49 protein-coding genes (2 of these 49 running past the window's edge) are annotated in these 56624 nt (G+C 61.9%); 20 read left to right on the top strand and 29 right to left on the bottom strand.

Annotated elements, in window-relative coordinates:
* Window positions 1–243 carry the 5' portion of a hypothetical protein gene (locus QMK55_RS03055; protein ID WP_102356727.1) on the bottom strand. 33 nt of this gene lie to the left of the window's left edge, so the window shows 243 of its 276 coding nt (coding positions 1–243); the start codon lies at window positions 241–243; its stop codon lies beyond the left edge, outside the window.
* A 167-nt stretch (window positions 244–410) separates the two neighbouring features.
* Between QMK55_RS03055 and QMK55_RS03050 the strand changes: the two genes are divergently transcribed.
* Window positions 411–740: a hypothetical protein gene (locus tag QMK55_RS03050; protein WP_102356726.1), complete on the top strand. Its 330-nt coding sequence runs from the start codon at window positions 411–413 to the stop codon at window positions 738–740.
* 57 nt (window positions 741–797) lie between these two features.
* On the opposite strand, the gene QMK55_RS03045 is transcribed toward QMK55_RS03050, so the two are convergent.
* Window positions 798–1211 (bottom strand): VOC family protein, encoded by a 414-nt coding sequence (locus tag QMK55_RS03045; RefSeq protein ID WP_320328651.1) that lies wholly within the window; start codon window positions 1209–1211, stop codon window positions 798–800.
* Between the two features lie 202 nt (window positions 1212–1413).
* On the opposite strand from QMK55_RS03045, the gene QMK55_RS03040 reads away from it, so the two are divergent.
* Window positions 1414–3225, top strand: coding sequence for an ABC transporter ATP-binding protein (locus QMK55_RS03040; protein WP_102356724.1), 1812 nt, complete (start codon window positions 1414–1416; stop codon window positions 3223–3225).
* Here the strand turns inward: QMK55_RS03040 and QMK55_RS03035 are convergent.
* Both QMK55_RS03035 and QMK55_RS03030 read right to left on the bottom strand, forming a co-directional pair.
* The gene (locus QMK55_RS03035) at window positions 3222–4166 is read right to left on the bottom strand and encodes an alpha/beta hydrolase (protein WP_320328650.1); all 945 of its coding nucleotides are present in this window, start codon (window positions 4164–4166) and stop codon (window positions 3222–3224) included. The two genes, QMK55_RS03040 and QMK55_RS03035, sit on opposite strands and share 4 nt — an antisense overlap.
* Window positions 4167–4275: 109 nt before the next feature.
* On the bottom strand, window positions 4276–5274 hold the full coding sequence (locus QMK55_RS03030; protein WP_102356722.1) for an NAD(P)H-quinone oxidoreductase: 999 nt from the start codon (window positions 5272–5274) through the stop codon (window positions 4276–4278).
* Between the two features lie 173 nt (window positions 5275–5447).
* On the opposite strand from QMK55_RS03030, the gene QMK55_RS03025 reads away from it, so the two are divergent.
* Both QMK55_RS03025 and QMK55_RS03020 read left to right on the top strand, forming a co-directional pair.
* On the top strand, window positions 5448–6323 hold the full coding sequence (locus QMK55_RS03025) for a LysR family transcriptional regulator (RefSeq protein WP_102356721.1): 876 nt from the start codon (window positions 5448–5450) through the stop codon (window positions 6321–6323).
* A gap of 247 nt (window positions 6324–6570) precedes the next feature.
* Window positions 6571–7008 (top strand): hypothetical protein, encoded by a 438-nt coding sequence (locus QMK55_RS03020; RefSeq protein ID WP_320328649.1) that lies wholly within the window; start codon window positions 6571–6573, stop codon window positions 7006–7008.
* 49 nt (window positions 7009–7057) lie between these two features.
* Here QMK55_RS03020 and QMK55_RS03015 read toward each other — a convergent pair whose 3' ends face one another.
* Window positions 7058–7780, bottom strand: a complete 723-nt coding sequence (locus QMK55_RS03015; protein WP_102356719.1) for a pirin family protein — start codon at window positions 7778–7780, stop codon at window positions 7058–7060.
* A 212-nt stretch (window positions 7781–7992) separates the two neighbouring features.
* Between QMK55_RS03015 and QMK55_RS03010 the strand changes: the two genes are divergently transcribed.
* Together QMK55_RS03010 and QMK55_RS03005 are read left to right on the top strand one after the other, a co-directional pair.
* Window positions 7993–8943 (top strand): GlxA family transcriptional regulator, encoded by a 951-nt coding sequence (locus tag QMK55_RS03010; RefSeq protein WP_320328648.1) that lies wholly within the window; start codon window positions 7993–7995, stop codon window positions 8941–8943.
* 159 nt (window positions 8944–9102) lie between these two features.
* Entirely contained in the window at window positions 9103–10560 is a 1458-nt protein-coding gene (locus QMK55_RS03005) for an ATP-binding protein (protein WP_320328647.1), read from the top strand.
* On the opposite strand, the gene QMK55_RS03000 is transcribed toward QMK55_RS03005, so the two are convergent.
* Together QMK55_RS03000 and QMK55_RS02995 are read right to left on the bottom strand one after the other, a co-directional pair.
* Entirely contained in the window at window positions 10522–13419 is a 2898-nt protein-coding gene (locus QMK55_RS03000) for an ATP-binding protein (RefSeq protein ID WP_320328646.1), read from the bottom strand. The two genes, QMK55_RS03005 and QMK55_RS03000, sit on opposite strands and share 39 nt — an antisense overlap.
* Window positions 13420–13553: 134 nt before the next feature.
* Entirely contained in the window at window positions 13554–13985 is a 432-nt protein-coding gene (locus QMK55_RS02995) for a helix-turn-helix domain-containing protein (RefSeq protein WP_102356715.1), read from the bottom strand.
* 211 nt (window positions 13986–14196) lie between these two features.
* On the opposite strand from QMK55_RS02995, the gene QMK55_RS02990 reads away from it, so the two are divergent.
* The 5 genes from QMK55_RS02990 (at window position 14197) to ycaC (ending at window position 18794) form a co-directional block, all read left to right on the top strand.
* Window positions 14197–15120 carry a LysR family transcriptional regulator gene (locus QMK55_RS02990; protein WP_320328645.1) on the top strand — a complete coding sequence of 308 codons (924 nt, stop codon included), beginning with the start codon at window positions 14197–14199 and terminating at the stop codon, window positions 15118–15120.
* 77 nt (window positions 15121–15197) lie between these two features.
* Window positions 15198–15614 carry a DoxX family protein gene (locus QMK55_RS02985; protein WP_102356713.1) on the top strand — a complete coding sequence of 139 codons (417 nt, stop codon included), beginning with the start codon at window positions 15198–15200 and terminating at the stop codon, window positions 15612–15614.
* Window positions 15607–16233, top strand: a complete 627-nt coding sequence (locus QMK55_RS02980) for an antibiotic biosynthesis monooxygenase (protein ID WP_102356712.1) — start codon at window positions 15607–15609, stop codon at window positions 16231–16233. Before QMK55_RS02985 ends, QMK55_RS02980 begins: the two co-directional genes overlap by 8 nt.
* Before the next feature lie 30 nt (window positions 16234–16263).
* Window positions 16264–18102, top strand: a complete 1839-nt coding sequence (locus tag QMK55_RS02975) for an amidohydrolase (protein WP_102356711.1) — start codon at window positions 16264–16266, stop codon at window positions 18100–18102.
* A 68-nt stretch (window positions 18103–18170) separates the two neighbouring features.
* A complete protein-coding gene (gene ycaC / locus QMK55_RS02970; RefSeq protein WP_102356710.1) occupies window positions 18171–18794 on the top strand; it encodes an isochorismate family cysteine hydrolase YcaC in 624 nt (207 codons plus the stop codon).
* A 101-nt stretch (window positions 18795–18895) separates the two neighbouring features.
* Here ycaC and QMK55_RS02965 read toward each other — a convergent pair whose 3' ends face one another.
* Both QMK55_RS02965 and QMK55_RS02960 read right to left on the bottom strand, forming a co-directional pair.
* A complete protein-coding gene (locus tag QMK55_RS02965) occupies window positions 18896–20320 on the bottom strand; it encodes a mechanosensitive ion channel family protein (RefSeq protein ID WP_102356709.1) in 1425 nt (474 codons plus the stop codon).
* A gap of 102 nt (window positions 20321–20422) precedes the next feature.
* Window positions 20423–21439, bottom strand: coding sequence for an alpha/beta hydrolase (locus QMK55_RS02960; RefSeq protein ID WP_102356708.1), 1017 nt, complete (start codon window positions 21437–21439; stop codon window positions 20423–20425).
* Between the two features lie 129 nt (window positions 21440–21568).
* Between QMK55_RS02960 and QMK55_RS02955 the strand changes: the two genes are divergently transcribed.
* Both QMK55_RS02955 and QMK55_RS02950 read left to right on the top strand, forming a co-directional pair.
* Window positions 21569–22456 carry a LysR family transcriptional regulator gene (locus tag QMK55_RS02955; protein ID WP_320328644.1) on the top strand — a complete coding sequence of 296 codons (888 nt, stop codon included), beginning with the start codon at window positions 21569–21571 and terminating at the stop codon, window positions 22454–22456.
* Window positions 22457–23052: 596 nt separating this feature from the next.
* The gene (locus QMK55_RS02950) at window positions 23053–23859 is read left to right on the top strand and encodes a class I SAM-dependent methyltransferase (protein WP_320328643.1); all 807 of its coding nucleotides are present in this window, start codon (window positions 23053–23055) and stop codon (window positions 23857–23859) included.
* 117 nt (window positions 23860–23976) lie between these two features.
* On the opposite strand, the gene QMK55_RS02945 is transcribed toward QMK55_RS02950, so the two are convergent.
* The 17 genes from QMK55_RS02945 to QMK55_RS02865 all read right to left on the bottom strand — a co-directional run bounded on the left by QMK55_RS02945 (window position 23977) and on the right by QMK55_RS02865 (window position 42795).
* The gene (locus tag QMK55_RS02945; protein ID WP_320328642.1) at window positions 23977–24669 is read right to left on the bottom strand and encodes an N-acetyltransferase; all 693 of its coding nucleotides are present in this window, start codon (window positions 24667–24669) and stop codon (window positions 23977–23979) included.
* Between the two features lie 54 nt (window positions 24670–24723).
* Entirely contained in the window at window positions 24724–25515 is a 792-nt protein-coding gene (locus QMK55_RS02940) for a ChbG/HpnK family deacetylase (protein ID WP_102358663.1), read from the bottom strand.
* Window positions 25487–26671 (bottom strand): GNAT family N-acetyltransferase, encoded by a 1185-nt coding sequence (locus QMK55_RS02935; protein ID WP_320328641.1) that lies wholly within the window; start codon window positions 26669–26671, stop codon window positions 25487–25489. Before QMK55_RS02935 ends, QMK55_RS02940 begins: the two co-directional genes overlap by 29 nt.
* A gap of 4 nt (window positions 26672–26675) precedes the next feature.
* Window positions 26676–27365: an N-acetyltransferase gene (locus tag QMK55_RS02930; protein ID WP_320328640.1), complete on the bottom strand. Its 690-nt coding sequence runs from the start codon at window positions 27363–27365 to the stop codon at window positions 26676–26678.
* Between the two features lie 194 nt (window positions 27366–27559).
* Window positions 27560–29479 carry a hypothetical protein gene (locus tag QMK55_RS02925; RefSeq protein ID WP_320328639.1) on the bottom strand — a complete coding sequence of 640 codons (1920 nt, stop codon included), beginning with the start codon at window positions 29477–29479 and terminating at the stop codon, window positions 27560–27562.
* Window positions 29476–30780: a lipopolysaccharide biosynthesis protein gene (locus QMK55_RS02920; protein WP_320328638.1), complete on the bottom strand. Its 1305-nt coding sequence runs from the start codon at window positions 30778–30780 to the stop codon at window positions 29476–29478. The genes QMK55_RS02925 and QMK55_RS02920 overlap by 4 nt, the downstream gene beginning before the upstream one ends.
* On the bottom strand, window positions 30777–31778 hold the full coding sequence (locus QMK55_RS02915) for a polysaccharide deacetylase family protein (RefSeq protein WP_102358668.1): 1002 nt from the start codon (window positions 31776–31778) through the stop codon (window positions 30777–30779). The genes QMK55_RS02920 and QMK55_RS02915 overlap by 4 nt, the downstream gene beginning before the upstream one ends.
* A gap of 12 nt (window positions 31779–31790) precedes the next feature.
* On the bottom strand, window positions 31791–32927 hold the full coding sequence (locus tag QMK55_RS02910; protein ID WP_320328637.1) for a glycosyltransferase: 1137 nt from the start codon (window positions 32925–32927) through the stop codon (window positions 31791–31793).
* Window positions 32920–33888, bottom strand: coding sequence for a glycosyltransferase (locus QMK55_RS02905; RefSeq protein ID WP_102358670.1), 969 nt, complete (start codon window positions 33886–33888; stop codon window positions 32920–32922). The genes QMK55_RS02910 and QMK55_RS02905 overlap by 8 nt, the downstream gene beginning before the upstream one ends.
* Window positions 33885–35255: an O-antigen ligase family protein gene (locus tag QMK55_RS02900; protein ID WP_320328636.1), complete on the bottom strand. Its 1371-nt coding sequence runs from the start codon at window positions 35253–35255 to the stop codon at window positions 33885–33887. The genes QMK55_RS02905 and QMK55_RS02900 overlap by 4 nt, the downstream gene beginning before the upstream one ends.
* Window positions 35252–36343, bottom strand: a complete 1092-nt coding sequence (locus QMK55_RS02895; protein ID WP_320328635.1) for a glycosyltransferase family 4 protein — start codon at window positions 36341–36343, stop codon at window positions 35252–35254. The genes QMK55_RS02900 and QMK55_RS02895 overlap by 4 nt, the downstream gene beginning before the upstream one ends.
* On the bottom strand, window positions 36340–37932 hold the full coding sequence (locus QMK55_RS02890) for a GumC family protein (protein WP_102358673.1): 1593 nt from the start codon (window positions 37930–37932) through the stop codon (window positions 36340–36342). The genes QMK55_RS02895 and QMK55_RS02890 overlap by 4 nt, the downstream gene beginning before the upstream one ends.
* A gap of 17 nt (window positions 37933–37949) precedes the next feature.
* Window positions 37950–38975, bottom strand: a complete 1026-nt coding sequence (locus QMK55_RS02885; protein ID WP_102358674.1) for a polysaccharide biosynthesis/export family protein — start codon at window positions 38973–38975, stop codon at window positions 37950–37952.
* Window positions 38976–38996: 21 nt separating this feature from the next.
* On the bottom strand, window positions 38997–39644 hold the full coding sequence (locus QMK55_RS02880) for a CpsD/CapB family tyrosine-protein kinase (RefSeq protein WP_007961335.1): 648 nt from the start codon (window positions 39642–39644) through the stop codon (window positions 38997–38999).
* Window positions 39644–40390, bottom strand: coding sequence for a sugar transferase (locus QMK55_RS02875; protein ID WP_102358676.1), 747 nt, complete (start codon window positions 40388–40390; stop codon window positions 39644–39646). The genes QMK55_RS02880 and QMK55_RS02875 overlap by 1 nt, the downstream gene beginning before the upstream one ends.
* Window positions 40391–40408: 18 nt before the next feature.
* On the bottom strand, window positions 40409–41446 hold the full coding sequence (locus QMK55_RS02870) for an NAD-dependent epimerase (RefSeq protein ID WP_102358677.1): 1038 nt from the start codon (window positions 41444–41446) through the stop codon (window positions 40409–40411).
* Entirely contained in the window at window positions 41443–42795 is a 1353-nt protein-coding gene (locus tag QMK55_RS02865) for a UDP-glucose/GDP-mannose dehydrogenase family protein (RefSeq protein WP_320328634.1), read from the bottom strand. Before QMK55_RS02865 ends, QMK55_RS02870 begins: the two co-directional genes overlap by 4 nt.
* A gap of 389 nt (window positions 42796–43184) precedes the next feature.
* Between QMK55_RS02865 and QMK55_RS02860 the strand changes: the two genes are divergently transcribed.
* The gene (locus tag QMK55_RS02860; RefSeq protein WP_320328633.1) at window positions 43185–44882 is read left to right on the top strand and encodes a sulfatase-like hydrolase/transferase; all 1698 of its coding nucleotides are present in this window, start codon (window positions 43185–43187) and stop codon (window positions 44880–44882) included.
* 169 nt (window positions 44883–45051) lie between these two features.
* Here the strand turns inward: QMK55_RS02860 and QMK55_RS02855 are convergent, their stop codons facing one another.
* Complete coding sequence (locus QMK55_RS02855) at window positions 45052–46074, bottom strand: helix-turn-helix domain-containing protein (protein ID WP_102358680.1); 1023 nt, start codon at window positions 46072–46074, stop codon at window positions 45052–45054.
* Between the two features lie 71 nt (window positions 46075–46145).
* Between QMK55_RS02855 and QMK55_RS02850 the strand changes: the two genes are divergently transcribed.
* Window positions 46146–47078, top strand: coding sequence for a LysR family transcriptional regulator (locus QMK55_RS02850; protein WP_102358681.1), 933 nt, complete (start codon window positions 46146–46148; stop codon window positions 47076–47078).
* 1145 nt (window positions 47079–48223) lie between these two features.
* Here the strand turns inward: QMK55_RS02850 and QMK55_RS02845 are convergent.
* The gene (locus tag QMK55_RS02845; RefSeq protein ID WP_102358605.1) at window positions 48224–49144 is read right to left on the bottom strand and encodes a LysR family transcriptional regulator; all 921 of its coding nucleotides are present in this window, start codon (window positions 49142–49144) and stop codon (window positions 48224–48226) included.
* Window positions 49145–49240: 96 nt separating this feature from the next.
* On the opposite strand from QMK55_RS02845, the gene QMK55_RS02840 reads away from it, so the two are divergent.
* From QMK55_RS02840 to QMK55_RS02820, 5 genes are all read left to right on the top strand, one after another.
* The gene (locus QMK55_RS02840) at window positions 49241–50083 is read left to right on the top strand and encodes an AraC family transcriptional regulator (protein WP_320328632.1); all 843 of its coding nucleotides are present in this window, start codon (window positions 49241–49243) and stop codon (window positions 50081–50083) included.
* 110 nt (window positions 50084–50193) lie between these two features.
* Window positions 50194–52020, top strand: coding sequence for a DUF1302 domain-containing protein (locus QMK55_RS02835; RefSeq protein WP_102358607.1), 1827 nt, complete (start codon window positions 50194–50196; stop codon window positions 52018–52020).
* Between the two features lie 11 nt (window positions 52021–52031).
* The gene (locus tag QMK55_RS02830) at window positions 52032–53369 is read left to right on the top strand and encodes a DUF1329 domain-containing protein (RefSeq protein ID WP_320328631.1); all 1338 of its coding nucleotides are present in this window, start codon (window positions 52032–52034) and stop codon (window positions 53367–53369) included.
* Window positions 53370–53502: 133 nt separating this feature from the next.
* Window positions 53503–54852 carry a DUF1254 domain-containing protein gene (locus QMK55_RS02825; protein WP_102358609.1) on the top strand — a complete coding sequence of 450 codons (1350 nt, stop codon included), beginning with the start codon at window positions 53503–53505 and terminating at the stop codon, window positions 54850–54852.
* On the top strand, window positions 54849–56240 hold the full coding sequence (locus QMK55_RS02820) for a DUF1254 domain-containing protein (RefSeq protein ID WP_320328630.1): 1392 nt from the start codon (window positions 54849–54851) through the stop codon (window positions 56238–56240). The genes QMK55_RS02825 and QMK55_RS02820 overlap by 4 nt, the downstream gene beginning before the upstream one ends.
* A 124-nt stretch (window positions 56241–56364) precedes the next feature.
* Here the strand turns inward: QMK55_RS02820 and QMK55_RS02815 are convergent, their stop codons facing one another.
* Window positions 56365–56624, bottom strand: partial view of an alkyl/aryl-sulfatase gene (locus QMK55_RS02815; RefSeq protein WP_102358611.1) — the final stretch only. 1714 nt of this gene lie beyond the right edge of the window; 260 of the gene's 1974 nt are visible here — the last part of the coding sequence; its start codon lies beyond the right edge, outside the window; the stop codon is at window positions 56365–56367.

Raw genomic sequence — 56624 nt, 5'->3', positions numbered from 1 at the left:
GTCGCTGGAGGTCGCCGTGTCTTTCTCGGTTTCTTTCGATTCTGCGCCGGAGTTCGAACCCGAGGCTTCTTCACCTTTTTTGTTGGCTTTCTCTTCGTTGGATTCAGACGTGTTGCTGGACTGGTTCACGCCCGGAATGGCAGTGGGTGGCGCGGCGGATCCTGCCTTCTCGGTTGCCAGTGAGAAGCCCGAGCCCGTCAACATCAGGCTTGCCAGTGCCAAGGTTGCAATTGTCTTGTTCATTTCCAGACCTTCCGTACGAGGGGTGTAGCGTATTGGAGACACGGGCAGGGCCAGGGTGCCGCCCGTTGGACGAGCGGCAGGCGCTGAAGCAAGGCGGCAAATTGCTGGCCCCCTGGTTTCCCCGGACCGGGCAAACTCGCCTTTTTTCAAAAGGTTAGGTTGGCTATATGCGGACGATTGTCATAACCGTTGCAACGCTTTCCCTGGCTGCATTTGCCTCGGGAGTCCAGGCGAAAGAGTTGAGCAAGAGTCATCGGTTTGCCTGTACGTGGGGTTCAGACATCGCTGCCGGTGCCCAGCAGTCGAAGCTGTCGGGGATATCCCTGTACGGTGCGCGCAAGCAATTGCAGGTGCGCAAGTTCCAGCAACCGTGGATGCGCATGACGGCGATGGGGATCACCGAACAGACTTACAACAGTACCTCGACGCTCAAACCGGCGGCGGTCAAGCAGACCTATTACGAGCAATGCGTGCGGCATGAGCTGGCCCAGCGATAATCAGAAAAGCCCAATCTGAAGAGGTTGGGCTTTTTCATGCCTGACGAAACCTCAGCGTCACTTGTCGCGCTCGCAATTGACCATCCATGACACGCCAAAGCGGTCCACCAGCATGCCGAAGCGAGCGGCCCAGAACGTCGCCTCCAGCGGCATGTCGACGCGGCCGTCCTTGGCCAGCGCATTAAACACTCGCTCGGCTTCGGCAATGCTGTCGACATTGAGGGAGATCGAGCACCCGCTCATGCCCCCGGTCGGCCGGTCAGGTGTGGTGTCGGAGGCCATGATCATCTGGTCTCCGACCTTCAGGCAGGTATGGATGACCAGGTTGTGGTGCTCTTTCGGTACGTGCTCGGCGGCGGGTGTTTCGCCGAAGGTCATCATTGCTTCGAGTTTTCCTTGCAAGGCTTGCTCGTAGAAGGTGAAGGCTTCGCGGCAGTTGCCGTTGAAGATCAGGTAGGGATTGATTCTCATGGTAGCGGTCCTGGCAGTAGGCGCGGAGTGAGGCGATTTTCGCCAGGTTCCGCGAAAGGCGGTTAAAACATAGCAGAGCATTGGACGCCGGAACGGGCAGAGTTTTTCCAGATGTTTTTCTCATGAAAAGGCCCAGTCTCAGCACGGAATAAACCTGCGGAGTACCATGGCACGCTCTACCCGTTGCCGAGCGCACCATTGCATGCCTTTGATTTCCCGATTCAACGCTCTGTTCGATCAGGCCCGGCGCGCCTTGTTGCTGGTCTGGGCGACGTCACGCGGATTATTTCTGGGACTGGTGCTGGCGACCCTGATTGCCGGTGTATTGCCGGCGCTGGCCGCGTGGCTGGGCCAGCGTATTGTCGATGCGGTGGTGACGGCGATGCAGATGCACGCGCAGCAGGGTGATGTGCCACTGTGGCCGGTATTGCGTTATGTATTGATGGAGGCGGGGGTATTGGCGCTGTTGTCCGGCACACAACGAGCGTTGTCGGTCCAGCAGTCGCTGCTGCGGGTGCAGTTGGGACAGAAGGTCAACACGCTGATTCTGGAAAAGGCGCAGACCCTGTCGCTGGTGCAGTTCGAGAACTCCGAGTTCTACGACAAACTGGTCCGCGTGCGCCGCGAAGCCTCGACCCGGCCGCTGGCGTTGGTGATGAAGTCGCTGGGATTGATCCAGAACCTGATCATGCTGATCAGCTTCGGTGTGTTGCTGGTGCATTTTTCGCCGTGGGCACTGGTGTTGCTGGTGGTCGGCGCGTTGCCGGTGTTTTTTGCCGAGGCGCACTTTTCCGGCGATGCTTTCCGCTTGTTCACCCGCCGTGCGCCAGAGAGCCGACAGCAAAGCTACATCGAAACCTTGCTGTCCCACGAGGCCTACATCAAAGAAGTCAAACTGTTCGGCTTCGCGCCGTTGCTGTTGCAGCGTTACCGGGACACGTTCGCCAGACTTTATGCCGAGGACCGGCGCCTGACCTTGCGTCGCGATGGCTGGGGTTTCGGCCTTGGATTGCTCGGCACCGGGGCTTTCTATCTGGCTTATGCCTGGGTGGTGATCGACGCAGTGCATGGCAATATCAGTCTGGGCCAAATGACCATGTACCTGGTGCTGTTCAAGCAGGGACAGGGGGCGGTCAGCAGCAGCCTGAGCGCGATCAGCGGTTTGTACGAGGACGGTTTATACCTGTCGAACCTTTACGAATACCTGGCCGAACCGGTGCTGGCCGACTCCGGTCATCTCACTGTCGGCGCGCAACCGGGCGATGGCCTGCGCTTTGAAAACGTCGGCTTCCGGTATCCGGGGGCCAACCGTGCGGCGCTGGAAGGTATCGACCTGCACCTGGTGCCAGGCAAGAGCATGGCGCTGGTGGGGGAGAACGGCTCAGGCAAGACCACAATGATCAAACTGCTGACTCGCCTGTATCGACCCGATCAAGGGCGTATTCTGCTCGATGGCAGCGACTTGCAGGATTGGGAAGAGACCACGCTGCGCCGGCGTATCGGCGTGATTTTCCAGGACTACATCCGCTACCAGTTCACCGTGGGTGAAAACATCGGCGTCGGCGATACCGCGGCGTTCAATGAAGAGCAACGCTGGAAGGCCGCGGCTGCCGAAGGCATGGCCGCACCGTTCATTGAAGGACTTGACCGCGGCTACGCCACGCAATTGGGCCGCTGGTTTGCCGGTGGTCAGGAATTGTCCGGTGGGCAATGGCAGAAGATTGCCTTGTCCCGGGCCTACATGCGCCGCGATGCCGACATCCTGATCCTCGACGAACCGACCTCGGCGCTGGACCCTGCTGCGGAAGCGGCGGTGTTCGAGCATTTCAGCCAGCACACCGAAGGTCGCATGACCTTGCTGATCTCCCACCGTTTTTCCAGTGTGCGCAACGCCGATCAGATCATCGTTCTGGAGGGCGGGCGGATCCTGGAGCAGGGCGATCACGACAGCCTGATCGCCGCCAACGGACACTACGCCAGCCTGTTCGATCTGCAGGCCCGTGGTTATCGCTAGGAGTCCTGGGCGCTGCGCGCCACTGTCGGGCTGGCCACACGAGGCGCGGGTCTGGACTGCATCAGTGCATCGATCGCCTTGCGGTAATTCTGTCCGCCCAGCGCCATGCTGTTGTTGTGGGTGGCGCCAGGCACCAGCAGCAATCGCTTGGGCTGTTGCGCGGCGTTGAACAGCTGCTCGCTGAAGCGCGGCGGCACGAAGGCGTCGGCCATGCCGTGCACCACCAGCAGCGGCATGTGAATTTCGGCGATCTTGTCGATGGAATCGAACTTCTGCGACAGCAGCCAGCGCACCGGCAGCGAGGTGTTGGCCACTGCAGCCGCCACATCGGCGAGAGAGGTAAATGTCGACTCGATCACCAGGCCCTTGACCGGCAGCGGTGTATGGTCCCGGGCAGCGTCCTGGCCGAGTTCGGCCGCCAGATCAATCGCCACAGCGCCACCCAGGGAGTGGCCGTAGATCAGGCGCTTGCTCGGGTCGGGCTGCAGCAGTTTGAAGCGCTCCCACGCCACGCGGGCATCTTGATACACGCTGCTTTCCGAGGGCAGATCACCCTTGCTCTGGCCGAAACCACGGTAATCGATGGCCAGTACCGAGTAGCCCGCCGCGCGCAATTGCTCGATACGGAACAACTGCCCGGTGAGATTCCAGCGCACACCGTGCAGATAGAGAATCGCCGGGGCATTCGGCCGTTCTGCTGGCCACCACCAGGCATGAATGTTCTGCCCGGCCTTGAAGCTTTTTGGCTGCAAGTCGAGCTCCTGCACGCTACCCGGCAAGCCGTGATACCAGCCGGCCGTGCCTGGCTCGATGCGAAACAGCAGCTTGCGCTCGGTGTGTTCGAGAACGGCACAACTCGTCGGTACGCCAATGATCAGCGCAACCATGCAGGCGAACGCCAGACGACGGCGACGCAGACGGGTCATGAAGGAAAGGAACATTAAACGGTTCACCACAGCGCAGACAAAGAAGGCTTTTTACCAGATGCCTTGGTCTGCGCGTGAGTTTTTCGACCGCCGTGTGCCCGCAACGATTACAAAATGCTGCGGCTCAATCCACCCGCAGGACGATTTTGCCGATGTGATCACCGCTTTCCATGTGCGCGTGCGCCTGGACCGCATCATGCAGCGAATAGACTTGGTCGATGATCGGCAGGCAACGCCCGGCCACCAGCACCGGCCAGACGTGCTCGCGCAGCTGTTCGGCGATTTCGGCCTTTTCCTCTGCGGTTCGCGCGCGCAGCAGCGAACCGGTGATCACCGCGCGCTTGGCCATGATTGCCAGCAGGTCGATGTCGTTGGCCTTGCCACCACCGAGAAAGCCCAGCATCACCAGTCGGCCATCCATCGCCAGTGCGCTGACATTACCGTTGAGATACGAGGCGCCCATGATGTCAAGAATCGCGTTTACACCTTGGCCTGCGGTTTTCTGTGCGATGACGGTGGCGAAATCCTGCTCGCGATAATTGATTGGCTGCCCACCCAGTTCGCTGATCGCCGCGCATTTTTCCGTGCTGCCGGCGGTGGCGAAGGTTTCGATACCGAATTCGCGACAGAGCATCAGCGCGGTCGTCCCGATGCCGCTGGTGCCGCCGTGAATCAGCACCCGCTGGCCACGTTGCGCGCCACCGAGGCCGAACAGGTTGGCCCACACGGTAAAGAAGGTTTCCGGGAGGGCGGCGGCCTGTACCCAGTCCAGCCCCTCGGGGATCGGCAAGGTTTGCCCGGCGGGCACCGTGCAGTACTCGGCGTAACCACCACCGTTGGTCAGCGCACAGACCTTGTCACCCACGGCAAAGCCACTGACACCGGCACCCAACGCGACGACTTCGCCGGCCACTTCCAGACCGGGGATCGGGTTCATGCCGGGCTTCATCGGGTACTTGCCGGCGCGTTGCAGGGCGTCCGGGCGATTGATTCCGGCAGCGCGCACGCGGATCAGCACCTCGCCGGCTGCCGCGACAGGCAGCGGTACGCGCTTGGGCTGCAAGACTTCGGGGCCGCCGGGTTGAGTGATTTCGATGCGGGTCATTTCGCTGGGCAGTGTCATATCCGGTCCTGTTGCGTAGGGGGTCTGTAGGTGGGAGTTCAAGTCTTCGGCAATGATTCCCTTCAAAAGCCTTTCAGGCTTGAGAACAGTGGCGAGGATATCGGCTATTGTTGCTGCTTTGGCGCAGCGATTTGGCGGCACGGTGATGCAAATCTGCATCGGCAGGAGATGAGATGAACTGGGATGACGCACGGGTATTTCTCGCGGTCTGTCGCGAGTCGACGCTGCGCGGGGCGGCGCGAGTGCTTGGCGTGGATCAGGCGACGGTCGGACGGCGGATCACCGCGCTGGAAAAGTCCCTGAGCGCGACGTTGTTCCTGCGCACCTCCGACGGCTATGCGCTGACTGCAGTCGGTGAAGCGGCGCTCAGGTCCGTGGAGAAAATGGAGCATTCGGCGCTCGAGCTCGAGCGGCAGATCCAGGGCCTGGATGATCGCCTGACCGGCACGGTGCGGGTCAGCACCACCGATTCGCTGGCCATCGACTTCCTGATCCCGGCCATCGCCCGCTTGCATGAACAGCATCCGGACGTGCGCGTGCAACTGGACGCCTCCACGCAGATGCTCAGCCTGGCCAAGCGCGAAGCGGACATCGCCGTACGCAATGCCCGGCCGGACAACCCGGACCTGATCGCCCGGCGGATCGCACGCTGGCCGACCGGGCTGTTTGCCGCGCAGACTTATGTCGATGCCCACGGCGTACCTGAGCAGGGCAGTGCTTTCGCGGGGCATGATCTGGTGGTCTATCAACCGTACCTGCAGAGCAACAAAGACCTGACGCTGGTGGGGGAGCCGATCAGTCGCGGGCGCATCGTCGCCAGTCTCGGTTCGAGCCTGCTGATGCGTCGCTCGATTGCGGCGGGTATTGGTGTAGGAGAAATCCCGGTGTACATGGGCGAGCGCGACGGGCTGGTCAGGCTCTGGCCGCAGCGTACCCGGCCGCAGCCCTATGAAGTGTGGCTGGTGACCCATGCGGATCTGCGCCATACCGCGCGGGTGAGGGCGGTGATCGAACAGATCGTCGAGGTGTTTGCCTCGGAAAATGAGTAGCGCGTATTGGCAGTGGTGAACTCACAACGCCTGACGAAAAGGCCTACGCCGATAGCAGAATCCGCTGGCTTGTAAGCCGAAGGACCGAGGGCTATTGTTTTCAAAGGCTGGGGCGAGGCAGCACGCTCGCACTCAAGTGACATACCACGGACGGTATCGGTAGCCCGATAAAGGTGTCGAATTGAAAGCCAGGGAATTCAGTCATTTTCAACGTGACACAACGAGTAAAGGCCAGGGTACGCAAGTCATGGGCGCCATCAGTCGCGAAGAGTTCAATGCCAGGATCGAGACCATCGAGACACGAATGGATGCTCGGCTGGATGCGGTATCAATGAAAATTGACGGGTTTTTATCTGTTCAGCTGGAGCGAGACAAAACTCAAGTCGAACGTGACAAAACTCAAGTCGAACGAGACAAACGCTACGACCTGATTACGCAAGAGATGCGCAAAATTGCCGAAGGTGCGCAAGACGCCGCAAGGCAAGGGGCCACCGTCAAGGCCAACGTCTGGGCAGCAACGGCCGTCCAGTTACTGGGAATCGTCGCTATCGTTGTCGGGGCCTATTACGCCAACCAGGCCAACATGTATGTCGCCATACAAACCACCCTCGCCGCCGTTCAGGCAGGCAAGGACGTTCACGCCCCCCAACCGTCGATGCTGCCAAACCCATTTCCACCACAATAAAAAACGGCCTTCAAATGAAGGCCGTTTTTGCAGGCGTCGAAACCCTGCCTTATGGCATTTGCGGCAACTCCTGCGGTTGCAGATCAAACACCAGCACCTCGGCATCCACGCCATTGTTCAAGGTCAGGGCCTGCTCTTCACGTACCCGCACACCGTCGCCTTCCTGCAACTGCACGCCGTTGAGTTCAACGCTGCCACGCGCCACATGCACGTAGGCGTAGCGGTTGGCCGGCAATTTCAGTGTCGCGCTTTCCTTGCCGTCGAACAGGCCGGCGAAGACCCGGGCGTCCTGACGTACTTTCAATGAGCCATCAGCGCCGTCCGGCGAGATGATCAGTTGCAGGCGACCGCGTTTTTTCTGCGCGCTGAAGTGCTCCTGCTGATAGCGCGGTTTGGCCCCGGCCACTTCCGGCACGATCCAGATTTGCAGAAAGTGCACAGGCCGGGTGGCCGAATGGTTGAACTCGCTGTGGGCCACGCCGCTGCCGGCACTCATCAGTTGCACGTCACCGGGACGGATCACCGAACCGGTGCCGAGGGTGTCCTTGTGTTCCAGTGCGCCTTCGAGCACGTAGGAGAAAATCTCCATGTCGCGGTGCGGGTGCTGGCCGAAGCCCTTGCCGGCCGCCACGCGGTCGTCGTTGATCACCAGCAGGTCGGAAAAACCCTGCTCACGCGGGTCGCGGTAGCTGGCGAAGGAAAAGGTGTGGAAGGACTTCAACCAGCCATGATTGGCGAGGCCGCGGTCGGAAGCTTTGCGAATAGTCAGCATGATCAAATCTCCTGGCGGGACGTTGATTCGTCCGAGTGAGGAGAAGGTTACTGTTAACCGAGTCGTGCAATAAGTAGATGGAAATTGAAACACTGTCCCTCTCAGGTGGACAGTTTTGTGTACCCGATCACGCATTCTTTTCGCCGCTCTCCACGCACTTGGCCATAATGCGAGGTCTGGCTACTTTCCCTTGATTTCAGTGATGTTTACCCATGAAAACCGTGGCAATGGTGCTGTTTCCTGACTTTCTTCTGCTCGACATGGCGGGGCCCATGGAGGTGTTTTCGGTCGCCAATCGTTACTTGAAAGCCGAAGATCACTACCAGTTGCTCACCCTGGGCACCGAGCGCGGAATGCTGCGCGCCTCCAATGGCGTACAGGTGCAGACTGATCGCCATATCGACGATCCGTCCCCGGCCTGTGACCTGCTGCTGGTCCCGGGTGGCCCGGGCGCCTATAACGAAAAGCACCCGCAGCTACTCGCCTGGTTGCAACGGTCGGTGGGGCAGGCTGGCCGCTATGGTTCGATCTGCACGGGTGCCTTTGTGCTGGGCCATGCCGGTCTGCTCGATGGTTATCGTGTGACCACCCACTGGAACTACACCGAACGGCTGATCAAGGCCTTCCCCAAGGCGCAGGTGGAGACTGACCAGATCTACACCGAAGACCGCAATCTGATCACCTCGGGAGGCGTGACCGCCGGCATCGATCTGGCGTTGGCCGTCGTCGCCCGGGATCATGGAAAAAAAGTCGCCCAGGACGTGGCCAAGGTTCTGCTGGTGGTGATGAAGCGTCAGGGCGGGCAAGCGCAGTTCAGCCCGTTGATGGCGGCGGTGGCCCCTCAGGAAACTGCCATCACCCGGGTGCAGAACCATGTGCTGGAACACCTCGACGAAGCGTTTACGGTCGAGCGCATGGCCGGTCTGGCGAACATGAGTACCCGGCACTTTGCGCGGGTGTTCGCCCGGGATGTGAACATGACGCCGATGGAGTTTCTGCAGAACGCGCGTATTGACTGCGCGCGTAAGCTTCTGGAAACCAGCGAGTTGCCGTTGAAGACCGTGGCCTATAAAAGCGGTTTTGGCAGCGTGCGCCACATGCGTTTTCTGTTCGCTGAAAAGCTCGGTCTGACCCCGGCGCAGTACCGCGAACAGTTCAGCTAGAGCGGTTTTGTCCGTCCGGTGCATCCGGATGTCCGTGCTGCGCCCTGCACGGAGGTTGTGCCGTCACCAACGCCTGCCAAGATAAAGGTAACGCTTGGAAGGGAGAGCCGCCGGAGGCTGAGAGCATGAAGCTCGGACCCGCTGGCGCTGGAAAACGGCATGAACAGCCACAACGATTTGCCCGCTGCATCGGTCCTGTATTTTGGGCCATACGCGTTTCATCTGCGCCAACGACTGGTCCTCGACGGTGACCGGCAGTTGCGCATGGGCGGGCGCGCCCTGGATATTCTCCAGGTACTGGTCGAACGCGCCGGTCGGGTGGTGCGCAAGGAGCAACTGATCGCCTGGGTGTGGCCGGACAGTGTGGTCGAGGAGATCAACCTGCGGGTGCACATCGCTGCATTGCGCCGGGCGCTGGGCGACGGTGAGAACGGTCAGCGCTACATCGTCAACGTGCCGCAATGCGGCTATTGCTTCATCGCCCCGGTGCACGCTCGAAATGTTGCGCAAGTGGTGTTCGAAACCCTGCACGCCCCGCAGCATAATTTGCCTGCGCGCCTGACCCCGGTGATCGGCCGCGATTCGCTGGTGGGCAGCCTGGTGCGACAAATGCCGCTGTGTCGGCTGATGACCCTGACCGGCCCGGCCGGGGTCGGCAAATCCACGGTGGCACTGCGTGTGGCGGAGTTACTGCTGCAGCATTACCGCGATGGCGTCTGGTACATCGATCTGTCCGTTATCGATGATGCTCCGTCGTTGCTCGACCATCTGCTGCGCACCCTCGACACCACGTTCGAGTCGTTAGCCTCGCGCCATTCCTTGCTGGTGCTGGATAACGGCGAACGCCGTCGTGAATCGTGCCGGGCGCTGCTCGAGCGACTGCTGCTGGCGGCGCCACGGCTGGCGCTGCTGGTCACCAGTCGCGAACCGTTGCAGGCCGATCTCGAGACCCTGCAAGCGGTGGCGCCGTTGACCTTTCCCAAGGCATCGACGCCGGGCACTGTCGACGAGGCCATGGGCTATTCGGCAGTGCAACTGCTGGTCAGCCGCGCTCGTGCCCGTCAGCACGATTTCAGCCTGCGCGAGCAGGATCTGCCAACCGTGTGCGACATCTGTCGGCGCCTCGACGGCTTGCCGTTGGCCATTGAACTGGCGGCCGCGCAGATCGATGCGCTGGCGCTGGTGGGGCTGCAGACGCAACTGGATAACGGTCTGCGCCTGCTCAGTCATGGTCGACGCACGGCGGTAGCACGGCTTCAGTCCATGAACGCCGCACTGGAATGGAGCTATCAGGATCTCAAGGCCAGCGAGCAACGGGTCTTGCAGCGCCTGTCGGTGTTCAAGATGGCCTTCACCGAGGAGGCTGCGTTGCAGGTCATTGATGGTGCGCATCTGACGGCGATTATCGAGCGCCTGGCCGCCAAGTCATGGCTGACGGTGGAGCGGGGCGCAGATCCGCTGCGCTATCGGATGCTCAATACCGTTCGCTGTTATGTCCGTGAACAGCTGGAAACCAGCGCTGAGCTAAGCGACATCGTGCACCGTCATACCCTGTACCACGGACGAAATCGATCCGGCTCAGGTGTGCAACTCGCCGCGCAACGCGTCGAGCAGTAAGCGCACCTTGCGCAAATCCGGGGTGGCGTAGCCTTCGCTGAAGCGTTGGTAGATCGGGGTCAGCAGATCCAGTGCTTCGCGATGACGGGACTGGCGCTGCCATAGCTGTGCCAGGGACGTGGCGCTGCGCAGTTCCCAGGCCAGGGCGCCCTGGGATCGGGCGATGGCGAGGGCGTCTTGCAGAAGTTTTTCTGCCTGCTCGACGCTGCTGGCGGTGCCTGGGTGATTGCCTTCGCGAGCAGGCGCGCTCCCACAGGCAGGCGGGCTCTTGTGGAAGCGAGCTTGCTCGCGAAGGCGTCCCTGCGGACAACCCGACTCTTCAGCCAATAACCGTTCAGCCTCGGCCCGTAAAACCTCCGCTGTGCTCCAGCCTGCCGCGCCACAGCGTGCGCGTTCCAGCAAGGCCTCATCGATGTAGCGCGCATCAAGCGTGACCATCAGCTCCTTGATCAGCCCGTTATCCGCCGGGGCGACGGGCTGGGCCAGGCGCTCATTGATGACCTGCGCATAGTGCCGTCCCCAGGTGTGGAACAGCAGCACCGAGTGCTTCTGCGCCTGCTCCAGCAACAGCTGCAACAGCGCGCGGGCGGTCTTGGGGTCGCCGTTGTAATGCGCGATCAGGCAACTGGCCAGGGCCAGGGTGTAACAGATCGAGGTGCCGTGGTTGATCTGCACGGCGATGTCCAGTGCCTGCCGCGCAGTGCGCCATGCCTGTTCGGGAAACCCTTGCAGCCATAGCACCCGGGCGAGAATGGTCAGTGAAGCCACGCTCTGGTCGTACTGCACGCCAAAGCCGTGGGTGAACCGGTTGCGATAGCCACTGTGGGCCATGCGCTGGATCACTTGTTCGGCGCTGATCCGCGCTTGCGGCTGGTCACCGGCAAAGTGCAGGGCCAGCACCCGCAAGCGATGAATACTCAACGACAGCAGCGGGTCGTCGTGGCCCCCGAGGCGGTCGAACTGTGCGCTTTGCTGCAAGGCTGCCTGGTAATGGCCGCAGCTGAGATTGACCGCCAGGTGTCCGGATATCGCGCGCAGTTGCCCGGCGACGTCGCGGTGTTGTTGCGCCAGCGCGTTGGCCTGAGTGAAGGCCTCGATGGTCTCCGGCGAACCGCCCCAGGTGTGGTAGCAGGCACTGCCGAGCGCCAGTTGCAGGGCGATTTCCAGCCGTGGGCAGGGTTGCTCGGCACTGGCGAGCAAGGTCAATGCCTGGCGCACATGAGCGCCATATTCCTTGAGCAATGACAGTTCTTGCCACAGCGCGGCCGACGTCGCCGTCAGACGGACTCCAAGAGCGCGTGCCCCGGCACCGTACAAACTCCAGTCGAGGGCGGCGCGCAGGTCTTCCAGACCTCGGGCATAACGCTCGATCCATTGCGTGGTCGGGGTGTGTTCCCACTCGGCTTGCGCCTGTTCCATCAACGTCAGATAGCGCTCGGCGTGGCGTTCGCGCAGGGTTTCACGTTCGCCGCTGTGTCCGAGTTTTTCCAGCGCGTAATGGCGCGTGGTATCGAGCAGTCGATAGAACACTTGTTCATCGCCGACATCCACATTGAGCAGCGATTTGGCCACCAGTTGCGTGACTGCCGCGAGCACCTGCACGGGCTCGATATGCTGCCCGACGATCACCGCCGCGGCCGACGCCAGGCTGAAGCTGCCGCGAAACACCCCGAGGCGACGCAGGCAGGTCTGCTCACAGGGCGTGAGCAGGTTGAAACTCCAGTCCAGCGTGGCATGCAACGTCTGGTGCCGCGCATGGCGCTGGTGGTTGCCTGCCGCCAGTGGATGCAGATGATCCTGCCACTGCTGCAGCAAGCCGCTCAGGCCGAGGCTTTCGACTTGCGCCGCCGCCAGCTCCAGCGCCAATGGAATACCGTCCAGGCGCCGGCAGATTTCAATTGCCAGCGGCAACTCGGCGTCGCTCAACTCAAAGTGTTCGTGGGCGACCATGGCCCGTTCGACGAACAGTTGCAGCGCGGCAAAAGCCATCGCCTGTTGGCGATCGAGACCGCTTGTCGCCGGCGGGCAGTCGAGTGAATCCAGACGCTGCACGAACTCGCCTTCAGCGCGCAGGCTTTCGCGGCTGGTGGCCAGAATGTGCACCTGTGGTGCGCCACGCAGGAGGCTCTCGGCGAGCAGTGCCACGGCATCGATCAGGTGCTCGCAATTGTCGATCACCAGCAGCATCTGCCGCTCGCGCAAATCGTTGATCACCGCCGTCATCGGCTCGCCGTCATGCACCGACAGATTGAGCAGGGTCGCCAGTTGCGAGGCGATCAGCGCCGGGTCGTTGAGCGGCGCCAGATCCAGCAGGCGAATGCCGTCGCGGTAGCGTCCGATCAACTGTTCGGCAACACGCAGGGCGACGGTGGTCTTGCCGATCCCGCCGGGGCCGACCAAGGTGATGCAACGCTGCAGCGGCAGTTGCTGCATCAGGCTATCGACCAGCGGCTGGCGGCCGATCATCCGGGTATGGCGCAACGGCAGATTGTGTCGACCCGGAGCCGCTTCGCGCGGGCGTTGTTCGCTGGCCTGCACCGTCAGCGGGGCGACGAAGCTGTAGCCGCGCTGGGCCACGGTGACAATGTAGCGCTGACCGGCCTGGCCATCGCCCAGCGCCTTGCGCAGGGCGGCCATGTGCACCCGCAGATTGATATCTTCGACCACGCTGTCCGGCCACACGCCGGCGAGCAACTGCTGTTTGCTCACCACTTCGCCGGCATGCGCCAGCAGCATCAGCAGAATATCCATGGCGCGCCGGCCCAGGCGCAGCGGCTGATCGCCTTCCATGACCAGTCGTTGCCCGGTGTATATCCGATAGGGGCCGAAACCGATGGCCTGATTCGGGGAAAGACTCAACAGCACACTCCTGCGGTGATGCGGCGATCCGGGCACAGGGGCGCTGCGTGAAGACGCAGACCGTCTGGTGCAAGGTATCGCAGCATATTCCTCAGGTTTGGCCATCAGTGCAACGGCAGGTTCTTGGGTAACGCTCAAAAGTTCATGGGCCGTGTCTTGGTGTCTTTGCCTTCGCGCATGATCTGGCAGCGCCAGGCGAACGGGTTGATCCCTTCGCTACGGGTGAACATGTGACAGAAGTGCGCCTGATCGCAGAAGCCGCACTCCAGACTGATCTGCGTCAGGCTCAGGCCGGTATGGCGGATCAACAGCTTGGCGCGGGCGATGCGCTGTTCGCGGATCCAGTCCTGCGGTGCCTGACCCGTGCTGGCCTTGAACGCCCGGGAGAAATGGCTGCGTGACAGCGAACAGGCACGTGCCAGCTCGGCCACTTCCAGGCTTTCTCCGAGGCGTTCGAGAATCAGTTGTTTGACCTGCCGCTCCCGTTGCGGGCTGAGGCCACCGAGGGGAGGCTTGCCGGGTTCGCTGGCAGGGGCGAGGGCAACGGATTGCTGTAGATGAGCCATGGCCAAGGTCCGTGTCGTGGGGGGAACACACACCGGGCGTGTTCCCTCGGGGCAAAAAACAACGCTGCGCAGAGGCCTTCATTGTTAAGACGGGCGGCGCAGACTGACGAGTTAATCGTTGTTAATTCGCGGGCCTGACCCACGCGCAAAGCACCGTTGATCACGTAAAGTGCACAGCACTGACGTCTGCTCATCGAAGGAGCTGGAGCCCATGAACCGTAACGATCTACGCCGCGTCGACATGAACCTGCTGGTGATTTTCGAAGCGCTGATGTTCGAAAAGAACCTGACCCGCGTCGCCGAAAAACTGTTCATGGGCCAACCGGCAGTGAGCGCTGCGCTTGGCCGTTTGCGCGACCTGTTCGATGACCCGTTGCTGCTGCGCAACGGCCGCAGCATGGAGCCGACCGCCCGCGCACTGGCGATCCTGCAGGAGCTGCAACCGGCGATGGACGTGATTTGCGGCGCGGTCAGCCGGGCCAAGGAATTCGACCCGGCGAGCAGTTGCGACGTGTTCCGTATCGGCCTGTCGGACGACGCCGAATTTGGTCTGTTTCCGCCGCTGCTGCGCCAGCTTCAGCAGGAGGCGCCGGGGATCGTTGTCGTGGTGCGCCGCGCCAACTTTCTGCTGATGCCGGCGCTGCTGGCGTCCGGGGAAATCTCCGTCGGCGTGAGCTACACCACCGATCTGCCGGCCAACGCCAAGCGCAAGAAGCTGCGTGACATCCCCTGCAAGGTGCTGCGCGGTGACGACCGCCCGGGGCCACTGACCCTCGACGAATACTGCGAACGCCCGCATGCGATGGTGTCGTTTTCCGGTGATTTGAGCGGCAACATCGACCTCGACCTGGCCAAACTCGGCCGCCGTCGCCGCGTGGTACTCGGCGTGCCGCAGTTCAGTGGCTTGCGCGCCTTGCTCGCCGGCACCGAAATGATCGCCACCGTACCGGATTACGCTGCCTGTGCACTGGTTGAAGGCTGCAACCTGCGCGCCGAGGATCCGCCGTTCCCGATCGATGCGGCGCAGCTGTCGATGGCGTGGAGCGGGGTGCACGACAACGACCCTGCCGAACGCTGGCTGCGCTCGCGGATCAGCCAGTTCATGGCGGCGCCACTGGACATCCCGCCCGCCTGAAAGAGAGCACATCCATCCAATTTCCCCCCGCCCGCACCGAGCATGATTCACCCCGATAAGAAATAAAGGGTGAGGTCATGAACGCTTCTCAAAAGGATGAACGGGCGCGGGACGTCGGTTTGCTGTTTCTGCGGGTCAGCGGCGGATTGTTTCTGCTGTGGGTCCACGGCTTGCCCAAGCTGTTGAACTTCAACGCGCAATTGCAGCAGATCGAGGACCCGTTCCACCTCGGCGCGCACCTCACCCTCAGCCTGGCGATTTTTGCCGAAGTCCTCTGCCCGCTACTGATCGTCGGCGGGGTGCTGGCGCGATTGGCCTGCTTGCCTATTCTCTTTGTGCTGCTGGTGGCGCTGCTGGTCGTGCATCCGCAATGGAGTGTGGCCGAGGGGCAGTTCGGCTGGTTGCTGTTGATCCTGTTCGCCACTGTGTTCATCGCCGGGCCGGGACGGCTGGCGTTCAATGTTCGCTTGCCCGGAGTGCTGCGTCATGCCTGAAGCCCTGAGTCCAAAAGCACCGGGGTCCGATGAGACCGTGACCCTGATCGTCAAGCACCGGGTCAAGGCCGGACTTGAACAGCCTTACGAGGCGTGGTTGCGCAACATCGTCCGGATCGCCGGGCAACGCGAAGGCCATCTGGGCGTGGACGTGGTGCGCGGCAAGCTCAAAGGCCTGGACACTTACACCTGCGTGCTGCGCTTTTGCTCCACGGCGGCCATGCAGCTGTGGCTGGAGTCGCCGCAACGTCAGGCGCTGGTCGACGAAGCGGCGCCAATGCTCGCCGATGGCGACCAGACTGAAGTCGCGCCGGTCAACGAGTTCTGGTTCGCGCCGCTGGCCGATGCCGCCAAGCCGCCGCCGCGCTGGAAACAAGCGGTGATCACCCTGCTGGTGATTCTGCCGCACACCTTGCTGGTGCCACTGATCTGGGGGCCGCTGCTCAAGTTGCATCCGCTGCTTTCCAATTACGTGGTCGCCACGTTCCTGATCACCCTGACCATCGTCCTGTCGGTGGTGTACGTGTTCATGCCCCGCGTGACCCGATTGTTTGCGCCGTGGCTGGAAGCCGGTCAGGCCCATGCTCACATCGAACCGGCCAAACAGCCGTCACGCTGAACCCCATTCATTTACTCGGAAGGAACTGCGATGAACGCCGATCTGATTCTGTTCAATGGCCAATTTCACACCGTCGACCGCAGCAAACCGCTGGCCAGTGCGGTGGCGATCAAGGACGGCCGTTTTGTCGTCGTCGGTAACGACACCCAGGCCATGGCCCTGCGTGATTCGGCCACGCAAGTGATCGACCTGCACGGCCGCTGCGTGATCCCCGGCCTCAACGATTCGCACCTGCACCTGATCCGTGGCGGCCTCAATTACAACCTCGAACTGCGCTGGGAAGGCGTGCCGTCGCTGGCCGACGCGTTGCGCATGCTCAAGGAGCAGGCCGACCGCACGCCAACCCCGCAATGGGTGCGCGTGGTCGGTGGCTGGAACGAATTCCAGTTCGCCGAAAAACGCATGCCGACCCTCGAAGAGCTCAACCAGGCCGCGCCGGACACGCCGGTGTTCGTCCTGCACCTGTACGACCGCGCGCTGCTCAACCGCGCCGCACTGCGGGTGGCCGGTTACACCCGCGACACGCCGAACCCGCCGGGTGGCGAGATCGTCCGGGATGCCAACGGCAACCCGACCGGGATGCTGGTGGCGCGGCCGAACGCGATGATTCTGTATTCGACGCTGGCCAAGGGGCCGAAGCTGCCGCTCGAATATCAGGTCAACTCGACCCGTCAGTTCATGCGCGAACTCAATCGCCTCGGCCTGACCAGCGCGATCGATGCCGGCGGTGGTTTCCAGAACTATCCGGACGACTATCAGGTGATCGAGCAACTGGCCAAGGACGACCAGTTGACCGTGCGCATCGCCTACAACCTGTTCACCCAGAAACCGAAAGAAGAGCTCAGCGACTTCCAGAATTGGACCGGCAGCGTCACCCTGCACCAGGGCGACGACTATCTGCGACACAACGGCGCCGGCGAGATGCTGGTGTTCTCCGCCGCCGACTTCGAAGACTTCCTCGAGCCGCGCCCGGACCTGCCGCAAACCATGGAGCAGGAGCTGGAGCCGGTGGTGCGCCACCTGGTCGAGCAGCGCTGGCCGTTCCGTCTGCACGCCACGTACAACGAATCGATCAGCCGCATGCTCGACGTGTTCGAGAAGGTCAATCGCGACATTCCGTTCAACGGTCTGCCGTGGTTCTTCGATCACGCCGAAACCATCACCCCGCAGAACATCGAGCGGGTGAGGGCGCTGGGCGGTGGCATCGCGATTCAGGACCGCATGGCGTTCCAGGGCGAGTACTTCGTCGATCGCTACGGCGCGCAGGCGGCCGAGGCCACGCCGCCGATCAAACGCATGCTCGCCGAAGGTGTACCGGTAGGCGCCGGCACCGACGCTACGCGGGTTTCCAGCTACAACCCGTGGACCTCGCTGTACTGGATGGTCAGCGGTCGCACCGTTGGCGGTCTGGCGTTGTACGAAGAAGGTCTGCCGCGCACCACTGCGCTGGAGCTGTTCACTCACGGCAGTGCGTGGTTCTCCTCCGAGCAGGGCAAGAAGGGCCAGATCAAGGTCGGGCAACTGGCGGATCTGGCGGCGCTGAGCGCGGATTTCTTCCATGTCGAGGAAGAAGCGATCAAGTGGATCGAGTCGGTGCTGACCGTGGTCGGCGGCAAGATCGTCTACGCCGCCGGCGATTTCGAAGACCTTGGCCCACGCTCGATTCCAGTGCTGCCGGACTGGTCGCCGGTGGTCAAGGTTCCGGGCCACTGGCGGCCGAACTCGCCATTGCAGGCGCAGGTGCATCAATGCGTTGGCGCCTGCGCGGTGCACTCGCACAGCCACGAAAAAGCGCGTCTGTCGAACGCACCGGTCAGCGACTTCGCCGGGTTCTGGGGCGCGTTCGGCTGTTCCTGTTTCGCCTTCTGATTCCTACAAAAAAAGCGCCGGCCAACCGGTACGGCGCTTCCCGCAACATCCATCCCAAGGAGTTTCCCATGAGCGTTCCCTACAAACGTCTGAACAAAGATGATGCAGTCGTGCTGCTGGTCGATCACCAGACCGGTCTGATCTCGCTGGTGCAGGACTTCACGCCCAACGAGTTCAAGAACAACGTGCTGGCGCTGGGCGACATCGCCAAGTTCTTCAAATTGCCGACCATCCTCACCACCAGCTTCGACGCCGGTCCCAACGGCCCGATCGTGCCGGAGCTGCGCGAGCAGTTTCCGGACGCGCCGTTCATTCAGCGCCCAGGCCAGATCAACGCCTGGGACAACGCAGACTTCGTCAAGGCGATCAAGGCCACCGGCCGCAAGCAACTGATTATCGCCGGTGTGGTGACTGACGTCTGCGTAGCGTTCCCGACCCTGTCGGCCATCGCCGAAGGCTATGAAGTGTTTGTGGTTACCGACTCGTCCGGCACCTTCAACACCACCGTGCAACAAGCAGCGTGGGCGCGGATGTCGGCCGCCGGTGCGCAACTGTTGAACTGGTTCTCGGTGGCGTGCGAGCTGCAGGGCGACTGGCGCAACGACATGGAAGGCCTGGCGCATCTGCTGTCCGAACGCCTGCCGAACTATCGCAACCTGATCAACAGCTACACCAAGTTCACTGCCAAGTAATTGCTTGAACTGAAAGTGCCCGCTTGATTGCGGGCATTTTCATGTGCAGTAAAAAGAGGCGCAACCCACCATCCCCTGTGGCGTTCAACTGTCTGATGGGGCTAGCGGTTTTGCAGCCACCCAAGAAAACCGCCCTTGCGCATCGGCGCCGGTTTCGCCATCAACGCGAGGCGGCTGTTCTGCTGACGCACGGCCTGCAGTTTGTTCAGCGCCTGACCGACTTCGCTGCGCTGCTCCATGCATTGGCGGGTCAGGGCTTTGTCGAGGCGGTAGATGATGCTCGACGTCAGCGCCGTGAACGTGGCTTGCGACGGCGTGTCGGCGAGGATGCTCTGTTCGCCCATGACCTCGCTCGGCCCCATGCGCCCGGCTTCGGTCTGGCCACTGCCATCGGGCACGGTTGCGCTGACCACGCCAGTGGCGATGACAAACAGACTGTCGGGGACTTCATCCAGCCCCAACACTACCTGACCGGCTGCGTACTGTTGCGCGACCATCGATTCGGCGAGGCGATCGCGTTCCTCATGACTCAACGAGCGGAACACTTTCACTTCATCGAGCAGTGCCCGGGCGCGGGTCGAAGGCTCGATCACGCCATCGGGATGCCGGGAAATACCCGCGGCTTCGAGATGACGGTGGGCGAGGTCGAACAGTTGATTGCGCACCTCGCCTTTCTTGCCCAGCTCACTGATGAAGCCACTGGCGACGTACTCCGACATCTCTTCACCGGCCTCTTTCAACACGGCTTTGGGCGGCGGATTCAACAGCAGACTGCTGCTGCCTTGCAGTGTGCGGTCGAGGGCGTCGAGCACCCGCCGTGGGCGGATATGATTTGGCACCTTGATGCTGATCGAGACACCGTGCAGGTTGGTCGGGCGACTGAGATTGACGATCTTCGCCTTGGCCGCCACCGAGTTCGGCACCACGGCCAGGGTGCCGACACTGGTCAACAGGTGCGTGGCGCGCCAGTCAATGTCGAGCACCTTGCCCTCGACGCCGTCGATCACCACGAAGTCGTCCACCTGATACGGCTTGGTGGTGTTGAGTACAATCCCGGAAAACACGTCGCTCAAGGTGCTTTGCAGCGCCAGACCGACCACGATCGCCACCACCCCGGAGGTCGCCAGCAAGCCTTTGACCGGCAGATCCAGCACATAGCCGGCGGCCGCGACGATCGCCGCCAGAAACACCAGCGCGCCAATCACGTCCTGCAACAGCCGACCGCTGTGGCCGATACGCCGCATCAGCACCAGGCCGATCACTTCGGTCAAAACGCGTGCGGCGTACAGCCACCAGACAATCCCCAGCGCCGTCGCGCCGAGCTGCGCCACGCGGTCATCGGTAAGCACTGGCGCCAGCAACGGGCTGATGCCGGCGTTGATGATCAGTGCACTGAAGCCGAGAAACAGCGCCAGCCGAACAGCGACTTTCGGCGCGCGGTGGGTGAAGGGGGTGAAGTGCCAGAGCAGACCATCGAGTACCAGCAGCACGGCACTCCAGGACAGCAGGTGGTTGAGGAGGGGCATGGCGATCTCCGGAACTGCATGAACATTGGTGTTGAAGAGGCTTTTGTGGTGAGGGGATTCAAAAAAACTCACCACACCGTTGGGTGTGGTGAGAGATCGGCATCAGTTCAGATGCGTCTTCAGTTCAGCCGCCGCCTGCCGCACGGCCGCTTTCACTTGCGCAATCTGACTCAGCGGATTGAGCAAGCCAAAGTCATGAATCATCCCGTTGTAGCGCACCGAGGTCACCGGCACGCCGGCCGCATCCAGGTGCCGGGCGTAGCCTTCACCTTCATCGCGCAACACGTCGAACTCGGCGGTCTGCACCAGCGCAGCGGGCAGGCCCTTGAGCTGTTCGGCGCTGGCGTTGAGCGGCGAGGCATGGATCTGCGCGCGCTCTGCAGCGTTGGTGGTGTAGTTGTCCCAGAACCACTGCATCATGCCTTTGGTGAGGAAATGCCCCTCGGCAAATTGCTGGTACGAGCCGTCGTCGAACTGTGCGTTGGTTACCGGCCACATCAGCAGCTGGAAGCGCAGCGCCGGGGTTTTCTGTTCCTTGGCCATCAGTGCCACAACCGCCGCCATGTTGCCGCCAACGCTGTTGCCGGCCACCGCCAGACGCTTGCCGTCTACGCCAATGTCCTTGCCATGTTCAGCCACCCATTTTGTCGCGGCGTAGGCCTGATTGATCGCCGTCGGGTACTGCGCTTCCGGCGACGGCGTGTAATCGACGTACACCGCGACCGCGCCGGAACCCACCACCAGATCACGAATCAGGCGCTGGTGAGTCGGGTAATCGCCCAACACCCAGCCGCCGCCGTGGAAGAACATGAACACCGGCAACTCACCTTTGACCTTGGCCGGGCGCACCACTTTGAGGTTGATCGTCTGGCCATCGACCTTGATCGACTTGTCGCTGACTTCCACCCCGGACAGGTCGACGTTCACCGAAGCCTGAGCACCGGTCAGCACTGCACGTGCATCTTTCAGGCTCAATTGCTCCAGGGGTTTGCCACCGCCAGCGGCGAGGGCTTCGAGGAATGCCTGGGTGTGCTGTTCGACACCCGGGCTGCCGGCGGCGAAGGCGTTGCCGATGGACAGGGCGAGGAAGGACGCGGTCAGGGTCTTGGTGAGGTTCATGCTCAATTCCTTTTTCGAGAGTTTGTTGTGTTGTGTCGGGCTGTTTTCAAACCGTGAACACAGATTAATGAGCTGTCGAAAAGTGAAAAAGCGGCTATAAAGCGTTTGACTGTCTACCAGAGAGTGACAATGAACCCGTTCGAAGACATGCGTATTTTTTGTCAGGTCATGGACTCCGGCAGCTTTACTGCTGCGGCTGATCAGTTGGGCCTGTCCAAGCAGTTCGTCAGCCGTCGTTTGATGCAGCTTGAAGAGCGTCTCGGCGTGCGGCTGCTGAACCGTTCGACCCGGCGCCTCGACGTCACGCCACTGGGCCAGAGCTATTACGAGTCGGCGCTGCGCCTGCTGGGCGAAGTCGAGCAGGTCGAGCAAGGCATTGCCGGGCAGACCGCAGAACCGCGCGGGACGATTCGCGTCAGTGCGCCGCTGTCGTTTGCCGTGGCGCATCTGGGGTGTCTGCTGCCGCTGTTCCTGCAGCGCTATCGTGAAGTCACCGTGGAGGTGGACTTGAGCGACCGCCCGGTGGACCTGCTCGGCGAAGGCTACGACCTGGCGTTGCGCATCGGCGTGCTGGAAGACTCGACGCTGATCGCCCGACGCATCGCCTCCATCGAACGGGTGTACTGCGCTAGCCCGGCGTACCTCGCCGAACGCGGTACACCGCTCAAACCCGAAGACCTGCATAGCCACGACTGCCTGCCATATGGCCATGGGCGTTCGGTGCAGTGGCGCTTCAACGCGGGGCAGGGCAAGCCGTTGCTGGTGAACGTCACCGGGCGCATGCGCGTCAACAACGGCGAGTTGCTCAGAGACGCCGCCGTGCAGGGCATGGGGGTTACCTATCTGCCGACGTTCATCGTTGGCGTGGCGCTGAAGGACGGGCGACTGGTGCCGGTGCTCGACGACTACAGACCGGAACCGCTGACCCTGTCGGCGGTGTACCCGCAACATCGCCAGGCCTCGCGGCCGGTGCAGGCGCTTGTCGAATTCCTGCGCGAACGCCTGAATCAGATGTGACCACGCCAAAAATGTGGGAGCGAGCCTGCTCGCGAAAGCGGTGGTTCAGTCGATGAAGATGTTGGCTGGATCGACGCCTTCGCGAGCAAGCCCGCTCCCACAAGATTTCAGCCAGAACGCAAGATTTGCCTACTTCACAAAACCTGTGGGAGCGGGCTTGCTCGCGAAAGCGGTGGTCCAGTCGATGAAGATGTTGGCTGGACCGACGCCTTCGCGAGCAAGCCCACTCCCACAAGATTTCAGCCAGAACGCAATATTTGCCTACTCCACAAAACCCGTGGGAGCGAGCCTGCTCGCGAAAGCGGTGGTTCAGTCGATGAAAATGTTGGCTATGCCGACGCCTTCGCGAGCAAGCCCGCTCCCACAAGATTTCAGCCAGAACGCAAGATTTGCATACTTCACAAAACCTGTGGGAGCGAGCCTGCTCGCGAAAGCGGTGGTTCAGGCGATGAAAATGTTGGCTGTGCCGACGCCTTCGCGAGCAAGCCCGCTCCCACAGGGGGGCGTGTGAGGGCTTACAAGTTCGCAACAACCCGGATTGTCGGGCTGATTTAGACTCGGGGCCGCTCAATCACGAGCATCGTCCGGAGTGCGCCATGGAAGTGCCCAACAATAAAACCGCCATCGACAGCAATCGACAGGCGTGGAACGACTCCGCTCGCCATCACCGTGAGTCGGTGGAATGGCAAGCGCTGTTGAACGACGTGTCACAGGCTGATTTCTCCTGCCTCGACGACACCTTGCGCGGCCTGCTGGAACAGGTCGGTGTGGACGGCAAAGCGGTGATTCAACTGGGTTGTAATAACGGCCGCGAAAGCCTGTCGCTGTTTGCTCTCGGCGCGCGAGCGGTGGTCGGGGTCGATCAGTCGAGTGCCTTCCTCGAACAGGCCCGCGAGTTGAATCAGCGCTCGCCGTACAACGCCGAATTTATCGAAGCCGATGTCCATCATCTGCCGGCCTCACTGCACAGCCGCTTCGACGTGGCGCTGATCACCATCGGCGTCCTCAACTGGATGCCCGATATCGGCGAGTTCTTCCGCCATGTCGCCTCGACCCTGAAGCCGGGCGGTAAGCTGGTGATCTACGAAACCCATCCGTTTCTGGAAATGGTCGACCCCGACGGCGAAGACCCGTACCGCCTCGCCACTTCTTACTTCCGCGCCGAGCCGTTCGTGCAGGAAGAACCGATCGTCTACGTCGGCAAGGTCGAGCAGCAGGCGGCCAAGTCCTACTGGTTCGTGCACACCCTCGGCGCGATCTTCAGCGGCGCCATCGGGGCAGGGCTGAACATCGCGCACTTCAAGGAATACCCGCATTCGAACCGGGAAGAGGTGTACGACCAGTACCTGAATCAGCCAGCGCAGATGCCGCTGTGCTTCACTCTGGTCGCCAGCAAGGCCTGATGGACCCATCGCGAGCAGGCTCACTCCTACAGAGGATTTGTGTACGACACCCGTCCACTGTAGGAGTGAGCCCGCTCGCGATGGCGGCCGAATGGCCACCACACCGTTAACGATTGATCAAGCCTGGGCCGCGGCACTCACCACCGATGGCTCCGGTTTGCGCAGTTTATCCAGCCGTGAGCCTTCATAGCGGCTTTCGCGGTAGAAGCGCCAGCGGCCGAACAGGCCGTAGACGTGGGTGATGCGCCCCTGTTCGTGGTAGCCCATGCGGATGTGCAGTTTCATTGCCGGGATGTTGCGGGTTTCGCAGGTGTCCACGACGGTGTGGCAGCCTTGGGCGGCCATGGCTTCCCAGAGGGCGACCTGCACGTCCACCGACAGACTGGTGCCGAAATACGGCCGGGCCATCTCGCCGCCGAACTCGAAGAATTCACCGGGTTTGACCGGGAACCAGCAGCCGTAATAGTGACGGTCGTGGTAGTCGCGAATACTGCCCCAGATGAACGCCACCGCATGACCTTCGGCATCCAGGTACATGTGTCCGGTGTGGCCCTCGGCAGCGAGTTCGGCCATGGTCTCGACGCGATCACCAAAGTGCCTGGCGAAGGCCCCGGTGTTGTGCGGCGTGATATCGACTTTGCGCACTCCCTCGTACGGACGCAGCTTGTGCGGCGGTACCGGGGTCACCAGATCGCGCTGCATCCACATCAGTTCCCAGTGGAAGAACACGTAGCGCTTCCACAGACCGGCGAAGAAATGGCGAAAGCCTTTTTGACGGATACGATCACGCAGTTTTCCGATGACGTTCATGTTGCCCTCCGTGGCCGAGGCCCGGTGTGGTGACGTTGCTGTTGTGGGTATGAATCAATCGAGTGCCGCGGCACCGCGTAAAAAATCCTTGTTCAGATCGGCATAGGACACCCGTGGCACACCGCCAAGGCGCTGCTCCAGCACGCGGCTCAGGGATTCGCCGGGGTTGAGGTAGGCATCACCGAAGTCGCTCCCGAGCTGATTCGGGTGGGCGACGATTTCCAGCACGCCGTCGCTCGGCGCGGGGTCGTTGCGCAGGTCCACTGGTGTGCACACGTAGTTCGCCGTGGCACCGGCCAGGCTCTGCAAACGCCAGTTGAGCAAACCTTTGAACACGCGTTTGGGCAGGCTGAGGTTCTGCCCCAGATTGCGCGCCAGGCGAATCGGTACGCCTTGGTGGGCGGCAAACCGGGCGACGATTTCGCCGATCGGCCAGATGTTGTGCACGTGCTGATGCGAGTCGATGTGGCTGGGCCGCATACCGTGGTCGACACAGCGCTGCCACTGCGCCTGCAGCTCCTCGCGCACCGCATCGCGATCTTCGCGACCCAGCCACAGGCTGTGGCGTGGCAGGTTGAGGTCGAACACACCGTGGTCGTCGCAGAAGGTGCGACTGCGCAGGATCGACGCACTCAGCGGCCGGCCGTACGTCAGGTTGAAATGCAACCCGACCCGACCTTGCAGCAAAGCATGTCGGGCCATGGCGCAGGCTGCTTCGAACGCCGGCATGTTGGCCATGGCCGTGGCACTGCTGATGACCCCGGCCTGAAACGCGGCGAAGATCACCGCGTTTTCGTTCGGGCTGAGACCGAAGTCGTCAGCGTTGACTATGACTTGGCGAGGCATGATCGCCCTCCGCAGTGATGACGACAGGTGTCGGTGCCGCTGCGGGCTTGGCCGCACGCCGCGCCCGCCATTGCTGTACCGTCGGTTTCAAGCGATGCCAGAGGCGCAACCCCAGCCCCAGCAGCAGACCGCTGGGGCGCCAGGAATAGAAGCTCCAGCGCCAGTGTTCGAGTTGGCCGGTCATGCGCTCGTGCAGTTGGTGGCTGGAGTTTTCCAGGCTGACTCGCGAGGCATCGATCCAGCGCCAGTGCTCGTCCAGCCCCCAGCGAATCCATTCTTCCAGCAGCACCCGGCCGCTGCCCAGATCGGCGTATTGCGGCAGGAACGCGAGGTTGTAGTCGTACAGTCGGCCTTGTTCGAGCAGGCCGAGGCGATAGCTGATGCAGCGCCCGTTGAGTTCCAGCGTCACCACGCGCACCAGACCTTGGGCGGCGAGGGCGGTGAAGGCATTTTCGATGCATTGCCGGCTGCGTTCGCTGGCAAAAATCCCCACGCCTTCGTCGCCTTTCCAGCTCACTGCTTCGACTTCGCCGAGCACCTTCAGCAACGGCGGCATGCTCAATGCGTCGGGGGTGATCCGCCGCACCTCGGCACCACACGCGGCAATCCGTTTGCGCGCCCGCCGCAGCTTGTAGCGCGGGTCGCCGGAGACCTCCTGATGATCGGCCTCGCTGATCAGGTGCACCGGCACCCGACAGCTCAGGCGTCGCTCACCGGTGGAGCTGGCCGGCATCCATGGGGTGAGGGCGCTTTCTTCCCCCGCCTGTTCGGACAATTCGTTGAGTTGCAGCAGCGCGTGGGGCAGCCGTTGACGGATCAGTCGCAAGGCCTGGCGCATGTCTTGGGCATCGAGAAGCGACAGCAGCGCCAAGCGGTCGGCCAACGGATAGCCCAGGTGGTGCAGGACCCGGAACGGCACTCCGGTAAAGCGTTCGCGAGCCGCCACCAGCGGCAGGCACAGGCGCAACTCGTCAGCTTCCCAACCCAGCAGAATGTGCAACCGTTCACCCTCGCCAAGGGTCAGCTCTGCCGCACGCAACCAGCCGAGGTTGTTGAACGGCGTGTGGTCCGTCACTCGCAGGCGCAGCGCTTCATACGCGGCTGCCGGGAAGTCGGCGGCGCACAACGAGGTGCGCCATTCGAATCGCGCCGTCATGGGCTCAGGCCGCCGTTGCTTGGACAGGTGGACGGGACGGTTTGCGCAACGCTTCGAGGCGCGAGCCGCTGTAGCGGGTTTCGCGGTGGAAATACCAGCGACCGAACAGGGTATAGACGTTCATGATCCGGCCTTGCTCGGTGTAACCCATGCGCAGGTGCAGTTTGAGCGCCGGGATGTTGTGGAACTCGCAGACGTCCACAACCTTGTCGCAGCCCTGTTGCGCCATGGCTTTCCACAGCTCCAGTTGCAGGTCCACCGAGAGTTCGGTGCCCCAGTAGGCGCGGGTCAGCTCGCCACCGAATTCGAAGAACTCGCCGGTTTTTACCGGGAACATGCAGCCGTAGTAATGCCGATCGAAATAGTCCCGCGCGCTGCCCCAGATGAACGCCACGGCATCGCCCTGATCGTCCAGATGCATGTGCCCGGTGTGCCCTTCGTTGGCCAGCTCGGCCATGGTCGCGATGCGGTCGCCGAAGTAGCGGGCGAAGGCGCTGGCATTGTCGGCGGTGATCTTCACCACCCGCAGCGCCGGATAGGGTTTGAGGCTGTGCGGCGGCACCGGGCTGACCAGGTCGCGCTCCATCCACAGCAGTTCCTGATGGAAAAACACGTAGTGCTTCCACGCTTTGCCAAGGGTGGCGTGCAGGCCTTTTTGTTTGATGTGCTGGCTGAGTTTGCTGATGATACCCATGTTCTGTACTCCTGAACCTTTTGGCGCGGGCGAACCCTGTGGAGTTGGGCTTTTGTGGCGAGGGGATTTATCCCCGATCGGCTGCGCAGCAGTCGTCGCTTTTAAAGCCTGAAAAAATTGAGCTACTTCGCAGCCCATCGGGGATAAATCCCCTCGCCACAGTTTTATGTTCGTCTGATTGTTCGGAATTGGGTTCATGACGCGCTCCAGCTCAGGGCGAACAGGGTTTCCCCTGGCAAGTCGAAGCTGACGCGTCCGTCGCGGCAGGCAAATGGCGCGTCGCGGCTGCGGTTGTCCGCGCCGAAGTAGCGCAGGGCACCGTTGTTCAGCGGGCACTTGGTGCCGCTCAGGTCGACACGCTGCAAACGCGTGCCTTTGTTCACGCCGAGCAGGCCATGCTGGCCGTCACCGGCCATCGCCAGCACATCGACTTCAAACGCATCGTTTTCCAGCCACAACACCTGATGCAGCCAGTGCTGCGCAATGAACTGCTGAGCGAAGCCGACCGGTTTCAGCTCGAAGTGATCGTCGCCCAACACCCGCAGCATGCCCTTGGGGTACTGCGGCTCGTCGGCGGCCTGAAACCAGTTGAGCATGCTCAGCAAACCGTCCTGCGAAGCGTTGATCACCACCGAGGTCCACCACAGCGAGGCGTAGTGGGTTTCCTGATCGTAGGGGCTGAGGCTGGAGCCGCTGGACAGATTGGTCTGGTCCAGCAACAAGGCTTTGCGCGGTTGGCCATGGGCGTCGAGGCCGACCAGTTCGGCAGCACGGCGCACGCTGTCGCGGTAGACGCGGGTGGCGAGCAGGTCGCGGATCATCCATTCGTGCCACGCCAGTGCATCAATCTGATCGGCCGATTCGCTCAGCAAGCGCCGGGCCCAATCGATGCCGCGCTTGTCCGCCGCGTTGTCGGCGAACGGCCCGTTGATCAGTCGTGAGCTGGCCGGCATGGCGATGCGCACCCCGGCCTTGGCGTTCGCCGGATCGCTGTGCACCTGTCTGGCCATGCTGGCGAAAATCGCCCGGTATTGCTCGAAGCTCGAATAGTTGAGGTTCGGCTCGTCGGCAAAACCGATGTAGTGGGTGCCTTTGCCGCCCAATGCCCGAGTGCCGGCGAGCCAGGCGTCAAGGCCGTTGTTGCTTTGCACATCGGCGCGCAGATCGGCCTGGCGCTGACTGCCGGCGAGCAGGGTGATGTCCTGTCGGATGCCGAAGCGATCCTGATAGGCCTGGCGGAACGCGTCTTCGAAATGCGGGTTCTTCGCCGTGACATCGACAAAGCTGTAGTAGCTGCCGGCGGTAGGTTTCAACGCATCCAGCACGGCATGACTGGCCGGGGGCGGCATCACGTAGGGCAAGGCGATGCCCAGATCCGGCGTGCGCCCGAGCACTTTGTCGTGCAGGGTCAAACGGGTCTGTCCGGCGTCCTCGCGCAGGGGTTGCAGTTGCTGCGGGCTCTGCGCAAACCGGTTGGCCGTGCCATCGAGCCAGAACGCCGCTTTGCCGCTGCCTTGCAGGCGCAGGCGCCAGACCTGTTCGCGCGCGCTGACCGGCAACGCCACTTGGTCGAACTGCCAATAGGCGCGATAGGGTTTGAGTGTCAGCGTCAGTGGCCGGTCATCGCCGACCCGTTGCGCCTGCAAGGTGTTGACCCCTCCATGAAACTTGCCGGCGAGCACCGCGTGTTCCCCCGGCGCGACCTTGAAATACAACTCGTCGCCGTTCTGCGTCTGCGCGCTGAAATGCACCTTGGCCGGCTCGAACTGCGCCACGGTGTGTTCATCGTGTTCGACCCGGTAATTACGGAAGCTGTAGCCGGGGATTTCCAGACGATAACTGGCGGCGCCCGGCAGCAACGGCCAACTCTGGGTACCACGGGTTTCGCTGGCCTTGATCAAGCGTTCGCCCTGCAATTTGCCCTGGCCGTCGAGCAGGTACAGATGCTCTTCGTTGGCGTCCGCTTGCCACGCGGGTGTCCAGCGCACGGTCACGGTGTCCGGACGATCGGTTTGCAGGTACAGGCTGCCGTCGCGGATCTCGCCCCAGCGCATTGACGCGGCAAAGGTGTCCAGCGACAGGCCGAGACCGAGCAGCAGGACCAGGCCTTTCATACGGCCTTCCGGTGCAACATCTGCCACATCGGCGCGACGTCACTGGGCAGGATGATCAGGGTTTGCCAGAACACCACACCACTCAAACGGCAGTACAACACCAGCATCGCGACCGTTACCGCCAGATAGGCGATCGACGAAGCCGCCGCCGCGCCGACGATGCCGTAGGCCGGGATCAGCACCAGGTTCAGCGCCAGATTGAGCAGGGCGCCGAGGCCCATCAGCAGCGACACCGTGCCGGGACGGTTTTTCCCCAGCAGGTCCAGACGCAGGATGCTTGCGTAGCACAGCCCGAGCAGCCCCGGCAGCAATGCCAGCAGCGCCGGATACGCCGGTTGGTAGGCGGCGCCGAACAGGGTGACGATCAGCCAGTTGCCGATCAGCGCCATGCACAGGCACGCGCCGAGCATCACCGTGGCGGTCAGGCGCAGGGCCAGCGGGGTGACCTTGTCCATGCCTTCGTCCTGTTGCAGCAGGCGTTTCATCAGCGGCGTGGTCACCGCTTCCGGGACGATCAGCAGCAGTTCGGCGGCGGCGCTGGCCATTGCGTAATGACCCAGCGCGGTGCTGCCGAGCAGCGCGCCGATGAACAGGTAATCCGAGCGCAGAATCACTTGCTGGAACAGCAGATCCGGATGGCTACGCGCGCTGTAGCGCAGCAATTCGTTCTGGCTGGCGCGATCCCATTGCAGGTGCAGCGGTTGTGCGCGTTTGAGCCAGACCCAACCGGCCAGCACCACCAGGCTGATCCCGGCCAGCCAACTGATCAGCGCCGCTTCCAGTGCCGCGCTTTTCCACATCCAGAACAGCGCGAGAAACAGCAGTAACGGGGCCAGCGATTCGGTCAGGCGCAAGGCGTTGAACGCGACCACGCCGCCGGAGGCATTGTGCAAGGTCAGCAGTCCGCTTTTCAGTACGGTCAGCGGCACCGCCAGCAGCAACAGCCAGGCCAGCAGCCCCAGTTGCACGGTCACATCCAGCTCGCCGCCGAACTCGCGTACCAGCGCCACCACCAACAGGGTCAGCAAACCGGCGAGCAGACACCCGAACACCAGCACCTGACTCAGCAGCAGGCCCATCGGCCGTTGCTTGGCGGCCTGATAGCCGACGGCCGAGTTCAGCCCGCCGCTGGTGGCGGCGCTGATCAAGTCCGGCAGGGTGCTGAGCAGGGCAAACAGCCCGCGTTCGCTCGGCCCGAGAATCCGCGCCAGCAGCACGTTGCGCAGCAAACGCAGGGCGATCATCGCCAGTTTGGTGCCCATGCTCAGCGCCAGATGCTTGAGGTAGTGGCTGCGGCTCATGGCCGGTTGCCGCGAAAGATGCGCCACGACAGCAGCTCAGGATTGCGCGCGGTGCGCTGGCTGACGCCGAAACGTGGCAGGTTCAGCGGGTCGCCTTCGCCGCGATAGATGCCGGTGCCGGTGCCGAGGGCGAACGGGTAGTCGTGCTCGGCAATCTGCTTGCGCACGCGCTCGTCGTTGTTGCCGTTGGGGTAGCAGTACACCGGCAGTGGCCGGTTGCAGCCGTTGTTCAAGGCGTCACGGCTGCGGCTGATTTCCTGGTTCAGACGCACGTCGTCCAGTTCGGTGAGGATCGCGTGGCTGGCGCCGTGCGGGCCGAAACGCACCAGCCCTGAAGCCTCCAGCGCCCGCACCTGATGCCAGTCCAGCGCTTGCGGCTGCGCTTCGGGCGGGCATTCGTCGGCGAGGCGTTCGAGCATCGCCGGTTCAAGGTTCTTGAGGCTATGCAGGTAATGCAGCAACGACAGGCTGCGGCGGTCGACATCGATGTCGTCCACCAGCACCGGCAGCGGGTGGTGGATCATGTGCAGGTACTCGATCAAGTGCATGCGGGCCTTTTCGCCGTGGCTGCCCCACAGGGTTTCGCCGAGGCTTTCCCACCAGAAGCGCTGGCGGCTGCCGATGAAATCAGTGGAGAGAAAGATGCTCGCCGGTACCTGATACTTTTGCAGCAGCGCGAAGGCGTTGACCGCGTTGTCGCGCCAGCCATCGTCGAAGGTCAGCGCCACCCGTGGGCGTTCGCTGCGCAGCGAGTTCGGCGCAAGAATGTCCATCAGCGGTACGCAATCGAAGTGCCGCCGCAACCACACCAGCAAATGCTCGAAGGCTTTCGGCCCCACGCACAGTTCATTGCGGTGCGGCAGGTCGGCGGCGCGGTCGTTGGCCAGCACCCGGTGCAACATCAGGATCACCCCGGCGCCCTGCAACTGATTTCGTCCCACGGGGGAGTTGAGGTAAAGCCAGCCACTGGTGCGTTTTATTAATTGTTTGATCGCCATGGCCTGAGTCCTCTAACGGTTCTGTTCGGGATTCCATTGGGCATATCGGTGGCCGCGCAGGAACTGCCACAGGCCGAGACTCATCCCGGCGAGGGTGACCAGCAGGAACGCGGCCAGACGAAACGGTTTGGGCAAGCGATGTTGCGAGTCCAGCAACCCGGCCAGCGCAATGGCGTAGCCGACCAGTTGGGCGATCAGGGCCAGTCGATAGAAACCGTGGTCGTTCCACAGCCAGAAGTTGCTCAGCAGCAACGGCAGCAGGAGGATTGGCGCCAGGCGGCGGATCAGCTTGTGGCTGATCAGCGCCAGCGAATACAGGCCATGTTTGAGTGGGTTGAGCAGCTCACTGCGCTGGGCCAGGCTTTGCAGGCCACCGACGGTCACGCGTTGACGGCGGCGGAACTGTTTGTCCGCTTCGTCGACACCGTGGTCGATCACTTGCGCCTCGGGCACATACACAATGCGCTTGAAGGCGACCGGTGCGCAGGTACTCAGAAAGAAATCGTCATTGACCTCCGCCGGCACGTTCTGGAACAGCTCGCGGCGCAGGGCGAGCAGCGCGCCGTCGGCCGAGACCATGCAGCCAGTGCGATTCTCGACCCGGCGCAGCCAGCCTTCGTAATGCCGGTACAGACTGTCGCCGACGCTCAAGCCACCGCCAGTCACCGGAATCACCATGTGCCCGGCACAGGCGCCGACGTTGGGGTCGCTCAGTGGCGCGAGCAGGTAGCCGAGGGTTTCCCGCGACCATTGGTTGTCGGCGTCGGTGAACACCAGGATGTCGCCGATGGCCAGTGCCACGCCGGCGTTCAGCGTCGCCGCTTTGCCCTGACGCGGCAGATCGAGCACGCTGATGCGCGAATCAACCACCTTGTGCGCGCAGGCCACGGTGTCGTCGGTGGAGCCGTCGCTGGCGAGAATGATCTGCAACGTGGCCGGTTGGTAATCCTGCGCCAGCAGCGTGCGCAACTTGTGCTCGATGTGTCGCGCCTCGTTGTGCGCGGCGATCACGATGCTGATGTTCAGCGGTGGCGCCGGGGTGTGGCGCCAGGCCGGGAACAGCGGCGCCAGCACGGTCAGCAGCAGTGGATAGCCCAGATAGGCGTACACCGGCAGCAGCAGGCACATCCAGAAAATGAATTCAGCCACGGGCAGGCCTCCTGGCGTTCCAATGACACAGACTGAGAATGAGGGCGGCGCCGGCCAGGTGCAGGCGCACCCAGTGCAGGCCCCAAAGCTGCAGGGTCAGGCCCGGGTCGTGATGGCGTGAACTCTGACGAATGCTCAGAAGCAGTCCGGGCAACAGGGTCAGCAACACCATGAACGCTGCGTGATGCGGAAAACCGTCGAGCAGGGCGGAGATCGCGAGGAAATCCAGAATCCACACTGCCAGCGAGAGCAGCGGGAAGCGCAGCAGCCGCAAGCTGAAACCGTGGGTGCGCAGCAACTGCAGATGACTGCCCTGGCGCCACATTTCCTTGCCCATCCACTCACGCCAGTTCATCTCGTAGCCCCAGTGCAGGGCCACGCGGCTGTTCACTGACACTAACCGCGCACCTTGTTCGTGCAGGCGCAGGGTGAATTCCTTGTCTTCGCCGGTGCGCAGGTGTTCGTTGAAGCCGCCGACCTTGTCGAACCAGCGCCGGCGCATCAGCAGGTTGGAGCTGGGCAGCCAGTCCACTGCGTGTGATGCCTGACTCGACGGGCGCAGCGTGCGCCGTTGCCAGGCGGCGGCGTACCACGGCGCAGCGGCGGGCGTGTGCAGATCGAGGCCGAACACATCGGCCTGACTGCTGGCTTGCAGTTCGAACAGCGGCAGGAGCCAGTCTTCGGGCATTTCGACGTCGGCATCGATGAAGGCGATCCACTCACCGCTCGCCAGCAAGACGCCGCGATTGCGCAGGGCGCCGATCAGCAAGCCCGGCAGCACCAGCACCTGCGCGCCGAACTGGCGGGCGATGTGCGGGCCGTCGTCGCTCGAACCGTTGTCGACCACAATCAACTCGCAGTCGACATTGGCCGCATGCGCGGCTTTTTGCGCGGCCAGCAGGGTGCGGCCAATGTGCCGGGCCTCGTTGTACATCGGGATGATGATGCTGATCCGGCTCATGCGCGGGCCTCGGTCAGGGGTGCTTGTTCGGCCTTCAGGCGCAGGACGCTGGTCAGCGCGAGCATGATCCACACGTATTTCTGGTTCGGCGCGCTGAGGAACATCAAGAACAGGGTCAGCGACAGGAAGCTCACGCCAAGGTGGGTCATCAGGTCCGCCTGTTGCCAGTCGCGCCGCAGCATCCACGCGGCGCGTGCGCGAATCAGGTTATACAAGCCCAGGCCGAGCATGCCGACGAACAGCAGGCCGGCGGGAATCCCCAGTTCGCTGAAGATTTCCAGGTAAGTGTTGTGCGCACGACGGTACAGGTCGCCGACCTTGCGATTGGCAGAAAACGCCTTGGCGTACCCGGTGGTCGCGTAGTGCAGCGGGAAGGTGCCGGGGCCGGAGCCGAGCAGCGGGTTCTCACGGATCATCTGGCCGCCGACCACGATGTACGAAGCACGGCGACCGAGGGATTCGTCGTCGTGGCCCTTGGCCCCGGCGCTGAGCACGCTCAGCGATTGAATGCGCGCGATGTAACCGGCGGGCATCGCGTAGATCGCCAGCGGAATCACGATGGCCGCGCCGAGCATGGCGAACCCCAGGTGCCGCGGGCGGATTCGGGTGAGTTGGGCGCGGTAGTGCCAGCAGCCGATCAACAGACTCAAGGCCACCACCACCAACCCGGAGCGCGACTCGGTCTTGGTCATGCCGCCGAGCAGCAACAGGCAGCAGGCGCCCCAGAACAACCGGTGCAGCAGGTTCGGGCCGCGAATCACCAGCAGCAGCGCCAGCGGAATGGCGAAGGCGATCAGCAGGGCAAACGCGTTGGGGTCTTCAAGCAGACCGGCTGCGCGGCCCTGATCCTGAAATTTGGTCGAGAACATCGCCATGGCGCAGGTGGCGCTGACGCTCAGGGTCACCAGTCTGGCGAACAGGTCTAGGTTCAGTTCGCGGCCGATCAGCAGGGTGATGACAAACAGGATCAGCCCGACGCTCAGTTCACGTAGATGCCCCAGCGACATGCCCATGTCATCGGTGTTGAGCAGGCTGAGGAAATACAGAACCAGAAACCACGCCAGAAAACGCCAGAGGTTGCTGCGCAGGCGTTCGCCGGGAATCTGGTGCATGGCCAGTTGCAGCATCAGAATCACCGCCAGCGAGGCGCCGATCAGTTTGCTTCCGGACAGCGAACTGTCCTTGAAGAAACCTTCGAACGGCACCAGCGCGGCAATCCCCAGCAGGCCCCAGGTCGGCTTGCGGTACAACACCGAGAAACCCACCAGGCCGATGACCGCGCCGGGTGCCAGAAACGGATAAGGGCTGGCGAGCAAACCGATGCACACCAGGCCGAGCAGAGTGACGATCGAGAGCGGGAAAATCATGCGCGTGCCTCCCGTGCCGTGCGGATGTACAGCTGCGACCAGCGTTCGGCCAAAGCCTTGAGGTCGTAGCGATCCTGTTGCGTACGCTTTGCGTTGTCGCACAATTGCCGGGCCAGGTTCGGCTCGTTCAGCAGGTTGTCGAGCTGACGGGCGAGGGCGGCGCTGTCGGCGGGTGTCGCCAGCAGGCCGCTGTGCCGGTGCTCAAGCACATCGGGAATACCACCGACCGCGAACGCCGCTACCGGTACGCCGGCCTGCATCGCTTCGAGCAGAATCATCGGTGTGCCTTCGGTGCGCGAGCTGATCACCAGTGCATCCAGCTGCTGCCACCACGGTTGCATGGCAGTCTGGTAACCGGGCAGGCGAATCCGTTGTGACAGTCCGGCGGCGTCGATTCGCGCCTGCAGCAGCTCGCGTTCCGGGCCGTCGCCGAGCATCACCGCATCCAGTTGCGGATGCTGGTGACACAGCGGAATCAGCGCGTCGAGAAACAGGTCCGGGCCTTTCTCGCTGCTCAGGCGTCCGACGTAACCGGCCAGCCAGCGCTGGCGGTCAACGTTGCAGACCCGCGCATCGGCGGCGGGTAATCCGTTGGGGATCACTTGCAGTTTTTCCGCCTGCACGCTGGCCTGACGATGCAGCACGGCGATGCTCTCGGCCACACACACCACGCGATCCACCGACGCCGTGCGGCACAACTGCAGACTCAGCCAGGTGTAGAACTTCTGCTTGCGACTGCGCGGAGTGAAGCCGTGTTGGGTGATGACCAGCGGCAAACGCAACAGCGTCGCCCCGACCCAGCCGAACAACAGCCCCTTGAAGTTGTGGGTGTTGATCAGCGGCTGTTCGCTGCGCCGGGCCCGCAGATAGCGCAACAACTCGCTCAGGCCGGCACAACCACGGCAGTCCACCCCAGCCTCGCGAAAGCGCGCGATTAATGCCGACGGTGCATCGAGAAACAGCACCTGGTGCTGCCCCGGTGTCGCCAGGCAGTGATCGAGCAACATGCGCTCGGCCCCATAGAAGCCGCCACTGCTGAGCAAATGAATGATCGGCAGCGCGGCGTTCGGGGTGGACTGCGTGTTCAATTGCGCACCCAGTGCACGAAGCTTGGTACGGTCCAGTTCTTGTGCGGATTGCGTGGCAGCACGTTCTCGTCGTTGATCACCAGCAACACCGGCAGGCCCAGTTCGTGGGTGATTTGCGCTGGGTGTTTGAAACGATGATCGAAGAACTCACGCACGTAGACCAGGGCAATCGCCAGCAACAGACCGGTGAACAGCCCGAACGGGATGATCAGCAGCGGTTTGGGGAAGGCCGGCTCGGTCGGTTCGAACGGCGGGCTGAGCACCTTGGCGTTCGACAGGTCATCGTTGAGCGCCCCGGCCGTGCTGCTTTCGGCAAAACGCTGCGCGTAGGTCGAAAACGCCGTGTGCAGCGCGTCGATTTCAGTGTCCATCTGCCGCAGCTTGCTTTGGGTCTGCTGCAAGGTGTGGATGCGGTTCTTGAACTCGGCGATGCGCGCGGTTTTCTGGTCGATCACCTGTTGCACCACGGCCAGGTCGTTGGTGCGTTCCTGAATGCGGTTGCTCACCACTTTGAGGAACTGCTGGCGGGTGCGGGCGATCTGTTCGCGGGTCAGCAGCATCGGCTCGCTGCCAGGCTGGAACACCGCGAGGTCATTCATGTAGCGGCTGACCTGGGTGGTCAGTTGCTCGCCCAACTGTTTGATTTCCCGATCCTCGAACGCCACGTTATCGACGGTGGTGGTGAAGGTGAAGGGGAAGGTGTAGTCGTTGAGCTTGTTGCTGCTGGCGGCAGTCAGTGCGGTTTTCAGGTATTCGAGCCAGCGCTGGCTCTGCAACAGGCGATCCTGGTACAGGTTCAGGGCTTGTTCTTCAGTGTTGATCGCGTTCAGGCGGAAGGTGATTTCTTCCTTCGGATCGGACGATGCAACACTCTCCAGCAGCGTCTGGCGATTGCCTTCCAGCCCATCGAGACGTACCTGATACAGGTGCTTCTTGGTTTCGTAGAAGGATTGCGGCAGGTCGATCGATTGCAGCGCCTGACGGCTGACCAGATAGTTCTGCAGCAGGCTGGCGACAAACGTCGTGCCTTGATGCGGGTCCGGGAAGCTGTAGATGATCGAGATCACGTTGGAGCCGGGCAGGGTCTCGATCTTCAGGCTGTCGAGGGCCTGTTGAGTGAGGCCGTCGAGCACGGTGTCACGCACCGGATCGGTTTGCAGCCCGAGCATGTTGCGCAGCGGATTGATCACGTACTGGCGCAGTGGCGAGGAGACGTAGCGCCGGAACGGGTCGCTCACCAGTTTGGCGAACACGCCCACCGGTGGGTCGTACTCGCCCTTGTCGCGCAGCTCGCTGATGGTCTGGCGGATCAGCGCCGGGGACCGCAGGATATTGCTTTCGGTTTCCATGTCCGCCAGCGACGGCGGAATGAAGGTGGCGTTATCGACCGTCAGTGACGTGGTGGCGTCACCCTGGGAGAGTTTTTTCGACTGCACGATCACCTGGGCGGTGATATCGAAGCTCTGTTTGAGCACCAATGGCAGCAGCAGTGCGATGACTGCAAAGATCAGGAAGACCCGTTTCACCAGTTGCTTGTTGGCGAAGAAGATCCTGAAGAACTCATGCAGGTAGTTTTCCTTTGGATTCATGATCGTTCACCTGGGAGTCAGTTACTGCTGCTGCTTTTGTTGTCGACGCGGTAGCCGAAGCTGAAGCCCACGCCCTGAAACAACACCACGTCTGCCAGTTGCCGAGCCAATTCGCCGGCACTCGCCAGTTTGGTTTTCGGCACGAACAGCATGTCGTCCGGTTGCAGGTAGGCGATCTGCGACGCGTCGCCCGCCAGGGCTTTTTCCACGTCGTAGTGCACGGCCTGCACCTGATTACCGTTGCGGCGCATGATCACCACCGAATCCAGACGCGCCTTGACGTTGGTGCCACGGGCCAGGGTCAGCGCTTCAAGCACCGAGACCGGGCGGCGGATCGGGTAGGAACCCGGTTGACCGACTTCGCCGAGCACGTAGATCTCGTTGCCGGCGGTGGACTTGAGCATCACATCGACGCTCATCTTTCCGGGCAATTGCGCGTACCTCTGGTTAAGGAAGGTTTCCAGTTGATTGATGGTCATGCCTTGCAGCGGCACGGCGCCGATTTCCGGGAAGCTCGCATATCCGTCGTTGCCCACGGTGATTTCGCGGCTCATGCCGGTGGCCGGGTGATTCAGCGCACTTTTCAGGTTCTGCTCATTGGTCAGCGGGCTGATGATCTGCACGGTCAGCTGATTGCGGTTGGGCTGGAACAGCTGTTTGCGTTGATAGGCGCGCTGGATTTCATCACGCGCTTGCTCACCGGTCAGCCCGGCGATTTTCACCGAGGTGTTGGCGCCCGGCAGGCTGATGGTGCCGTCGGGCAGCACCAGTTGGTTGCCGTTGAGCTGGCTGGCGGCGGTGAAATTCAGACCGATCTGGTCACCCGACTGCACGCGGTAGGCGTCCGAGCCGCTGGTGCTGATGTGGAAGATCACATCCAGCACGTCTTGCGGGCGCAGGGTCTGTTCGACCTTGGGCATGTCGGTCGCCTGGGCGTTGGCCGGCGTGGCTGTGAGGATATTCACCGGCATGTTCTGGGTTTCGGAAGTGCTGGAGCAGCCTGCAAGCGGCAGCATCAGCAGAACAAGTATCTTGGCGTTCATGGCGTCATCCTTCGCGTTTGCTTACAGGTTTTTGTAAAGCCATTTGGGCATGTAGTACTTGCGCCGGTTGAACACGCTGCCGACCACTTTTGCCCCGGCCTGGGTCAGGCGTTGCACGGCGGCCTGAGCGACTTCCCAGCGGGTGTCCTCGGCGCGTACCACGAACACCACGCCGTCGACCTGAGTGGCGAGCACCAGCGTGTCGGCGGCGGAATACACCGCGTCACCGTCGATCACCACGAAGCGGTACTGGGTGCCCAACCGATCGAGCAGAGGGCTCAGGCGCTCGGCAGTCAGGTGCTCCAGAGTGCGGATCGGCCGGCCATTGGGCAGCACATGGAACGGCAGGCTCGAGACCTGCACCACGCAGTCCTGCAACAGCGGCGGGTTGTCCGGGTTGAACAGCAGGTCGCGCAGGCCGCGCTCCTTGCCGAGGTTCAATTGCTGCGTGAGGTTGCCCGCCGACTGGCTGGCATCGACCAGCAGCACCTGGCCGCTGCTCATCTGCGCCAGTTGGCTGGCCAGTGCCAGGGCACTGGTGGTGGTGCCCGCGCCGGGGTTGGCGGCGGTCAGAAAGAGGATCCGCAGATCCAGATCCAGCACGGTCGAGATCAGGTTCGATTCGCTGGGGTTGGCAATGCTCAGGCTTTTATTGGTTGAACCGTCCATTAGCTTGCTCCGTGGCCGCTGAATACTTTGAAAGGGGTTTTCAACAGGATCTTCAGATCAAGCAAAAGGCTTTGCTCGGCGATATAGCTGAGGTCCAACTCAACGCGCTGGTCGAAGTCGATGTTGCTGCGCCCGGAGATCTGCCACAGGCCGGTCATGCCGGGGTAGATGCTCAGGCGGGCGAGGTGGCTGTCCTTGTAGCGGTAGGCGTTGAACGAGGTCGGACGCGGGCCGACCAGGCGCATGTCACCGCTCACCACGTTGAACAGGTTGGGCAGTTCATCGAGGCTGGTACGCCGCAGGAAACCGCCGATCCCGGTGATGCGTGGGTCCTTGTCGATCTTGAAATCGATGGCGTCGACCCCGTGTTTGTTGAGGTGGCGCAGCGATTCCTTCAGTTCTTCGGCGTTGCACACCATGGTGCGGAACTTGTACATGCCGAACTTGCGGCCGCGATAGCCGGTGCGTTTTTGCACGAACATTACCGGCCCCGGGCTGGTGAATTTGATGGTCAGCGCCAGGCCCAGCAGCAGCGGTGAAAACACCACCAGAATCACCAACGCACCGACGCAGGCCATCACGCGGTTAGTGCGCGACAACGTCCATGGCCGGCCACCGTCGCGGCCGGTCAACCAGCCACGGCCTTGCATGTGGATGGCGGTATCGAGGCGCATTCGGTGTTCGGGGTCCATGCGCTTGTCGCGGCGCATCTGGTTGATCGGTACACCTTGCTCATGTCCAGTCATGGGGTCCTCCGCTGATGTTCAGCCGCGAGCGGCGCGTGGGCGATAGGCCGTGGGGTAGTAGTCGCGAAACCAGGCGATGAAACGCCCCAGTCCTTCATCCAGCTCGATCCGGGGCTGGAACCCGGTGGCCTGGGCCAGATCATCGGTCTCGGCACAGGTGTTGAGCACATCGCCCGGTTGCAGGGGCAAGAGCTCGACAATGGCTTTCTGGCCGAGGTGTTTTTCCATCAGCGCCAGATAGGTTTTCAGCTCCACCGGGTGGTGGCCGCCGATGTTGAACAGGCACCACGGCGCCATGCTGCTGCCCGCGTCGGGGTGTTCACGATCCCACTCCGGGTGGTTGTGCGGCGGATGGTCGGTGAGACGCGCGATGCTTTCGACGATGTCGTCGATGTAAGTGAAATCGCGCTGGTGCTCGCCGTAGTTGAACAGTTTCAGCGGCGTGCCTTCGGTGATCGCCCGGGCGAACTGGATCGGCGACATATCGGGCCGGCCCCAGGGACCGTACACGGTGAAGAAGCGCAGGCCGGTGCAAGGAATCCCGAACAGGTGGCTGTAACTGTGGGCCATCAGCTCGTTGGCTTTTTTGGTCGCGGCGTACAGCGACAGCGGGTGATTGACGCCGTCGTGCACCGAATACGGGATGTGCTGGTTGGCGCCGTACACCGAACTCGACGAGGCGTAAATCAAATGCTCGACCGGATGATGCCGACAGCCTTCGAGAATGTTCAGGAAACCGCAGAGGTTGCTGTCCAGATAGGCCTTCGGGTTTTCCAGCGAGTAGCGCACCCCGGCCTGCGCCGCGAGGTGGATCACCACTTGCGGTTGCTCGCGGACAAACAGCGCTTCAATCGCGGCGGCATCGGCCAGATCAATCCGTGCCAGCGGGAAATGCCCGACCTGATCGCGCACCCATTGCACGCGATCGTGTTTGAGCTGCGGATCGTAGTAGCCGTTGAAATTATCCAGGCCGACCACCGCATGCCCGTCGCGCATCAGCCGCAACACGCAATGGGCGCCAATGAAGCCGGCTGCGCCGGTGACCAGGATTTTCATGGGCGCAGTCCTTCCGGAGCGATGTGGCGCAGGCCGATGCCGCTGTAGTGCAGGCCGGCGGCGGCCACGTGTTCCGGGTTGTAGAGGTTGCGACCGTCGACAATCACCTTGGAGCGCAGCTTGCTCGCCAGCAGCTCGAAATCCACCACGCGAAAGTTTTTCCACTCAGTGCAGATCACCAGCGCATCGGCATCTTCCAGGGTGTCATCACGGGTGGCGCACAGGTGCAGGTCGTTGCGATAGCCATACAGGCGCCGGCATTCGGACATGGCTTCCGGATCGTAGGCCTGCACGCTGGCGCCTTCGGCCCACAGCGCATCCATAAGGTAGCGGCTGGGGGCTTCGCGCATGTCATCGGTATTGGGTTTGAACGCCAGGCCCCAGATCGCGATCGACTTGCCGGCCAGGCCTTGCGGAAACTGTGCCTTGAGTTTGCTGAACAGGATGTGCCGCTGGCTGTCGTTGACGTCAGTGACGCTGCGCAGCAGTTTGAGTGGCATGCCATTGTGCTCGGCGGTGTGCAGCAGGGCACGCAGATCCTTGGGGAAGCACGAGCCGCCGAAGCCGCAACCTGGATAGATGAAGTGGTAGCCGATGCGTGGGTCGGAGCCGATGCCTTTGCGCACGGCTTCGATGTCGGCGCCCAGCAGTTCGGTGAGGTTGGCCAGTTCGTTCATGAAGCTGATGCGCGTGGCGAGCATCGCGTTGGCCGCGTACTTGGTCAGCTCGGCGCTGCGGTTGTCCATGAACATCAGTTTTTCGTGGTTGCGGCAGAACGGTGCGTAGAGTTCGCTCATCTGCTCGCGGGCCGCGTCGTCACGGGTGCCGACGATGATCCGGTCCGGGCGCATGCAATCGGCGAGGGCGCTGCCTTCCTTGAGAAATTCGGGGTTGGACACCACTCGTACCTTCAGGCTGCTTTTGCCGCGACGCAGCAGCTCTTCGTTGGCTTTGGCGGCGACCTGGTCCGCCGTGCCGACCGGCACCGTGGATTTGATGATCAGGGTGCGATCGGCCTCCATGTGCGAAGCGATCTGCCGGGCGACGTTGAGCACGTGGCTCAGGTCGGCGGAACCGTCCTCATCGGCCGGGGTGCCCACGGCGATGAAAATCAGCTCGGCATGCTCCACCGCGTCGCTGGCCTGGGTACTGAACAGCAAACGGCCGGCCTTGATGTTTTCTTCCAGCGCTGCGGACAACCCCGGTTCGCTAATAGGCGGAACGGCCTGTTGCAGTTGTTTAATCTTGTTCGGGTCAATATCCACACATAAAACCCGATGTCCGACATCGGCAAGTGCGGCTGCTTGAATAAGGCCAACATAGCCCGTACCAAATACGCTCACGTCCATATTGGCGTGCCTCGTAAGACGGTGGAAGAAGAACGAAATTGAACTGTCAAAAGGGGTATAGCGCAGGCGTGGGAAAGCGTGTCAGCAAAATGACATGTTGCATGTGTATAACACCGGGCTTTTTCAGGCTATTGGCCATCAAGTGCTTGCTATTGCTGGATTTGTCGCGTTCTTGACGCTTTTTTCACATTTAAAAGAAATCGATAAACGGTCGAAAGCCGTGAAATTAAAGACTTGTAGCGCCTGGAGTGTGTCAGGAATGAGTCAACAGTTTTTTGACGCTTGACAGAAAAGTCAGGCTTTTCTTGCGCTTTGATGGCCGGGTGCTAGTGTCAGATTTTGACCGACAAACTATTGACCGAATGCCGTTTTGCGCGACCGGAATTGCCATGTTTCGATATTTGAAAGAACTGCTTTTAATCATTTATCTGCTGCTTTATTCCGAATATTACATCGATCGGTTAAATGCTATCGGTGTCGGTTTTGCTGTACTTCTTTTTGGCGCGATGTTTTTGGCGCTCACTTTAGCGTTATATCTAACGGCTTATATTCGTCAGGTGCTGATTCGGCACTTATTGGCAATAACGCTATTTATCTCGGCGGTATTTTTTGATGTCTATACCCGGGTAACCGCTGATTATCTGAGCTACAGCAGCTTTGTCTCGCTGGTGTACTCCGGCGGCTTCATCCAGGAAGCCGCCTACCAGTACCGCGACGCGATCATTCATGGCGCGCTCAGTGGCCTGCTGTTGCTGTTCGGCATCGGGCTCAAGCCGCGCCATGCGCTGGCGGTGCCCAACGCATTGCGGGTGGCGGCGCCGGTGTGTGGGGTGTTGCTGTTGAGCGCGGTGCTGTTTCTGCGGGCGGGCGAGGGCGCGCGCGGCTTGCCGATCATGTACGCGCCGCTGGCCTATCTGAACCTGTTCGCCTATGAAGCGCTGCACAACACGGTTGGCCCGCGTGAGCCGGTAACGCTGGCGCGCAACGTCCCGGCGGTCAATCACGACATCGTGCTGATCATCGACGAAAGCATTTCCGGCAATTACCTGGACATCAATGCGCCGTTCGGGGTGCACAGCAACCTCAAGCAGGCGCATCCGGGTGTCGATATTTTCAACTACGGTTACGCCGCGTCCATTGCCAACTGCAGCGCCGACACCAACGTTACGCTGCGCTACGGCGGCACCCGCGCCGATTACATGCGGATCAACAGCACCCTGCCGTCGATCTGGCAGTACGCGAAAAAGGCCGGGTTGCGCACGGTGTACATCGACGCCCAGCGCACGGGCGGCAATCTGCAGAACCTGATGACTGACACCGAGAAAAAAGACATCGACCAGTTCGTCCAGTTTGATCAGACCAGCGTGCGTGACCGTGACATGGCCGCTGCCGCGAAGCTGATCGAACTGCTTAACGACGATCAGCCGGAGCTGGTGGTGATCAACAAGGTTGGCGCGCATTTCCCGGTGCACGACAAATACCCCGACGCGTTCATGGCTTACCGCCCGACGCTGCCCCGTGGGCAGTTCACCGAGGTGGCCGACACCGGCAAGCGCGATGGTTTCAACGGCCAGCCGGACGATTGGGTGTTGTACCGCAACGCGTACAAGAACACGGTGCTGTGGAACGTCGGCGAGTTCTTCGCGCGGGTATTTGTTCAGGCCAATCTGAACAATGCGCTGCTGATCTACACCTCCGATCACGGTCAGGATCTGCATGAACGCGGCAACCCCGGGCTCAATACGCACTGCGGCGGCGACCCGGTGGAGGAGGAGGGGCTGGTGCCACTGGTGGTGATTCAGGGCGACCAATTGCACGGCCCGGACTGGGCGCAGTCGTTGTCGGTGAACAAGGACCGTTCCAGCCACTACAACATCTTCCCGACGCTGCTGCAGTTGATGGGCTACGACATAGCGGGGATTGAGGCAATGTATGGCAAGCCGTTGACGGTACCGACGGCGGACGATTTCACCTTCAATTACCGCTTCAATGCGCGGTTGGGGGCCAAGCCTGAGTGGAAGCATATCGATCTGAAGACGATTGTGACGCCGGGGGAGGCAGCGACCAGTGTGGCGGCCGGGGAGTGAGATTTGTGTAGAGCCAACTGGCCTCTTCGCTTGCAGGCAAGCTCCCACAGGGGATCGCATTTCAATTGTGGGAGCTTCTGTGTTGCAGGGGAACTCTGCAAGCTTTCACAGTTGGAAGTGGAAGATGCACATCCCTTGCGGGAGCTTGCCTGCAAGCGATGCGGCCGGATCAGGCAACCGAGAGCCATCGAGCTCGATACACCCCCGGCGCACACCCCAGCCAGCGCAGACATGCGCGGTTGAAACTCTGCACATCGCTGTAGCCCAGCCGATCGGAAATCTGCACCAGCTCCAGCTCGCCCGCCTGCAACAGATCTTCGGCCCGATAACGCCGGTATTCATCGAGTAACTCGGAAAAACCCCAGCCCAATACTTTCAGGCGCCGCGCCGCAGTGCGCTCTACCAGGTGCCGGTCTGCGCAGAACTGTTTCCAGTCCGCCGTTGCCAAGTCCTCGATCAGATAGTCGCTGAGCTGTTCGAGCAAGGTCGCTTCGCTGTTGCGTCGGGTCTGTTCCAGCAGTTCCACCAAAGTCTGTTCCAGCGCCTGGTTACACGGAGTCAGTGGCGCCACGAACAGCTGCGGATCGAGGCGGATCGCCGGGGACTGCCGCGAGCCCTGCACCGGAGCACGAAAGGCGCGCTCGTGTTCCGCGCTGCTCGGCGAAAGCAGTTGCACACCCAACACCGGATCACGCCCCAGGCCACTGGCGAGCAATTTGCGCCGCAACATGCTGCACAGGCTGATCAGAATGTAATCGGCGGTGGCGGGGGCGGCGCGCAGGCTGCCGGACTCGATCAGGCGCAATTCGACGTCACCGTTTTCGCGCACGATCTGCGCCTGAAAGTGCCCGTTGAAAAACGGAAAGAAGCGCACGAAGTAAGCGCAGGCACTCTCCAGCGACACCGCGATATCGAACAGGTACGTCAGACCGTTGGTGGCCGTGGACACGAAGCGTCGGCCTGCCGCCAGCCCGATCAGTGGATCGCCGCTCTGTTCCAGCGCAAACGCCCAGAACCGTCGCGACAGGACCAACGGGATGCGCATGAACGGTGTGCGCAAGTCGAACAGGCTGCGATGAAACTGCGCCTCGATGGCTTCGCGGGCAACGCCGCGCGCCAGCAACTCTTCGATCGCCGGTAGCAAGGTCGGGGCATAAAAGGCGTTGGCGGGCGGCTGATTGATTTTTGTCATGTAGGGCTCACCGCTTGTTCCTGGACACTGGTTAGGCTGGCCGACGTTAAGCGATTTGCCGGAGCAAGACCATGCTTGATTTACGCCAGCTCGACCTGAACCTGCTGCTTGCCTTCGATGCGATCTATCAGCAGCGCAGCGTTACTCGCGCCGCCGATGTGATGTGCCTGTCGCAGCCGGCCATGAGCAACGCGCTGCGGCGCCTGCGTGAATTGTGCGGGGATCCGTTATTCATCAAGAGTCGCCTGGGGGTGACGCCGACACTGGTTGCGCACCGGCTGGCCGACTATGTGCGCGTGGCGCTGGAGTCACTGCGTGACGGCTTGCGGATGATTCCGGCGGCGCGGCAGAACAACCCGTTGCTGCGCATCAGTTGCCTGGATTGTCTGCAGCCGGTATTGCTCGATGCCTTGCTGGAAACGCCACATGCCGACTGGCAAGTGCGTTTTTTTCAGCCGCGCCGGCGCGATGCCCTTCAAGAGTTGGCCAGCGGCAAGCTCGATATCCTGATCGACATCGACCAACCGCTGGCCGGGCTCAGTGGTTTGCATAAACGCAGCCTTGCGACGGATCACTATGTGTTCGCCTATGGCTCGGCGCTGAAGGAGCCGCCGCGCACCTTGCAGGCGTATTTGCAGCAGCCGCAGATTCAGGTGTCGAGCCGGCGTGACGGGCTCAGTCCGGTGGATTTGCAACTGGGCCTCAAGGGGATGCGCCGCACGATCGCACTGACTACACAAAGCACGCTGGCGGCAAAACTGATCGCCGACCGCCAGCCATTTGGCCTGAGCCTGCCCAGCCGGGTCGCCAGTGCGTTGGGTATGCAACAGGTGCCGTTGCCTCTGGAGGATGTCGTGGAGTTGAAACTGGCACTGTACATCGAAGCGCGCTATCGCTTCGAACGCAGCCGCGAAGAAGCCATGCACTGCCTGTTGCGCGCCCTGGGCGACCCACCAGGCCCGGCCATCACCCATCCCCTGTGGGAGCGAGCCTGCTCGCGATAGCGGTGTGCCAGTTTATGAACAGGTTGTGAGTGCCGGCCTTTTCGCGAGCAAGCCCGCTCCCACATTCGATCGCGTTCGGTCAGCAGGAATGCGCTCAACGTGTGGGAGCGGGCCTGCTCGCGAAAGCGGTGGGTCGGGCAGTGGGATGTTGAATGTTTCGATGCCATCGCGAGCAGGCTCACTCCTACAGTTGACCGTGTTCTGTCAGCAGGAATGCGCTCAACTTGTGGGAGCGGGTTTGCTCGCGAAAGCGGTGTGTCAGGCAGTGGGATGTTGAATGTTTCGATGCCATCGCGAGCAGGCTCACTCCTACAGTTGACCGTGTTCGGTCAGCAGGAATGCGGTCAAATTGTGGGAGCGGGCTTGCTCGCGAAAGCGGTGTGTCGGGCAGTGGGATGTTGAATGTTTCGATGCCATCGCGAGCAGGCTCACTCCTACAGTTGACCGTGTTCTGTCTGCAGGAATGCGCTCAACTTGTGGGAGCGGGCCTGCTCGCGAAAGCGGTGGGTCGGGCAGTGGGATGTTGAATGTTTCGATGCCATCGCGAGCAGGCTCACTCCTACAGTTGACCGTGTTCTGTCTGCAGGAATGCGCTCAACTTGTGGGAGCGGGCTTGCTCGCGAAAGCGGTGTGTCGGGCAGTGGGATGTTGAATGTTTCGATGCCATCGCGAGCAGGCTCACTCCTGCAGTTGACCGTGTTCCGTCTGCAGGAATGCGGTCAAATTGTGGGAGCGGGCTTGCTCGCGAAAGCGGTGGGTCGGGCAGTGGGATGTTGAATGTTTCGATGCCATCGCGAGCAGGCTCACTCCTACAGTTGACCGTGTTCTGTCAGCAGGAATGCGCTCAACTTGTGGGAGCGGGTTTGCTCGCGAAAGCGGTGTGTCAGGCAGTGGGATGTTGAATGTTTCGATGCCATCGCGAGCAGGCTCACTCCTACAGTTGACCGTGTTCGGTCAGCAGGAATGCGGTCAAATTGTGGGAGCGGGCTTGCTCGCGAAAGCGGTGTGTCGGGCAGTGGGATGTTGAATGTTTCGATGCCATCGCGAGCAGGCTCACTCCTGCAGTTGATCGTGTTCCGTCTGCAGGAATGCGCTCAACTTGTGGGAGCGAGCCTGCTCGCGAAAGCGGTGTGTCAGGCACCGGGTTACTGGTTGGCGGCCAGCAGGCGCTGATCGACGTTCAGGATGGCTTCGACCATCGCCCGCGCTGCCGGGGTCATGGAGTAGCCGACGCGGGTGACAATCCCGTAGCTCAGGTGCAAGGCCGGGTCGTCGCGGGGGACGTCGATGAATTCGAGCAGGTGAATCAAGCCCTGATCAACCTGTTCGCGCAGTGCCTCAAGCGTTGCCAGGCCTACGGCGTCAGAGCGCAGCACCACGCGCTGGATCGCGTCGAACTGGGCGCACTCGACGCTCGGATTGAAGTCCGGCTCGCCCAGCACATCGGCAAGAATCTTGCGGATCATCGGCGGAATCCGCGTACCGACCACCGGGTAATCGAGCAGCGCCCGCAGCTTCAGATTCTTCTGTCCGGCGAGCGGGTGACCGGCGCGGCAGAAAAAACGCCCGGGCCGGGTACGCAACAGTTGCACCTGATACTGCGGGTCGCCGATGAAGTAGCGGGCGTCTGCCACCAGAAATTCGATCTGCTGTTCGCGCAGCCACAGTGACAGTTGCTGCCAGTCGCCCTGATGAAAACGTGTGCGAATCGCCGGATGCGCCTGAATGAACTCGGCCAGGGCCTCGGGTACCAGCACTTGCGCCGGGTAGGGGCCACAACCGAATTGCAGTTCGCCACCGGTCAGACCGTTGTATTGCGTCAGTTCGTTGTGCAATGCCTGACTGCCAGCGAGCAGGCGCCGGGCGTGTTGCAGCACCAGTTCACCCTGGCCGGTGAGGCGAAACTCGCGGCTGCTGCGCTCGACCAGCGCGCAATCCAGGTCCCGCTCCAGGGTCTGGATGCTGCGACTGAAGGCCGGTTGACTGAGGTTGATTGCCTCGGCCGCGCGCCCGAAGTTACGGTAGTCGGCGAGGGCCACGAGGTGGCGAAGCTGGCGCAAATCCATCATGCGTCTCCTGCATTCTGCGGATACTTTTAATGCATTGGATCGATAGCACGTCGGCTGGCATAAGTACACGCCTGTCTTCTGGTAATCGCCGCCATGTCCACGCCAATGTTCGCCTCCAGCGCTTTCACCCGCACCATTCTCAGCCATGCCGAGCAAGCCGGTCTGTGCCCGGAAAAGTTGTTGAAACGCGCCGGAATCAGTCTGGCGGCGCTGGAAGATCAGGGGCGGCAGATCCCAGCGCACCGGGTTGAGCAGTTGTGGCGTGAGTGCGAGCAAGCGGGGGCTGCCGCGACGTTCGGTTGTGAACTGGTCAACGCCATGGCGACCACTTGCCTGCAAGGTCTGAACATCCTGCTCGATTCGGCGCCGACCCTTCGCGCCAGCCTTGAGTGCTTCGTCACGTTTGCGCCGCGGGTGACCAATTTTGTCGTGGCCGAGCTTGAGGAAGTGGGCGATGTCGTGCATTTGCACTTGCGTCCGGTGCAGGGCCAGGCGCATCACTTCGGCCTCGACGCGGCGACGATTACTCTGGTGCGCAACATTGCCCGGCGTTTGGGCAAGAGCCCGGACGCGGTGTTCCCCGTCGTCAGCCTGTGCCCGCCACAAGCCGCCGGGGAATGGCTGCGCAATGCCGGCATTGGCGTCGAGGCCGGCGCGCATCCGCGCCTGACGTTACATCGCTCAAGCCTCGACGAAAGCCTGTTGGGCGCCAATCCTTTCCTGCATCAAAGCATGCTGCGGCACTGGCAGACTGAAGCGCCAGCACCCAATCGCAGCGACAGTCTGGAGCTGGCGCGGCACTGGCTCACCGCCGGTGATCAGCCGATTGAACGCATCGCCGAACGCCTCGGTTATCGCCAGCCGAGCAACTTCATTCGCGCCTTCCGCAAACAGTTCGGCATCACTCCGAAGCAGTTCCGGCTCAATCCTGTGTAAGCAGCGATGCAAGTGCGCTGATGATTGTTTTTTGTCGGCCATCGCTTGCGTGCAGGTGCTGACGGTAGGGCACCGTGTCAGTGCTGAGCAAACCTGACCGGAGCCCAATAATGATAAAAAAAAGCTCGGTTACGCCCCAAGTCCGTCCGCGACTTTTCCGGCGTGGCCACCCCCGTACAAAACCGCTGACCCTGGCGGTTCTCGCCGCACTGTCCAGTCCCGGCCATGCCACCAGTTTCGACCTCAACGATGAGTGGAGCCTGTCGACCAAAACCACCCTGACCCTGGGCAGCAGCTGGTCGACGCAAAACCCCGACAAAAGCCTGATGACCCGCGCCAACGCCCTGCAAGCGCAAGGCGTGCACGCCAACGGCAGCAGCGTCAGCGCCGACGACAACCGGCTGAACTTCGAGAAGGGCGACCCGATCTCGCAGAACTTCAAGGGCCTCACCGATTTCAGCCTCGACGGCCAGGGGCAGGGTGCCTTTCTGCGCTTCAAATACTGGTACGACGCGGCCTATGAAGATGGCAATGGCCGCTTCAAGAAGTTCGACGATTCGGGTTGGGATGACCTGTCGAAATTCAAAGGCTTCAAGGCGCTCGATGCTTATGTCTGGAAGGATTTCCAGATTGATGATCACCCGCTCAACATCAAGGTCGGCAATCAGGTGTTGTCGTGGGGCGAATCGTTGCTGATCCAGAACGGTATCAACGTGATCAACCCGCTCGACATCTCCGCGTTCAACCGTCCGGGGGTGGAGATCAAGGAAGGCCAGTTGCCTGTGGAGATGGTGTCGTTCAGTTTCGGCATTTCCGACACGCTCAATCTGGAAGGCTTCTACCAATACAACTGGCGCGAGAGCGCGCTGGACGGTTGCGGCACGTTTTTCGCCAGCAGTGATGCGATCCAGAAGGGTTGCGGGCCGCTCTATTTGAGCCAGATCCAGACCGACAAACAGATGCAGGCCGCCGGGTTGTACGCCTATTCACGGGGCAACGAATCGCCGTCGGACAACGGCCAGTTCGGCTTTGCGCTGCGCAACATGATCCCGGCGCTGAACGACGCCGAAGCGGCGATCTACTACATCAACTATCACTCGCGTCTGCCGTATTTCACCCTCGATGCACGCAACTCGGCGCTGCCCGGGACCTTTCCCGGTGGCATTCAGGCACCCAGTTATGCCGCGGCGTTTCCCGAGAACATTCACCTCTATGGCATCAGCCTCAACGGTGTCGAGCCCGTCAGCGGCATCTCGCTGGCGGGTGAGTTGAGCTATCGGCCGAACATGCCGCTGGCGATCAACGCACCGGACATCAACGTCGCGGTGATTTCCGGGCCGGGCGGCAGCTCATGGGTGGATTTGCCACCGGGCTTCAACACCAACGCCGGCAGCCGCTACGACGGTTGGGTGCGCAAAGGCGTGTGGCAGATGACCGGGTCGGCGACCCAGGCGATCGACAACGTGCTCGGCGCCACGCGGTTGAGCCTGTTCGGCGAGGCCGGTGTCGTGCACATCGATGATCTGGGTGATGAGCGTCTGGGCCGTAACGCCGCGTTCGGCCGCAGTGCACCGCGCAACGGCACGGCGTGCAACAGCGTGGCGTCCGGCGTGACCAATCAGTACTGCACCGACAAGGGTTTTGCCACTGACTGGTCGTGGGGTTATCGCCTGCGCGCCAGCCTCGAATACAGCGACGTGTTGCCGGGGATCAATCTGATTCCGGCGGTCAACTGGCGGCATGACGTCTCGGGGTATTCCTACGATCCGCAAGGGCCGTTCCAGGAAGGTCAGCAAGCGCTGGGCCTGAGTCTGACCGGCGTCTACATGAACGATTACAGCGTGGAACTGGCCTACAACGCGTTCTTCGGTTCCAACGATTACAGCACCCTCGACGACCGCGACTTCGCATCCGTCAGCTTCAAGGCAGACTTCTAAGGAGAATTCTCATGCGTATGCAATTGTGTGTACTCGCGCTGGCGTGCAGCGTGGGTCTGGCGCAAGCCAAAGGCAACGATCCGGCGCCGCTGGGCAAGACCCTGACGCCGATGGGCTCGGAAATGGCCGCCAATGCCGATGGCAGTATTCCGGCCTGGAGCGGTGGGCTGGCGAGCAACGCCGGCACCGTCGACAGCAAGGGCAGTTACAGCGATCCGTATGCGGCGGAAAAACCGCTGTTCACCATCACCGCGCAGAACCTCGCGCAGTACCAGAAGTTTCTCAGCCCCGGGCAGATCGCCTTGTTCAAGCGCTACCCGGACAGCTACAAGATGAACATCTATCCGACCCACCGCAGCGCCAATCTGCCCAAGGATGTACTGGAACAGAGCCGCGCCAACGTCGCCAAAACCAGCATGGCCGATGGCGGTAACGGTTTGCATGATTACGCCCGGGGCATTCCGTTTCCATTGCCCACCGAAGGCCTGGAAGTGATGTGGAACCACATGACCCGTTATCGCGGCGGCAGTTACGAACGCATCAGCAGCTCGGCGCTGGTGCGTGAGAACGGCGCGACCAGTTACATCCGCAACCAGTCGTTGATCAACTTTGCCGACACGGTGTCCGGGCTTGAGCCGAACGCCAATACGTTGTTCCTGTTCAAGAGCCGGGTGCTGGAGCCGGCGCGTCTGTCCGGCGAAGCGGTACTGGTGCACGAGCCGATCGATCAGGTCGCCGAGCCGCGTTCGGCCTGGCAATACCTGCCTGGTCAGCGCCGTGTACGGCGGGCGCCGATGCTCGCCTATGACAACAGCGCGCGTTACAGCAACGGCCTGATCACCGCCGACAACATCGACGGCTACAACGGTGCGCCGGATCGTTTCGACTGGAAGTTGATCGGCAAGCAGGAGCTGTTCATTCCCTACAACAGTTACAAGATCGGTAGCCACGCGCTCAAGTACGACGAGGTGATCAAGCCCAACCACATCAATCAGGACCTGGCGCGCTACGAGAAGCACCGGGTGTGGGTGGTGGAAGCCACGCTCAAGCCCAACGCCCGGCACATCTACGCCAAGCGGCGCTTTTATGTGGACGAGGACAGCTGGCAGATCGCTCAGTCGGACCAGTACGACAGCCGGGGCGAGTTGTGGCGCAGCGGTGAACTGCACGCGATTGCGCAGTACGACCATGGCTTCACCTACAACGTGCTGGAGACCTCGTATGACCTGATCGCCGGGCGTTATTACGCCGGGGGGCTGGCCAACGAAGAGACCCAGCCGATGCGGGTCGGATTTGCAGCCAAGACCGACGATTACACCCCGTCGGATCTGCGGCGCTGGGCCAAGTAACAACCGTTTCCCTTGTAGGGGTGAGCCTGCTCGCGATGGCGGTGTTTCAGGCACCTTCATTGCTGAATGACATACCGCCATCGCGAGCAGGCTCACTCCTACAAGGGTTTGTATTTTTGTCTGGAGAATCTTTATGCGTCACTGGATTTGCGCTTTTGCTGTCGGTGCCAGCCTGGGTACTGTCCATGCTGCCGACCTTGATCCGAGTCAGGCCAAGGCCCTGGCGCAAGAGGCTTACGTATTCGCCTACGCCACCGTCGAGCACGACAAAGTGCTGACCGCGATCAACGCGAAACTGCCGTTCAACCGGCTCTACGGCGAACCGCGCTTGCTCGGCCCGCAGGACAACAAAGTGGTGTCGCCGAACAACGACACCTTCTATTCGCGCGCCTTGCTCGACCTGCGCGCCGAACCGATGGTGCTGCAGGTGCCGGCGGTCGAGGCGCGCTACTACAGCTTCCAGCTGGTCGACCTGCGCACCGACAACCTCGACTACATCGGCACCCGCGCCACCGGCAATCAGGCCGGGCGCTATCTGATCGCCGGGCCGGACTGGAAAGGTGACGTGCCCAGCGGTTTCAACGGCGTGATCCGCTCACCGAGCCGCGTGGTGTTTTTGCTCGGGCGCACCGAAGTCAAAGGTGAGAGCGATCAGCCAGAAGCTGCAAAAGTCCTGATGGGTTACGCCTTGCAACCTTTGTCGCGGGTGCTGAACAGCAGCGCGCCAGCCACGCTGCCGCCGCTGCAGTTGCCGGCGTATCACGACACCAAACAGGGGCCCGCGCAGACGCTGTTCGAGACTTTCAACGCCTTGGCGCCGTTGCATGAATGGACGGCAAGCGAGCAGGCCAAACTGGCTCGTTTCGCCGCCATCGGTGTGGTCCCCAGGGCGCCGTTTGCCCCGCCGGACAACCTGCGTGACGCGGTGGCGGCCGGTGCCGAGGCCGGGCGTGAGCAGGTGCGTGTGGCGTCCAGTCAGCTGGCTCGCGAGCAGCAGGGCTGGTTGCCGTCGCCCACCAATGTCGGCAAGTTTGGCGAGGATGACCTGACCCGGGCCGCCGTGGCCTGGCGTTACATCTACGCCAACGATGCGATCGAAGCCATCTACCCGATGGCCCTGCACGATGTCGCAGGTCAGGTGCTCGATGGCCGTCAGGCTTATCGCCTGCATTTCCCGGCCGGGCAACTGCCGCCGGTGAATGCATTCTGGTCGTTGACCCTGTACGACGGCAGAACCCAGTTGCTGGCGAGCAATCCGATCCAGCGCTACGCATTGGGTGATCGCAGCCCGCAGCTGCAATACGACGCTGACGGCGGGCTGACACTGCTCCTGCAAACGGACGCTCCGGCACCCGCGCAACAGGGCAATTGGCTGCCAACGCCGCAAGGCCCGTTCAATCTGTTGTTGCGCTTATACCTGCCGAAGCCGAGCGCACTGGATGGCAGTTATCGCCTGCCGACCCTCGCGAGGGTGAAGCAATGAACCTGGTCTTCAGTCGTCGCCGCCTGCTCGCCGGCATGGGCGCAGTGGGCGCCAGTCTGATGATGCCGCGATGGGTACTGGCTGACGATATCAGTGAGTTTCAGGCGATTGCGCAACAGGCGTGGATCTACGCCTACCCGATGCTCATGCATTACCAGACTCTGGAGAAACAGCTGCTCAATCCGAATGCGCCGGAATACGTCGGCGGCTTCAATCGGTTTCGCCACTACAGCCAACTCTACACCCCGGCCAATCGTGAAATCGTCACGCCGAACAACGACACGCCGTACTCCTGGGCCTGGCTGGATCTGCGCAGCGAACCGCAAGTGCTGAGCGTGCCGGCAGTGGACCAGGACCGCTACTACGTGCATCAACTGGTCGATCAGTACACCCATAATTTCGGCTACGTCGGTGTGCTCGGCACCGGTCGTGAAGCGGGCGATTACCTGATCGCCGGGCCGAACTGGCAAGGGCCGAAGCCTAGCGGAATCAAAGCCGTGCTGCGCAGTGAAACCGAGATCGTCATGGTCCTCGGCCGCACCGGTCTGAAGAACGCTGATGACATGCCCGCCGTGCGAGCCTTGCAACAGCAATACCGTTTGCGCGGGTTGCACCAATACACCGCTGGCCCGGCACCGACGGCGGCCGCGCCGATCGCCTGGCCAGCGTGGGACAGCAAAAGCGGATTGGGGCCGGCGTTTATCGGCGTGCTCAATCAGATTCTGGCGCTGTGTCCGACGCAGCCGTCGGAGCAGGCACTGCGTGAGCGTTTTGCAACAATCGGCATCGTGCCGGGGCAACCGTTCGATTTCGCCGCGCTGCCTGCCAACCAACAGCAGGGGCTGATCGCCGGTATTCAGCAAGCGCAGGCACAACTGCAAACGGCGGTGACACAGACACGCAGCACGCTGGGCCTGTTCGGCAACCGCGAGGCAATGCACGGTAACTATGTGAACCGTGCGGTGGGGGCGCTGATGGGGATTTACGGCAACAGCGTTGAAGAGGCGTTCTACACCGGCAGCCGTCTCGACAATCAGGGCCAGCCCCTGCAGGGTGGACGGCGTTATCGTCTGCGCTTTGCGCCGGGGCAGTTGCCGCCGGCCAGTGAGTTCTGGTCGCTGACGTTGTATGACTTGCCGGATCGGCAACTGGTGGCGAACGCGATTGACCGTTATTGCCTGAGCAGTCGTGATGCGTTGCAGGCGGATAGCGATGGCGGGCTGACGCTGATGATGCAGAGCGGGGCGCCTGAACAGGACGCGTCGAGCAACTGGCTGCCGACGCCACAGAGCGGGGCGTTTACGCTGATCTTGCGGTTGTATGGGCCGACGCAGGACGTTGTTGAACAGCGCTGGCGGATGCCGGTGGTTGAAGTGGTTTCTGTGTAGTCTGGACTGACGCCTTCGTCGGAACGCCGCCCGGAGCAAGCCCGCTCCCACAGGGTTCAGCGTAATCCTGTGGGAGCGGGCTTGTTCGCGAAGGGCGCGACGCGGTTTTCCCGCGTCATCCCGATCAAGGCGTAACGATATTGAACTGCGGCCCGAACGTATCCAGGCTGCCCATCAACTCGGCAAATTTCTTGCCGTTACCCTGCAACTTGATCAGACCCTTCTGCATCGCCGTCGGGAAATCCAGTTGCTTGAGGCTGATCTTCTCCAGCGTGTCCTTGCTCAGGCTGATGCCCGCATCTGCCGCCGGATTGAGACCGGCGCGGTGCGTCAGGACACCATTGCGCAGCGTCAGATTGAAGTCCTTTTGCTGATCTTCGAACG

Source organism: Pseudomonas sp. P8_229, from assembly GCF_034008635.1.
GTDB lineage: Bacteria > Pseudomonadota > Gammaproteobacteria > Pseudomonadales > Pseudomonadaceae > Aquipseudomonas.
Note: the sequence above shows the minus strand (reverse complement) of the source record. Positions and strands in the feature narration are given on the sequence as shown.

Excerpts from the sequence above, each read along its gene's own strand:
- QMK55_RS02960 (WP_102356708.1), bottom strand. The coding sequence starts at position 21,439 with ATGAACCTCACCAAGACCCTGACCGCGTCCTTCCTCGCCCTGTCCATC.
- QMK55_RS02825 (WP_102358609.1), top strand. The coding sequence starts at position 53,503 with ATGCGTCACTGGATTTGCGCTTTTGCTGTCGGTGCCAGCCTGGGTACT.
- QMK55_RS02995 (WP_102356715.1), bottom strand. The coding sequence starts at position 13,985 with ATGGCTCATCTACAGCAATCCGTTGCCCTCGCCCCTGCCAGCGAACCC.
- QMK55_RS03015 (WP_102356719.1), bottom strand. The coding sequence starts at position 7,780 with ATGCTGACTATTCGCAAAGCTTCCGACCGCGGCCTCGCCAATCATGGC.
- QMK55_RS02820 (WP_320328630.1), top strand. The coding sequence starts at position 54,849 with ATGAACCTGGTCTTCAGTCGTCGCCGCCTGCTCGCCGGCATGGGCGCA.
- QMK55_RS02840 (WP_320328632.1), top strand. The coding sequence starts at position 49,241 with ATGTCCACGCCAATGTTCGCCTCCAGCGCTTTCACCCGCACCATTCTC.
- QMK55_RS03025 (WP_102356721.1), top strand. The coding sequence starts at position 5,448 with ATGAACTGGGATGACGCACGGGTATTTCTCGCGGTCTGTCGCGAGTCG.
- QMK55_RS02950 (WP_320328643.1), top strand. The coding sequence starts at position 23,053 with ATGGAAGTGCCCAACAATAAAACCGCCATCGACAGCAATCGACAGGCG.
- QMK55_RS02830 (WP_320328631.1), top strand. The coding sequence starts at position 52,032 with ATGCGTATGCAATTGTGTGTACTCGCGCTGGCGTGCAGCGTGGGTCTG.
- QMK55_RS03050 (WP_102356726.1), top strand. The coding sequence starts at position 411 with ATGCGGACGATTGTCATAACCGTTGCAACGCTTTCCCTGGCTGCATTT.
- QMK55_RS02880 (WP_007961335.1), bottom strand. The coding sequence starts at position 39,644 with ATGGACGGTTCAACCAATAAAAGCCTGAGCATTGCCAACCCCAGCGAA.
- QMK55_RS03040 (WP_102356724.1), top strand. The coding sequence starts at position 1,414 with ATGCCTTTGATTTCCCGATTCAACGCTCTGTTCGATCAGGCCCGGCGC.
- QMK55_RS02860 (WP_320328633.1), top strand. The coding sequence starts at position 43,185 with ATGTTTCGATATTTGAAAGAACTGCTTTTAATCATTTATCTGCTGCTT.
- QMK55_RS02990 (WP_320328645.1), top strand. The coding sequence starts at position 14,197 with ATGAACCGTAACGATCTACGCCGCGTCGACATGAACCTGCTGGTGATT.
- QMK55_RS02920 (WP_320328638.1), bottom strand. The coding sequence starts at position 30,780 with ATGAGCCGCAGCCACTACCTCAAGCATCTGGCGCTGAGCATGGGCACC.
- QMK55_RS03045 (WP_320328651.1), bottom strand. The coding sequence starts at position 1,211 with ATGAGAATCAATCCCTACCTGATCTTCAACGGCAACTGCCGCGAAGCC.
- QMK55_RS02945 (WP_320328642.1), bottom strand. The coding sequence starts at position 24,669 with ATGAACGTCATCGGAAAACTGCGTGATCGTATCCGTCAAAAAGGCTTT.
- QMK55_RS03005 (WP_320328647.1), top strand. The coding sequence starts at position 9,103 with ATGAACAGCCACAACGATTTGCCCGCTGCATCGGTCCTGTATTTTGGG.
- ycaC (WP_102356710.1), top strand. The coding sequence starts at position 18,171 with ATGAGCGTTCCCTACAAACGTCTGAACAAAGATGATGCAGTCGTGCTG.
- QMK55_RS02890 (WP_102358673.1), bottom strand. The coding sequence starts at position 37,932 with ATGAATCCAAAGGAAAACTACCTGCATGAGTTCTTCAGGATCTTCTTC.
- QMK55_RS02935 (WP_320328641.1), bottom strand. The coding sequence starts at position 26,671 with ATGACGGCGCGATTCGAATGGCGCACCTCGTTGTGCGCCGCCGACTTC.
- QMK55_RS02965 (WP_102356709.1), bottom strand. The coding sequence starts at position 20,320 with ATGCCCCTCCTCAACCACCTGCTGTCCTGGAGTGCCGTGCTGCTGGTA.
- QMK55_RS02845 (WP_102358605.1), bottom strand. The coding sequence starts at position 49,144 with ATGGATTTGCGCCAGCTTCGCCACCTCGTGGCCCTCGCCGACTACCGT.
- QMK55_RS03030 (WP_102356722.1), bottom strand. The coding sequence starts at position 5,274 with ATGACACTGCCCAGCGAAATGACCCGCATCGAAATCACTCAACCCGGC.
- QMK55_RS02875 (WP_102358676.1), bottom strand. The coding sequence starts at position 40,390 with ATGACTGGACATGAGCAAGGTGTACCGATCAACCAGATGCGCCGCGAC.
- QMK55_RS03020 (WP_320328649.1), top strand. The coding sequence starts at position 6,571 with ATGGGCGCCATCAGTCGCGAAGAGTTCAATGCCAGGATCGAGACCATC.
- QMK55_RS02850 (WP_102358681.1), top strand. The coding sequence starts at position 46,146 with ATGCTTGATTTACGCCAGCTCGACCTGAACCTGCTGCTTGCCTTCGAT.
- QMK55_RS02870 (WP_102358677.1), bottom strand. The coding sequence starts at position 41,446 with ATGAAAATCCTGGTCACCGGCGCAGCCGGCTTCATTGGCGCCCATTGC.
- QMK55_RS02985 (WP_102356713.1), top strand. The coding sequence starts at position 15,198 with ATGAACGCTTCTCAAAAGGATGAACGGGCGCGGGACGTCGGTTTGCTG.
- QMK55_RS02980 (WP_102356712.1), top strand. The coding sequence starts at position 15,607 with ATGCCTGAAGCCCTGAGTCCAAAAGCACCGGGGTCCGATGAGACCGTG.
- QMK55_RS02905 (WP_102358670.1), bottom strand. The coding sequence starts at position 33,888 with ATGAGCCGGATCAGCATCATCATCCCGATGTACAACGAGGCCCGGCAC.
- QMK55_RS03035 (WP_320328650.1), bottom strand. The coding sequence starts at position 4,166 with ATGTTCCTTTCCTTCATGACCCGTCTGCGTCGCCGTCGTCTGGCGTTC.
- QMK55_RS02835 (WP_102358607.1), top strand. The coding sequence starts at position 50,194 with ATGATAAAAAAAAGCTCGGTTACGCCCCAAGTCCGTCCGCGACTTTTC.
- QMK55_RS02885 (WP_102358674.1), bottom strand. The coding sequence starts at position 38,975 with ATGAACGCCAAGATACTTGTTCTGCTGATGCTGCCGCTTGCAGGCTGC.
- QMK55_RS02955 (WP_320328644.1), top strand. The coding sequence starts at position 21,569 with ATGAACCCGTTCGAAGACATGCGTATTTTTTGTCAGGTCATGGACTCC.
- QMK55_RS02855 (WP_102358680.1), bottom strand. The coding sequence starts at position 46,074 with ATGACAAAAATCAATCAGCCGCCCGCCAACGCCTTTTATGCCCCGACC.
- QMK55_RS03010 (WP_320328648.1), top strand. The coding sequence starts at position 7,993 with ATGAAAACCGTGGCAATGGTGCTGTTTCCTGACTTTCTTCTGCTCGAC.
- QMK55_RS02930 (WP_320328640.1), bottom strand. The coding sequence starts at position 27,365 with ATGGGTATCATCAGCAAACTCAGCCAGCACATCAAACAAAAAGGCCTG.
- QMK55_RS02975 (WP_102356711.1), top strand. The coding sequence starts at position 16,264 with ATGAACGCCGATCTGATTCTGTTCAATGGCCAATTTCACACCGTCGAC.
- QMK55_RS02865 (WP_320328634.1), bottom strand. The coding sequence starts at position 42,795 with ATGGACGTGAGCGTATTTGGTACGGGCTATGTTGGCCTTATTCAAGCA.
- QMK55_RS02940 (WP_102358663.1), bottom strand. The coding sequence starts at position 25,515 with ATGCCTCGCCAAGTCATAGTCAACGCTGACGACTTCGGTCTCAGCCCG.
- QMK55_RS02915 (WP_102358668.1), bottom strand. The coding sequence starts at position 31,778 with ATGGCGATCAAACAATTAATAAAACGCACCAGTGGCTGGCTTTACCTC.
- QMK55_RS02900 (WP_320328636.1), bottom strand. The coding sequence starts at position 35,255 with ATGATTTTCCCGCTCTCGATCGTCACTCTGCTCGGCCTGGTGTGCATC.
- QMK55_RS02925 (WP_320328639.1), bottom strand. The coding sequence starts at position 29,479 with ATGAAAGGCCTGGTCCTGCTGCTCGGTCTCGGCCTGTCGCTGGACACC.